The 56,373-nt window shown below is 58.4% G+C and carries 55 protein-coding genes (2 of these 55 only partly in view); 40 read left to right on the top strand and 15 right to left on the bottom strand.

Translation table 11 applies throughout. The features are described 5' to 3' along the window. A protein-coding gene (gene rlmN / locus ACHZCJ_RS01895) for a 23S rRNA (adenine(2503)-C(2))-methyltransferase RlmN (protein ID WP_321323414.1) crosses the window boundary here: on the top strand, window positions 1-366 show its 3' end. Its footprint begins 882 nt before the window's first position; only the last 366 of its 1,248 coding nucleotides appear in the window; the start codon falls outside the window, past its left edge; it ends in the stop codon at window positions 364-366. Here rlmN and ACHZCJ_RS01900 read toward each other — a convergent pair. Together ACHZCJ_RS01900 and ACHZCJ_RS01905 are read right to left on the bottom strand one after the other, a co-directional pair. After that, entirely contained in the window at window positions 363-752 is a 390-nt protein-coding gene (locus ACHZCJ_RS01900; protein WP_321323416.1) for a RidA family protein, read from the bottom strand. The genes rlmN and ACHZCJ_RS01900 overlap by 4 nt on opposite strands. A 114-nt stretch (window positions 753-866) precedes the next feature. After that, a complete protein-coding gene (locus tag ACHZCJ_RS01905; RefSeq protein WP_321323418.1) occupies window positions 867-1,406 on the bottom strand; it encodes a porin family protein in 540 nt (179 codons plus the stop codon). 227 nt (window positions 1,407-1,633) lie between these two features. On the opposite strand from ACHZCJ_RS01905, the gene ACHZCJ_RS01910 reads away from it, so the two are divergent. Genes ACHZCJ_RS01910 through ACHZCJ_RS01920 form a run of 3 tightly spaced genes read left to right on the top strand, consistent with a single transcriptional unit; the run spans window position 1,634 to window position 4,492 of the window. Then, window positions 1,634-2,443, top strand: coding sequence for a cytochrome b/b6 domain-containing protein (locus tag ACHZCJ_RS01910; RefSeq protein WP_236553865.1), 810 nt, complete (start codon window positions 1,634-1,636; stop codon window positions 2,441-2,443). 5 nt (window positions 2,444-2,448) lie between these two features. Further along, on the top strand, window positions 2,449-3,201 hold the full coding sequence (locus ACHZCJ_RS01915; protein WP_159647916.1) for a molybdopterin-dependent oxidoreductase: 753 nt from the start codon (window positions 2,449-2,451) through the stop codon (window positions 3,199-3,201). 37 nt (window positions 3,202-3,238) lie between these two features. Next, window positions 3,239-4,492, top strand: a complete 1,254-nt coding sequence (locus ACHZCJ_RS01920) for a cyclopropane-fatty-acyl-phospholipid synthase family protein (protein WP_321323422.1) — start codon at window positions 3,239-3,241, stop codon at window positions 4,490-4,492. Window positions 4,493-4,524: 32 nt separating this feature from the next. Here the strand turns inward: ACHZCJ_RS01920 and ACHZCJ_RS01925 are convergent, their stop codons facing one another. After that, on the bottom strand, window positions 4,525-4,968 hold the full coding sequence (locus ACHZCJ_RS01925; RefSeq protein WP_321323425.1) for a DUF1801 domain-containing protein: 444 nt from the start codon (window positions 4,966-4,968) through the stop codon (window positions 4,525-4,527). A gap of 102 nt (window positions 4,969-5,070) precedes the next feature. Here ACHZCJ_RS01925 and ACHZCJ_RS01930 point away from each other — a divergent pair, with 102 nt between their 5' ends. From ACHZCJ_RS01930 to ACHZCJ_RS02020, 19 genes are all read left to right on the top strand, one after another. Next, complete coding sequence (locus tag ACHZCJ_RS01930; RefSeq protein ID WP_159643251.1) at window positions 5,071-6,288, top strand: argininosuccinate synthase; 1,218 nt, start codon at window positions 5,071-5,073, stop codon at window positions 6,286-6,288. Window positions 6,289-6,378: 90 nt separating this feature from the next. Further along, on the top strand, window positions 6,379-7,353 hold the full coding sequence (locus ACHZCJ_RS01935; RefSeq protein WP_321323427.1) for a calcium/sodium antiporter: 975 nt from the start codon (window positions 6,379-6,381) through the stop codon (window positions 7,351-7,353). Window positions 7,354-7,479: 126 nt separating this feature from the next. Then, on the top strand, window positions 7,480-8,037 hold the full coding sequence (gene rimP, locus ACHZCJ_RS01940) for a ribosome maturation protein RimP (protein WP_159643247.1): 558 nt from the start codon (window positions 7,480-7,482) through the stop codon (window positions 8,035-8,037). 2 nt (window positions 8,038-8,039) lie between these two features. Continuing rightward, window positions 8,040-9,668 (top strand): transcription termination factor NusA, encoded by a 1,629-nt coding sequence (nusA, locus tag ACHZCJ_RS01945; RefSeq protein WP_159643245.1) that lies wholly within the window; start codon window positions 8,040-8,042, stop codon window positions 9,666-9,668. Continuing rightward, a complete protein-coding gene (locus ACHZCJ_RS01950; RefSeq protein WP_321323430.1) occupies window positions 9,649-10,332 on the top strand; it encodes a DUF448 domain-containing protein in 684 nt (227 codons plus the stop codon). The genes nusA and ACHZCJ_RS01950 overlap by 20 nt, the downstream gene beginning before the upstream one ends. A 63-nt stretch (window positions 10,333-10,395) precedes the next feature. Further along, window positions 10,396-12,960 carry a translation initiation factor IF-2 gene (gene infB, locus ACHZCJ_RS01955; protein WP_321323432.1) on the top strand — a complete coding sequence of 855 codons (2,565 nt, stop codon included), beginning with the start codon at window positions 10,396-10,398 and terminating at the stop codon, window positions 12,958-12,960. Window positions 12,961-13,074: 114 nt separating this feature from the next. After that, on the top strand, window positions 13,075-13,476 hold the full coding sequence (rbfA, locus tag ACHZCJ_RS01960) for a 30S ribosome-binding factor RbfA (RefSeq protein ID WP_159643239.1): 402 nt from the start codon (window positions 13,075-13,077) through the stop codon (window positions 13,474-13,476). Between the two features lie 86 nt (window positions 13,477-13,562). After that, window positions 13,563-14,141, top strand: a complete 579-nt coding sequence (locus ACHZCJ_RS01965) for a thymidine kinase (protein WP_159643237.1) — start codon at window positions 13,563-13,565, stop codon at window positions 14,139-14,141. Further along, entirely contained in the window at window positions 14,134-14,670 is a 537-nt protein-coding gene (locus ACHZCJ_RS01970; protein ID WP_321323435.1) for a GNAT family protein, read from the top strand. The genes ACHZCJ_RS01965 and ACHZCJ_RS01970 overlap by 8 nt, the downstream gene beginning before the upstream one ends. Beyond that, entirely contained in the window at window positions 14,667-15,389 is a 723-nt protein-coding gene (locus ACHZCJ_RS01975; protein WP_321323437.1) for a hypothetical protein, read from the top strand. The genes ACHZCJ_RS01970 and ACHZCJ_RS01975 overlap by 4 nt, the downstream gene beginning before the upstream one ends. Window positions 15,390-15,409: 20 nt before the next feature. Further along, window positions 15,410-16,411: a tRNA pseudouridine(55) synthase TruB gene (gene truB / locus ACHZCJ_RS01980; RefSeq protein ID WP_321323439.1), complete on the top strand. Its 1,002-nt coding sequence runs from the start codon at window positions 15,410-15,412 to the stop codon at window positions 16,409-16,411. 24 nt (window positions 16,412-16,435) lie between these two features. After that, a complete protein-coding gene (gene rpsO, locus ACHZCJ_RS01985; RefSeq protein ID WP_159643229.1) occupies window positions 16,436-16,705 on the top strand; it encodes a 30S ribosomal protein S15 in 270 nt (89 codons plus the stop codon). 174 nt (window positions 16,706-16,879) lie between these two features. Further along, entirely contained in the window at window positions 16,880-19,144 is a 2,265-nt protein-coding gene (gene pnp / locus ACHZCJ_RS01990) for a polyribonucleotide nucleotidyltransferase (protein WP_159643227.1), read from the top strand. A gap of 189 nt (window positions 19,145-19,333) precedes the next feature. Then, window positions 19,334-20,116 carry an outer membrane protein assembly factor BamD gene (locus ACHZCJ_RS01995; RefSeq protein ID WP_159643225.1) on the top strand — a complete coding sequence of 261 codons (783 nt, stop codon included), beginning with the start codon at window positions 19,334-19,336 and terminating at the stop codon, window positions 20,114-20,116. A gap of 57 nt (window positions 20,117-20,173) precedes the next feature. After that, on the top strand, window positions 20,174-21,838 hold the full coding sequence (recN, locus tag ACHZCJ_RS02000; RefSeq protein ID WP_321323443.1) for a DNA repair protein RecN: 1,665 nt from the start codon (window positions 20,174-20,176) through the stop codon (window positions 21,836-21,838). A gap of 1 nt (window position 21,839) precedes the next feature. Next, window positions 21,840-22,163 (top strand): hypothetical protein, encoded by a 324-nt coding sequence (locus ACHZCJ_RS02005; RefSeq protein WP_321323445.1) that lies wholly within the window; start codon window positions 21,840-21,842, stop codon window positions 22,161-22,163. 172 nt (window positions 22,164-22,335) lie between these two features. Then, a complete protein-coding gene (locus tag ACHZCJ_RS02010) occupies window positions 22,336-22,734 on the top strand; it encodes an endonuclease domain-containing protein (RefSeq protein WP_321323447.1) in 399 nt (132 codons plus the stop codon). A 225-nt stretch (window positions 22,735-22,959) separates the two neighbouring features. Continuing rightward, complete coding sequence (ligA, locus tag ACHZCJ_RS02015; RefSeq protein WP_394700052.1) at window positions 22,960-25,212, top strand: NAD-dependent DNA ligase LigA; 2,253 nt, start codon at window positions 22,960-22,962, stop codon at window positions 25,210-25,212. Between the two features lie 66 nt (window positions 25,213-25,278). Then, window positions 25,279-26,106, top strand: a complete 828-nt coding sequence (locus ACHZCJ_RS02020) for an alpha/beta hydrolase (protein WP_394700009.1) — start codon at window positions 25,279-25,281, stop codon at window positions 26,104-26,106. A gap of 71 nt (window positions 26,107-26,177) precedes the next feature. Here the strand turns inward: ACHZCJ_RS02020 and ACHZCJ_RS02025 are convergent, their stop codons facing one another. Further along, window positions 26,178-27,032 carry a sterol desaturase family protein gene (locus tag ACHZCJ_RS02025; RefSeq protein ID WP_321323452.1) on the bottom strand — a complete coding sequence of 285 codons (855 nt, stop codon included), beginning with the start codon at window positions 27,030-27,032 and terminating at the stop codon, window positions 26,178-26,180. A gap of 90 nt (window positions 27,033-27,122) precedes the next feature. Between ACHZCJ_RS02025 and ACHZCJ_RS02030 the strand changes: the two genes are divergently transcribed. Further along, window positions 27,123-27,779, top strand: a complete 657-nt coding sequence (locus tag ACHZCJ_RS02030) for a Crp/Fnr family transcriptional regulator (RefSeq protein WP_321323454.1) — start codon at window positions 27,123-27,125, stop codon at window positions 27,777-27,779. Between the two features lie 176 nt (window positions 27,780-27,955). Here ACHZCJ_RS02030 and ACHZCJ_RS02035 read toward each other — a convergent pair whose 3' ends face one another. Next, window positions 27,956-28,642 (bottom strand): TIGR02117 family protein, encoded by a 687-nt coding sequence (locus tag ACHZCJ_RS02035; protein WP_321323456.1) that lies wholly within the window; start codon window positions 28,640-28,642, stop codon window positions 27,956-27,958. A gap of 29 nt (window positions 28,643-28,671) precedes the next feature. On the opposite strand from ACHZCJ_RS02035, the gene phhA reads away from it, so the two are divergent. Next, a complete protein-coding gene (gene phhA / locus ACHZCJ_RS02040) occupies window positions 28,672-29,568 on the top strand; it encodes a phenylalanine 4-monooxygenase (protein ID WP_321323459.1) in 897 nt (298 codons plus the stop codon). Window positions 29,569-29,652: 84 nt separating this feature from the next. Here the strand turns inward: phhA and ACHZCJ_RS02045 are convergent, their stop codons facing one another. Both ACHZCJ_RS02045 and abc-f read right to left on the bottom strand, forming a co-directional pair. After that, window positions 29,653-30,636, bottom strand: a complete 984-nt coding sequence (locus tag ACHZCJ_RS02045) for a 50S ribosomal protein L11 methyltransferase (protein WP_321323461.1) — start codon at window positions 30,634-30,636, stop codon at window positions 29,653-29,655. Between the two features lie 42 nt (window positions 30,637-30,678). Continuing rightward, entirely contained in the window at window positions 30,679-32,559 is a 1,881-nt protein-coding gene (abc-f, locus tag ACHZCJ_RS02050; protein WP_321323463.1) for a ribosomal protection-like ABC-F family protein, read from the bottom strand. A 143-nt stretch (window positions 32,560-32,702) separates the two neighbouring features. On the opposite strand from abc-f, the gene ACHZCJ_RS02055 reads away from it, so the two are divergent. Continuing rightward, window positions 32,703-34,070: an MgtC/SapB family protein gene (locus ACHZCJ_RS02055; protein WP_394700010.1), complete on the top strand. Its 1,368-nt coding sequence runs from the start codon at window positions 32,703-32,705 to the stop codon at window positions 34,068-34,070. 7 nt (window positions 34,071-34,077) lie between these two features. Here ACHZCJ_RS02055 and ACHZCJ_RS02060 read toward each other — a convergent pair whose 3' ends face one another. Both ACHZCJ_RS02060 and ACHZCJ_RS02065 read right to left on the bottom strand, forming a co-directional pair. Continuing rightward, window positions 34,078-34,758 carry a spermidine synthase gene (locus ACHZCJ_RS02060; protein ID WP_321323468.1) on the bottom strand — a complete coding sequence of 227 codons (681 nt, stop codon included), beginning with the start codon at window positions 34,756-34,758 and terminating at the stop codon, window positions 34,078-34,080. Continuing rightward, complete coding sequence (locus ACHZCJ_RS02065) at window positions 34,755-35,468, bottom strand: SDR family oxidoreductase (RefSeq protein ID WP_321323470.1); 714 nt, start codon at window positions 35,466-35,468, stop codon at window positions 34,755-34,757. Before ACHZCJ_RS02065 ends, ACHZCJ_RS02060 begins: the two co-directional genes overlap by 4 nt. 200 nt (window positions 35,469-35,668) lie before the next feature. Between ACHZCJ_RS02065 and sdhC the strand changes: the two genes are divergently transcribed. The 4 genes from sdhC to ACHZCJ_RS02085 all read left to right on the top strand — a co-directional run bounded on the left by sdhC (window position 35,669) and on the right by ACHZCJ_RS02085 (window position 39,140). After that, window positions 35,669-36,082: a succinate dehydrogenase, cytochrome b556 subunit gene (sdhC, locus tag ACHZCJ_RS02070; RefSeq protein WP_159643199.1), complete on the top strand. Its 414-nt coding sequence runs from the start codon at window positions 35,669-35,671 to the stop codon at window positions 36,080-36,082. A 15-nt stretch (window positions 36,083-36,097) separates the two neighbouring features. Further along, window positions 36,098-36,487 (top strand): succinate dehydrogenase, hydrophobic membrane anchor protein, encoded by a 390-nt coding sequence (sdhD, locus tag ACHZCJ_RS02075; RefSeq protein WP_321323473.1) that lies wholly within the window; start codon window positions 36,098-36,100, stop codon window positions 36,485-36,487. Continuing rightward, window positions 36,487-38,304, top strand: a complete 1,818-nt coding sequence (sdhA, locus tag ACHZCJ_RS02080) for a succinate dehydrogenase flavoprotein subunit (protein WP_159643195.1) — start codon at window positions 36,487-36,489, stop codon at window positions 38,302-38,304. The genes sdhD and sdhA overlap by 1 nt, the downstream gene beginning before the upstream one ends. Window positions 38,305-38,519: 215 nt before the next feature. After that, entirely contained in the window at window positions 38,520-39,140 is a 621-nt protein-coding gene (locus ACHZCJ_RS02085) for a LysE family translocator (RefSeq protein WP_321323476.1), read from the top strand. Here the strand turns inward: ACHZCJ_RS02085 and ACHZCJ_RS02090 are convergent. From ACHZCJ_RS02090 to ACHZCJ_RS02100, 3 genes are read right to left on the bottom strand one after another with little or no spacing between them, the layout of a single operon-like run. Beyond that, entirely contained in the window at window positions 39,137-39,649 is a 513-nt protein-coding gene (locus ACHZCJ_RS02090) for a hypothetical protein (protein WP_321323478.1), read from the bottom strand. The two genes, ACHZCJ_RS02085 and ACHZCJ_RS02090, sit on opposite strands and share 4 nt — an antisense overlap. A gap of 32 nt (window positions 39,650-39,681) precedes the next feature. Then, window positions 39,682-40,164, bottom strand: a complete 483-nt coding sequence (locus ACHZCJ_RS02095; RefSeq protein ID WP_321323479.1) for a hypothetical protein — start codon at window positions 40,162-40,164, stop codon at window positions 39,682-39,684. A 31-nt stretch (window positions 40,165-40,195) separates the two neighbouring features. Next, window positions 40,196-41,344, bottom strand: coding sequence for an alpha-hydroxy acid oxidase (locus tag ACHZCJ_RS02100; protein ID WP_321323481.1), 1,149 nt, complete (start codon window positions 41,342-41,344; stop codon window positions 40,196-40,198). A gap of 127 nt (window positions 41,345-41,471) precedes the next feature. Here ACHZCJ_RS02100 and creD point away from each other — a divergent pair, with 127 nt between their 5' ends. Beyond that, a complete protein-coding gene (creD, locus tag ACHZCJ_RS02105; protein ID WP_321323483.1) occupies window positions 41,472-42,887 on the top strand; it encodes a cell envelope integrity protein CreD in 1,416 nt (471 codons plus the stop codon). Window positions 42,888-42,929: 42 nt separating this feature from the next. Here the strand turns inward: creD and ACHZCJ_RS02110 are convergent, their stop codons facing one another. Further along, window positions 42,930-43,850 (bottom strand): neutral zinc metallopeptidase, encoded by a 921-nt coding sequence (locus ACHZCJ_RS02110; RefSeq protein WP_321323484.1) that lies wholly within the window; start codon window positions 43,848-43,850, stop codon window positions 42,930-42,932. A 125-nt stretch (window positions 43,851-43,975) separates the two neighbouring features. Here ACHZCJ_RS02110 and ACHZCJ_RS02115 point away from each other — a divergent pair, with 125 nt between their 5' ends. From ACHZCJ_RS02115 to ACHZCJ_RS02130, 4 genes are all read left to right on the top strand, one after another. Next, window positions 43,976-44,761, top strand: coding sequence for a 3-hydroxybutyrate dehydrogenase (locus ACHZCJ_RS02115; protein ID WP_321323486.1), 786 nt, complete (start codon window positions 43,976-43,978; stop codon window positions 44,759-44,761). Beyond that, the gene (locus ACHZCJ_RS02120; RefSeq protein WP_394700011.1) at window positions 44,758-45,345 is read left to right on the top strand and encodes a DUF4893 domain-containing protein; all 588 of its coding nucleotides are present in this window, start codon (window positions 44,758-44,760) and stop codon (window positions 45,343-45,345) included. Before ACHZCJ_RS02115 ends, ACHZCJ_RS02120 begins: the two co-directional genes overlap by 4 nt. A 69-nt stretch (window positions 45,346-45,414) precedes the next feature. Then, a complete protein-coding gene (locus ACHZCJ_RS02125; protein WP_321323490.1) occupies window positions 45,415-46,737 on the top strand; it encodes an amidohydrolase in 1,323 nt (440 codons plus the stop codon). Continuing rightward, complete coding sequence (locus tag ACHZCJ_RS02130; protein ID WP_321323492.1) at window positions 46,738-47,106, top strand: hypothetical protein; 369 nt, start codon at window positions 46,738-46,740, stop codon at window positions 47,104-47,106. Between the two features lie 86 nt (window positions 47,107-47,192). Here ACHZCJ_RS02130 and ACHZCJ_RS02135 read toward each other — a convergent pair whose 3' ends face one another. Further along, on the bottom strand, window positions 47,193-47,612 hold the full coding sequence (locus tag ACHZCJ_RS02135; protein ID WP_321323494.1) for a hypothetical protein: 420 nt from the start codon (window positions 47,610-47,612) through the stop codon (window positions 47,193-47,195). Window positions 47,613-47,815: 203 nt separating this feature from the next. Here ACHZCJ_RS02135 and ACHZCJ_RS02140 point away from each other — a divergent pair, with 203 nt between their 5' ends. The 5 genes from ACHZCJ_RS02140 to ACHZCJ_RS02160 all read left to right on the top strand — a co-directional run bounded on the left by ACHZCJ_RS02140 (window position 47,816) and on the right by ACHZCJ_RS02160 (window position 56,259). Continuing rightward, entirely contained in the window at window positions 47,816-49,207 is a 1,392-nt protein-coding gene (locus ACHZCJ_RS02140; RefSeq protein ID WP_321323496.1) for a short-chain fatty acyl-CoA regulator family protein, read from the top strand. 176 nt (window positions 49,208-49,383) lie between these two features. Further along, window positions 49,384-50,772: a TIGR03013 family XrtA/PEP-CTERM system glycosyltransferase gene (locus ACHZCJ_RS02145; RefSeq protein ID WP_159647914.1), complete on the top strand. Its 1,389-nt coding sequence runs from the start codon at window positions 49,384-49,386 to the stop codon at window positions 50,770-50,772. 1 nt (window position 50,773) lies between these two features. Next, window positions 50,774-52,870, top strand: a complete 2,097-nt coding sequence (prsK, locus tag ACHZCJ_RS02150; protein WP_321323498.1) for an XrtA/PEP-CTERM system histidine kinase PrsK — start codon at window positions 50,774-50,776, stop codon at window positions 52,868-52,870. Beyond that, window positions 52,870-54,252, top strand: a complete 1,383-nt coding sequence (gene prsR / locus ACHZCJ_RS02155; RefSeq protein WP_159647913.1) for a PEP-CTERM-box response regulator transcription factor — start codon at window positions 52,870-52,872, stop codon at window positions 54,250-54,252. The genes prsK and prsR overlap by 1 nt, the downstream gene beginning before the upstream one ends. A gap of 3 nt (window positions 54,253-54,255) precedes the next feature. Next, a complete protein-coding gene (locus ACHZCJ_RS02160; protein WP_321323500.1) occupies window positions 54,256-56,259 on the top strand; it encodes a tetratricopeptide repeat protein in 2,004 nt (667 codons plus the stop codon). A gap of 7 nt (window positions 56,260-56,266) precedes the next feature. Here ACHZCJ_RS02160 and ACHZCJ_RS02165 read toward each other — a convergent pair whose 3' ends face one another. Continuing rightward, window positions 56,267-56,373, bottom strand: the end of a protein-coding gene (locus ACHZCJ_RS02165; protein ID WP_159643165.1) for a GntR family transcriptional regulator. Its footprint extends 238 nt past the window's final position; only the last 107 of its 345 coding nucleotides appear in the window; its start codon lies off the right edge, out of view; the stop codon is at window positions 56,267-56,269.

The raw sequence follows: 56,373 nt of genomic DNA on the forward strand, positions 1-56,373 counted from the left end.
GCCGATTATCCCGGTGCCAACAACGCCCGCAGGATCACCTTTGAATATGTGATGCTCAAGGACAAGAATGACAGCGATCAGGATGCCCGCGAACTGGTCAATCTGCTGCGCAACTATGATCTCCCCGCCAAGGTTAATCTGATCCCGTTCAACCCCTGGCCCGGCTCGGATTATGAATGCTCGACGCCGGAACGGATCAAATCCTTCTCGAAGATCATTTTCGATGCCGGGATCAGCGCTCCCGTCCGGACCCCGCGAGGCCGAGATATCATGGCCGCCTGCGGTCAGCTGAAATCGGCGAGCGAAAAGAAGAGTCGCGCCGAACTGGACCGATTGGCCGAAGAAAAGCAGGCGGCTCTCGGCTAGGCAGTCGCGATGACGTCGATTTCAACCATCAGATCGGGCAGAGCGAGAGCCTTGACCTCCAGCGTTGTGTCTGCCGGAAAAGGCGCGTTGAAATAGATTTCGCGCGCCTGCACGATCTTGGCAAAATTCTCCATGTCAGTCAGATAGATAGTGACCTTGATGATCTTGTCTCGGCTACTGCCTGCTGCCTGCAGAATGCGGTCTATGTTGATGAAAACCTGACGCAACTGGGCGTCGAAATCGGCAATTCCGACAACCTGTCCCTGTTCGTCGATCGCCGCCTGGCCGGAAAGAAACAGCAGGTCGCCTACCCGCCATGCCGGTGATATTGCATAAGGGGCAAGCGGGTCCGGATCCAGATTGATGACCTGTGTCTTGACGCTCATGATATTGTCTCTCCGCTTTTGTGCCACGGCAGATTAGAGGCTGGGCAGCCCGGATGCCATAAGAAAGGGGCGGGCATCGCTGCCCGCCCCGTCATCGTCATCAATCCGTCTGGATTAGAATTTCATGCCGAGGCTGACCAGGCCCTGGTTACGGGAAACGCCCGCTTCGTAATTGCTGTAACGATATTCGCCGCGCGCAAACATATTGTCGCTCAGCAAATATTCGATACCGGCGCCAACGCGAACGCCGTCGCCATTGTCGCCACCCAGACCGGGCGAGGAAAGGCGAGCATTGGTGTAGCCTGCTTTGGCATAGAGCAGAGCGGCGTCACCAACAACGAAACCCAGTCGGCCACCGGCGTACAAATCACGACCCGCTTCGACTCGTCCGCCTGCAATGGTGGTGTTGCCGGTGGATTCGGTTGCTTCCAACTCGACGCCATAGACAACGTTGCCGGACTGGATGTCGTAGCCAAGTGAAGCGCCGTAAAGGAAGCCGTCGACATTATCGATGCCGGCGATGTCGAGATCAATATTATCATATCCAGCGATTGCCGTAGCTTTTACGCCGGAAAAATCACCTTTTTCCTGAGCCATTGCGGGGGATGCAAGCACAGATGCTGCAATAGCGGCTGCTATTGTTACATTTTTCATTTTTATAGGTTCCTTGATTTTGCGAATAAACGACCGCTAAATCTTTTAACTTAAAATATTGTTTCGCGGTCGCTTAGGCATATAAGTTTACAAACCTAAATGACAACTGCATGATCGAAATAAAATTGTAACAATTTTCATTCTCTCTGGCTGTGTTGCTCTTCTACCACAGCCGGTGGCTGTAACGACAGGCTTGGCAAGAGCGAACCAGCGGCTAGAGTATGGCTATGCCGGAGGATATCATCATCGCCGATCGACCACGCCACCAGTTGGCCACCCGGATCTGGCACTGGACCAATGCGCTATGCCTGTTGATAATGCTGATGAGCGGCCTGACCATCTTCAACGCCCATCCGCGGCTCTACTGGGGAGAATATGGTGCCAATGACGATTATGCCTGGATGGCGGTCGGCTCGTCCCCGACGCAGGCCTATCTGAGATTGGGCGATACGCGTATTGATACTACCGGTGTTCTGGGCAACTGGCAGGATAGCGAGGGCAGGACGCAGACCTGGGCCTTTCCCGGCTGGGCAACCATACCGTCGACTTACAGTCTGGCCGACGGTCGACGCTGGCATTTCTTTTTCGCCTGGATATTCAGCGCCGGCTTGACGCTGTTCATGATCCGGTCGCTGTGGAACCGGCATATCCAGAAAGATCTGCATATGCGCCGGGAAGAGTGGCGACCTTCACATATCTGGCGATCTCTTCGGGATCACGGCAGCTTGGCGGTGATCCGGCAGTCGGCCACGCACCCGTATAATGTCGTCCAGAAGCTGAGCTATATCGGCGTGATATTCATTCTGTTGCCGCTGATGATATTTACCGGTCTCGCCATGTCCCCGGCCATGGATGCGAACTGGCCGTTTCTGACCGACCTGCTCGGAGGCCGCCAGTCGGCGCGCTCGGCACATTTTATCACGGCTTTCCTGCTGGTGCTGTTTTTTCTGGTCCATATCCTGATGGTCCTGCTTTCAGGACCGATAGGGCAGATCAAGGCGATGCTGTCCGGCGGGCAGGACAGGAGGGCATTGTAGTGACCATCATCACCCGCCGCAAATTGATCACTGGCGCCGCAATCGGTGCAGGTGGGCTGTTATCCGGTTGCGATGCGCTGAATCGCAATCCGCTTTTTCAGGATATTTTGGCCAGCGCGGAAACAGCCAATTTTGTAGTGCAGCGGACGCTCGGGGACCGAATGGAACTGGCCAGCGAATATCGCATGGCCGATCTGTCGCCGACCTTCAGGGCCAATGGCACCCGCGATCCGGCCAGTCCGGAATATGATGCCAGCGCGGCGCAGGGCTTTGCTGACTGGCGGCTGCGGCTGACCGGCCTGTTCCGCAAACCCCAGCAGTTCAGTCTGGCGGCGGTGCAATCGCTGCCTCAGCGGACCCAGATCACACGTCATGACTGTGTCGAAGGCTGGAGCGCGATTGGCCAGTGGACCGGCGTGCCGCTGAAAATCCTGCTCGACCTGGGGCAACTGCAGGACAAGGCTCGCTTTCTGGTTTTCCATTGTGCCGACAGGCTGGGCGGCCGGCCTTATTATGAAAGCATCGATCTGCTCGACGGCTTTCATCCACAGACCATATTGGCCCATCGGCTGAACGGATCGCCCTTGCCGGTCGCGAACGGAGCGCCGCTCCGGCTCAGGGTAGAGCGCCAGTTGGGCTACAAACATGCCAAATATGTGACCGGGATCGAAGCAGTGGCTTCCCTGGCCGGCATTGGCGAGGGAAAAGGCGGCTATTGGCAGGATGTCGCCGGTTATGCGTGGTATGCAGGTATCTGAGCCATGAAATTTTGCATGGATTTTCAGGAGTGATTTGATGTCGATATTGGGCCGGTTTCTGAACAATATAGTCAAAAAGGGTACAATAGAGGTCACATATCCCGATAACTCTATGGAGGCGTACGGGACGCCAGCCCCTGGCTATCCCGATGTTGGCATCCGGCTCGGCGATAAAAATGTGGTGCGGCAGATATTGCTCGATCCGCGATTGGGTGCGGCCGAAGCGTTCATGGATGGCCGATTGATCGTCGAGCAGGGCGATATCATGCAACTGATACAGCTTTTGCGCGCCAACAAGCCGTTCGAGCGCGGCGGCCGATTAAAGGACCCAGGCGCTTTCAAAAAGCTCAAAGATCAAGTTGCTGGCAGTCTGGACCGGATCAACCGACTTGGACGGTCAAAAAGCAATGTGGCGCACCATTATGATATCGGCAATGATCTCTATGATCTGTTTCTTGACGAGGACCTGCAATATAGCTGTGCCTATTGGGATTTTGACAAATATGGTCCGGACATGACGCTGGAGCAGGCGCAGGAAGACAAAAAGGCGCATATCGCCGCCAAACTCGACCTGAAAGCCGGGCAACGGGTGCTCGACATCGGCTGCGGCTGGGGCGGCATGGCACTCTATCTGAACCGCAAGACCGGCGTCGAGGTACTGGGAATTACCTTGAGCGAGGAGCAGCTCAAAAAGGCACAGGAGCGGGCGGAGAAGGAAGGCGTGGCGGACGAGGTCCGGTTTGAGCTGATCGACTATCGCGACTTGGCCCGGCGGGAGGCAGGGGCGTTCGACCGAATTGTCTCGGTCGGGATGTTCGAGCATGTCGGTACGCCGCAATTCCGGACCTTTTTCCGCAGCTGCGCAAATCTGTTGACCAGCGAAGGAGTGATGCTGTTGCACACGATCGGGAGAATGGGCGGTCCCGGCACGACCGATGCCTTCACCCGCAAATATATTTTTCCCGGCGGCTATATCCCCGCACTCAGCGAAACCCTCGCGGCAAGCGAACCCTATCGCCTGATCGCAACCGATATCGAGAACCTGCGGCTGCATTATGCCTTCACCCTGCGCGAATGGTATCGGAGAACGGTGGACAATCGTGACAAGATTGTCGCGCTTTATGATGAACGCTTTTACCGGATGTGGATATTCTATCTCGCCGGCGCGACGGCGGCTTTTGAAGGCGGTGGCATGTGTAACTACCAGATCCAGTTTAGCCGCAACCGGAGGATTTTACCGCTGACGCGAAATTATATCCGAGAAGCGGAGCAAAGACTGCGCAAAAATTGAAAGCCAGACGGCGGTCTCGTGATCCGTTTGGACTATTGCGGGTAGCGGTCGTTCATCAAATCCCAATTGTTGCGGATCAGTTGCTCCAATATCCCCATGTCCACCTGTTCGAGCCGATTGATGTAGAGGCAGGACTTTGCCACGCTATGTTTGCCCAGCAAGCCGAACAGACGTTCCTGCTCCGTCTGGGCTTCGGGTGTGCAATAGGCGCCCATAAGATAAATGCTGATTTTCGTTTTGCGCGGCGAAAAACCGGTGCGGCACATGCTGCCCTCGCGCCCGCTGGCATATTTATAATCATAGCTGCCGAAGCCGATGATAGTGGATCCCCACATCAGGGGATCTTCGCCGGTAACGTGTCTGAACAGCTCGACGAGCTGACGCGCTTCTTCCTGTCGGCGATCGGGTTGTGCGGTGGCGATAAATGCATCGACATCTGTATCATTCGGCTGTGTCTTGATATCCGCTTTCGCCACTATCTTCTCCTGATTATTCAAGCATAGCATATTGCACGATAAATTGGAGCCTGTTAGGCGCGCTTTCAAATTGACGGCATATTTCCATCGAAAGCGAAGCAAATGAGCGAATCTGTAAAACGCGTAGTGTTGGCTTTTTCCGGAGGCCTGGATACCAGCGTCATCCTGAAATGGCTGCAGCAGGAATATCAGTGCGAAGTGGTGACCTTCACCGCCGATCTGGGGCAGGGCGAAGAGCTGGGGCCGGCACGACGAGTAGCGGAAACGCTGGGCGTCAAACCGGAACATATTTTTATCGACGATCTCCGTGAGGAATTCGCCAGAGATTTTGTCTTTCCGATGATGCGCGCCAATGCGCTGTACGAAGGTTTGTATCTGCTTGGTACATCGATCGCGCGGCCATTGATTTCCAAACGGCAGATCGAGATTGCCAAGCTGACCAATGCCGATGCCGTGGCCCATGGTGCCACCGGCAAGGGCAATGACCAGATTCGCTTCGAGCTCGGCTATTATGGTCTCAATCCGGATGTAAAAGTTATCGCGCCCTGGCGGGAATGGGATTTGACCAGCCGCACCCGGCTGATTGAATTTGCCGAGAAGCACCAGATACCGATCCCCAAGGACAAGCGCGGAGAATCGCCATTTTCCTGCGACGCAAACATGTTGCACACATCTTCCGAGGGCAAAGTGCTCGAAGATCCGTGGGAGGAAGTTCCGGACTATGTCTATTCGCGGACCAACAATCCCGAGGATGCACCCGATACGCCAGAATATATCACGATCGATTTCGAGCGTGGGGACGGCGTCGCGATCAATGGCGAGGCGATGAGCCCGGCAACCTTGCTCGAAAAGCTCAATGACTATGGTCGGGAACACGGCATCGGCCGTCTGGATCTCGTAGAAAACCGCTATATCGGGATGAAATCCCGTGGCATGTACGAAACCCCCGGCGGAACTATCTATCATGCCGCCCATCGCGGTATCGAGCAATTGACGCTGGATCGCGGCGCGGCCCATTTGAAGGACGAACTGGCACCGCGGTACGCCGAACTGCTCTACAACGGTTTCTGGTTCTCGCCGGAGCGCGAGATGCTGCAGGCGGCGATTGATCACAGTCAGGCACGGGTCAACGGCACAGTCCGGTTGAAACTTTATAAGGGTTCGGTCAATGTTGTCGGTCGGAAATCGCCCGACAGCCTCTACAGCGAGAAAGTCGTGACGTTCGAGGATGATGCAGGCGCATATGATCAGAAAGACGCAGAAGGCTTCATCAAGCTGAATGCGCTGCGCCTGAAATTGCTCGGCAAGCGCAATGGCTAGGATAAGCAAGGCTCTGCGCCGGTCGCGGAGCTGCCGGACTGTCGAGGCGCAATGTTTCGGCGGCTTTGCAGCATGTGCTGTGACACCGTCGTGCTAATACCGCTGCTTGTTCTGGTTGCCGGATTCGTCATCCTCATCGTCGGCGGCGAGTTGCTCGTGCGCGGCGCTGTCCGGGTCGCCGAGCGGGCAGGAATGTCGGAGCTACTCATCGGTCTGACGATCGTGGGTTTCGGCACTTCTGCGCCGGAACTTGTGGCCAGCGTAGAAGCGGCGCGGGCCGGATCACCCGGCATCGCCTGGGGAAATATAGTCGGTTCCAATCTGGCGAACAGCCTGCTGATCCTCGGTGCGGCCTCCCTGATCCTGCCAATGGTGGTGCCGCGTGGTCCCCTGTGGCGCGACGGCGGGCTGGCGCTGGCGATGACGATTGTTCTCTGGCTGGTCGCCAGCACGACCGGTATAACCATCGCTATCGGTGTTATTTTTCTAATGCTGCTGACTGGCTATCTCGGTTACGCCTATTGGGCGGAGCGGACACAACCGCCCGGAGCGAGTGCCCTGCACGAAAAAGCCGAAGCTCTCGAAATTTCGGACACGCACCTGCATGATATCCAGCCGCTCTGGCGGTCGATACTGGTCTTGCTGGTCGGAATTATCCTGATCGTCCTGGGTGGCCGGTGGCTGGTTGAAGGGGCGGTCGATCTGGCGCGTCTGGTCGGCATGAGCGAAGCGGTGATCGGCTTGACAGTAATCGCGATTGGCACATCGCTGCCCGAACTGGTGACCTCGGTTGTTGCCGCCTACAAGGGCGCCAGCGCGGTGGCTCTGGGCAATGTGCTGGGTTCCAATATTTTCAACCTGCTTCTGATCGGCGGCGTCACTGCGGTGATCGCTCCTGGCACGATCCCTGGTGAAATCAGTAATTTCGGACTGCCGGTGCTTGTTGCCGCTTCCGTCCTGCTGCTGATCTTCGCGGCGACCGGGCGGAAGATCACGCGCTGGGAAGGCGCAATATTGCTGATCGTCTATCTGGCGATGCTGGTCTATAATATCCTCGCTGTATGAATCAGGCGTTGCAATCTCGAGAATCTGTCCCTAAATAGCAGTCATCCCGACATTGTGAGATTTTGAGGGGCTGGCGCCGAGGGGCCGGTAGCAAATTCGCATTGTAACTAGAATTAAGGACCTGGATTGACCGATATTGCCGCACTGACGAACCTGATTAAACCGGAAGCCGATGCTTTGGGCTTTGATCTGGTGCGTGTGCAGTTCGTGTCCGGAGCGGAAGAGCCAACTTTGCAGGTAATGGCGGAGCGTCCGGAAACCGGGCAATTGAATATTGATGATTGCGCAGCCTTGTCGCGCCGGATCTCGGTAAAATTTGACGCGCTGGAAGAAGAGGGGCGTGACCCGATTGACTATGCCTATCGCTTGGAAATCAGCTCGCCGGGTATTGACCGGCCGTTGACCCGAGCAAAAGATTTTGAAAACTGGGCTGGCCACGAGGCGCGGATCAACCTGGTCGATGCTGTGGCAGGCAAGAAGCAACTGCGCGGACTGCTCGAAGGCATCGAGGGTGATATAATAAAGATTGACGATCGCAAGGCGGGCAGTCAGGAGACGCCTCTTACGAATGTCCATAGCGCAAAATTGATTCTGACCGACGCCCTGATCGCTGCAACCGTCCCGGTTTCAACGGAAGGTGCTGACGAAATCGAAGAACAGACTATAGAAGAACAGGAAGACTAATCATGGGCAGTGCTATTTCAGCCAATAAAGCCGAGTTGCTAGCGATTGCGACCGCCGTCGCGACGGAAAAGATGATCGACAAGGCGATTGTGATCGAAGCGCTGGAAGAAGCCATCCAGAAAGCGGCGCGTGCGCGTTATGGCGCAGAGAATGACATTCGCGCAAAATTCGATATCAATACCGGGGACCTGCGTCTCTGGCGGGTTGTCGAAGTTGTCGAGGAAGTCGAAGACTATTTCAAACAGGTCGATATCAAGCAGGCCGAAAAACTGGAGCCGGGTTCCAATGTCGGTGATTTCATCGTCGATCCACTACCCGAAGTTGATCTCGGTCGTATCGATGCACAGTCCGCCAAGCAGGTCATCTTCCAGAAAGTTCGCGACGCCGAACGCGAGCGGCAATTTGCTGAGTTCAAGGACCGGGCGGGTGAAATCATCACCGGCGTGGTGAAATCGGTTGAATTCGGTCATGTGGTTGTCGATCTGGGGCGCGCCGAAGGTGTGATCCGTCGCGACCAGCAGATTCCGCGGGAAGCAGCCCGTGTTGGCGATCGTGTCCGCTCGCTGATCCTGGATGTGCGTCGCGAAAACCGCGGTCCGCAGATTTTTCTGTCTCGCGCCCATCCGGACTTCATGAAGCATCTTTTTGCGCAGGAAGTGCCGGAAATTTATGACGGTATCATCGAGATCAAGGCCGCTGCCCGCGATCCCGGTTCGCGTGCCAAGATCGGTGTGATCAGCCACGATAGCTCGATTGATCCGGTCGGCGCCTGTGTCGGCATGAAGGGTAGCCGCGTACAGGCCGTCGTCCAGGAAATGCAGGGCGAGAAAATCGACATCATTCCATGGTCGGAAGATATTGCGACTTTCGTGGTCAATGCGTTGCAGCCAGCCACCGTCAGCCGTGTGGTTATCGACGAGGAAGAAGGCCGCATTGAGGTCGTCGTTCCCGACGATCAGTTGAGCCTTGCCATCGGTCGTCGTGGCCAGAACGTCCGTCTGGCATCACAGCTTACCGGCCTTGCAATCGACATCATGACCGAGGCGGATTCGAGCGAAAAGCGTCAGGCCGAGTTTGCTGCACGGACGGAAATGTTCCAGGATGATCTGGACGTGGACGAAACCCTGTCGCAACTTCTGGTTGCCGAAGGATTCAGCGAACTTGAAGAAGTCGCCTATGTGGCACCGGAAGAAATCTCGAACATCGAGGGCTTTGACGACGAGCTTGCCGCCGAATTGCAGAGCCGTGCCCTTGAAGCGCTGGAACGGCGTGAAGCGGCTGCGCGTGAAAAGCGTACCGAGCTGGGTGTCGAGGACGCAATTGCAGAATTGCCGCATCTGACCGAAGCGATGCTGGTCACGCTCGGTGAAGCGGGCCTCAAGACGCTGGACGATGTTGCCGATTTGGCGACCGACGAGCTTGTTCTCAAGCGCAAATCGGAGCCGCGCCGCCGCAATGACAACCGCAAGCCCGAACCCGACGGCGTATTGGCCAAATATGGTCTGACCGAAGAGCAGGGCAACGAGATCATCATGGCCGCGCGTGCGCACTGGTTCGAGGATGAAGACGAGCCAGTGGCATCCGCCAGTGACGAAACCGGGGAGGACGCAGATGCGGAATCTCCCCAATGAAACGCGGTCTAAACCTCTAGATCAAGCGCCATATCGTAAATGCATTCTGACCGGGGAAAGTCTTCCCCGGGAGGAGCTGTTGCGTCTCGCGATGGGTCCCGACGGGCAAATAGCGCCGGACGTCCGCGCCAAGGCACCTGGCCGGGGCGCATGGATTGCCGTAGATCGTGCCGCACTGGAGGCGGCGCAGGCAAAAGGGCAGCTGAAAGGCGCGTTGGCACGCGCGTTCAAAACCGGACAGCTTGATATTCCCGCCAATCTGGCAGAGTTGCTTGAAACGGCGCTGGAACGTTCCACATTGGACCGACTTGGGCTGGAAGCGCGCGGCGGGACATTGATTACCGGATCGGAAAAGATTGAAACCGCCGCACGACAAGGCGATCTCAACATGCTGCTCCATGCAGCCGACGCCGGGCGCGATGGCTGCGCCAAACTGGATCAGGCCTGGCGGGTCGGCAGCGACCGCGAAGGCGAAAATTTACGCGGGCTGATATTGCCGGTGGACCGGCAGGGGCTTTCTGTGGCATTGGGCCGCCAGAATGTGGTGCATATCGGAATAACCGACAAGCGCGCAGCGGGGCGAATTTCGCACAGCCTGAAGAGATGGCTTCACTTTATCGGTTCTGATAAAGTTGATGATGATGCGGAAAAGAAAGTTGCGTAGTCCGGTCGGAAAAACCGGATAAGATATTGCAGTAATTACTATTTTAAGGATTAAGTCTGTTCGATGAGTGAAGATACAAAAGATACGCCAAAACCTGCACGCAAACCCCTGGGGTTGAAGCGTTCGGTTGAGCCTGGCGAAGTCAAACAGACGTTCAGCCACGGACGCACCAACAAGGTTGTGGTCGAAGTCAAGCGCAAGAAGCTGGTCGGCAAGCCAGGCGCGCAGGAAGCGGCGAAGGAAATTGTCAAGGAGACACCTGCGCCCACCCCGACACCGGCTCCCGCCCCCAAGGCAGCGCCGAAAAAGCCGGCTGCTGCACCAAAAGTTGATGATGGCCTGACCCGTCAGGAACGGCAGGCAAAGCTCCTGCGTGAAGCAGAAGAAGCGCGTCTTGCGGCGATGCAGGAAGCCCGCATACGTGATGCGCGCGAGAAGAAAGAACAGACTGCAGAAGAAAAGAAGCGGGCGGAAGAGAAACGCAAGGCCGAAGAAGAACAGGCCCGCAAGGCTCAGGAAGAAATCGCTGCAGCGGAAAAAGCTGCTGCCGAGGCGCCGGCTGCCGAGGCCGAGTCAACGCCTGCTGCCGACAAAGACAAGGCGGCAGCTCCTGCCGCGACCGGCACAGCTCGGCCACCGGCTCGCAAATTCACGCCCGTGGAATCGCCGAAGCGTCCGAAACCGGATAAAGAAAAGCAGAAAGCAGGACGCGACGACCGCAACGACCGTCGCCAGTCGGGCAAGCTCACCGTCAATCGCGCCTTGCGCGGCGAAGATGGTGCTGCGCGCGCCCGCTCGCTCGCAGCGCTGAAACGCGCGCGCGAGAAGGAAAAGCGGGCGCAGCGGTCCGGGCGGCCGAGCGAACCGCGCGAAAAGCAGATCCGCGATGTCATCGTGCCGGAAGCCATCACCGTTCAGGAACTGGCGAAGCGTATGGGCGAAAAAGGCGCGGATCTCGTCAAGTCGCTGTTCAACATGGGTTCGATGGTAACCGTCAACCAGACGATCGATCAGGATACCGCAGAATTGCTGGTCGAGGAATTCGGCCACAACATCCAGCGCGTTTCCGAAGCCGATGTCGAAATCAACACCCAGGCGGATGTTGACCCGGAAGATACACTGAAGCCACGTGCTCCGGTTGTGACGATCATGGGCCACGTCGATCACGGCAAAACCTCGTTGCTCGATGCTCTGCGCGGAACCGACGTGGTTGCCGGGGAGGCCGGTGGCATCACCCAGCATATCGGCGCCTATCAGGTAACGATGAAAAACGGTGACAAGGTCACGTTCCTCGATACGCCGGGCCACGAAGCCTTTACCGAAATGCGCATGCGCGGTGCCAATGTCACGGATATCGTGATCCTGGTCGTGGCTGCCGATGACGGTCTGATGCCGCAGACGATCGAGGCGATCAATCACACGAAGGCCGCTGGCGTTCCGATGATTGTCGCGATCAACAAGATCGACAAGGAAGGCGCCGACCCGACAACGGTTCGCACGCGTCTGCTCGAGCATGAAGTGATCGTGGAAGAAATGTCGGGCGACGTGCTTGATGCAGAAGTATCCGCGCTCAAGAAGATCGGGCTCGACGAGTTGATGGAGAAAATCCACGTCCAGTCCGAGCTGCTGGAACTGAAAGCGCGTCCCGACCGTCCTGCCGAAGGCGCAGTGGTCGAAGCGAAGCTGGATATTGGTCGCGGACCGGTTGCTACGGTGCTCATCGAGCGCGGTACGCTGAAGCGCGGCGACGTCTTCGTTGTCGGTTCGCAGACCGGCAAGGTTCGGGCCATGATCGATGACAAGGGCAAGCAGGTCAAGGAAGCAGGGCCTTCGACTCCGGTCGAAGTGCTGGGTATCTCCGGCGTTCCATCTGCTGGCGACAAACTGACCGTGGTCGAAAACGAAGCACGGGCCCGCGAAGTCGCCGCCTATCGCGCGGAGCAGGAGAAGCTGAAGCGCACCACGCAGGCGCCAACCAGTCTCGAGAATATGTTCTCCGCTGCGGCGAATAGCGCCGTCGAATTCCCGCTGTTGGTCAAGGCCGACGTTCAGGGCTCGACCGAAGCCATCGTGCAGGCGCTGAACAAGATTTCGAATGACGACATCAAGGTGCGCATATTGCACAGCGGTGTTGGCGCGATTACGGAATCGGATGTTACCCTGGCCGGAGCAAGCAAGGCGCCGATCATCGGTTTCAACGTGCGTCCCAACGCCAAGGCGCGGGAAATCGCCAAACGCGATGGCGTCCGCTTCAAATATTTCGATATCATTTATGATCTGACCGACGATATCCGCGCCGAAATGGCCGGTGAACTGGGTCCCGAGAAGATCGAGAATGTCGTTGGCCGCGCGGAAGTCAAGGACGTGTTCAAGTCGGGCAAGAAAGACAAGGCAGCCGGCTTGCTGGTTACCGAAGGGGCGTTGCGCAAGGGTCTGTTCGCCCGTCTTACCCGCGACGATGTTATCGTCAGCGCAACGACCATCGCGTCGCTGCGGCGGTTCAAGGACGATGTCGAGGAAGTCCGGGCCGGTATGGAATGTGGTGCGGTTCTGGAAGATACCAACGATATCAAGCCAGGCGATATGCTCGAGGTCTTCCAGGTCACGGAGAAAGAACGGGTTCTTTGATAATATCGTCATCCCGGACCTGATCCGGGATCCAGAGCGGCTGCCACGCTATTTGTGTCAGCCACTCTGGATGCTGAACCCAGTTCAGCATGACGAATTTGAGGCTTTATTATTGTGGCAAAATATAACGACACATCTCCCGAAGGCCGTTCGGTCCGCTTGCTGCGCGTTGGCGAGCAGGTCCGGCACATCCTGTCGGAACTGCTGATGCGTGGCGAGGTGCATGATGCGGTGCTGACATCGCACAGCGTCAGCGTCACCGAAGTGCGCATGTCGCCGGATTTGCGCCACGCGACGGTGTTCGTGAAGCCGTTGCTTGGTGCGAACGAGGCGGATGTCCTCAAGGCGCTGAAAACCAACACCGCCTTCTTCCAGAAGGAAGTCGCGAAGCGGGTGAAGATGAAATATGCGGCCAAGCTGAAATTTCTGGCGGACGAAAGCTTTGATACCGCCGAGCATATCGAAAGCCTGCTGAGCAATCCCAAGGTTGCGCAGGATTTGGGCGACACGGACTGAGCGATTAACCCTTGTCGTCATCCTGAACTTGTTTCAGGACCTTCAGAGATCCTGAAACAAGTTCAGGATGACGAGCGACAGGACAGATGGCGAAACTCTATTTCTATTATGCGTCGATGAACGCCGGCAAGTCGAGCAATCTGCTGCAGGCGGCGTTCAACTATGGCGAGCGCGGCATGAAGGTAATGCTGTGGACCGCAGCGATCGACAATCGGGCGAGCTTCGGCGCCATTGCATCCAGAATAGGACTGCACGCCGATGCGCATCGCTTTGGCGAGGATACGGATCTTTTTGCTGCGGTCAGCACGGAACAGAAAGATGGCGAGCTGGCCTGCGTGATGATCGACGAGGCGCAGTTTTTGACCGAAGGACAGGTCTGGCAATGTGCGCGACTGGCCGATGAACTGGGCGTGCCGGTGCTTTGCTATGGTCTGCGGACGGATTTTCAGGGCAATCTGTTCCCGGGATCGGCCAAACTTCTGGGGCTGGCCGACAGTTTGGTGGAATTGAAAGCCGTGTGCGAGTGCGGGCGCAAGGCGACGATGAACTTGCGGATTGATGAAACGGGCAAGGCCATCGCCGCCGGCGCGCAGACGGAAATTGGCGGCAATGAAAGCTATATCGCGCTCTGCCGGAAGCATTTCCGGGAGCGGCTGAATGGCTGAACTGTCAGCAACGCTGGAGCAGGATCCCGTGCGGCTCGAACCGTTGACCGAGCACCATCTCGAGCCGTTGCGCGTGGCTTGTGCCCAAGATCAGGAAATCTGGGAAATCTACCCGGTATCCATGCTGGACGAATATTTCGACAAGGCGATAGAGGCTTTTCACGATACCACAAGCTGGGCGCGCTTTGCGGTGATCAACAGCGAGACCGGCAAGCTTGTCGGCATGACGAACTATATCAATCCCGATCAGCATGGCGTGGTGGAAATCGGTGGCACCTATCTCGAACCGTCTGTGCGGGGTAGCGGTTTCAACGATGTGTTGAAAAAGCTGATGATCGATCACGCTTTTGCGCAAGGTTTCAATCGCATTGAATTCCGAGTGGACACCCGCAACAAGCGCTCTATGGCGGCGGTGCTGAAGCTGGGAGCAAAGCATGAGGGCACATTACGGAAGAACCGGACTACCTGGACCGGCTATGTGCGCGACACTGCCGTGTTTGGCCTGCTCTGGGAGGAATGGGACGTATGAAAGTCAGGGTTCTGTTTCTCGCCACAGCGCTGTTGATGGCCAGCAGTGCAACCAACGCCAATGATCGGCTCAAAAATGTTCCCATTCCCGAGCGTTCGGAATCGGCCATAGGTTTTGTTCCTGATGGCTGGTATATTGAAAAATCGGTCGTGGGTGACCTGAACAAGGACGGCTTGGCGGATCTGGCGATCATCATTCGGCAGAATGACCCGTCCCTGATCATTGAAAGCGACGGTTTTGGTCGAGACACATATGACTGTAACCCGCGAACGATCCTGGTGCTTCTGAAAGAATCCGGCGGCGGATATTTGCAAATTGCCCGGAATGATCAGATTATTCCCGTTCCCGGCAGCGCTACGATGGATGACCCGATTGACAATGCTTCGGATGGCTCGCTGACTATCAAGAATGGCGTTTTGCGGTTGAACATCCATTTTTGGTCCAGCGCGGGAACCTGGTTCATGTTTAACCGGACATTTTCATTTCGGATGCAGGGCGCGCAACTGGTGCTGATAGGTTATGATAATTACCATGTTCATCGCGGCTCGGGAGAATTGAAAACAGTCAGTATCAATTATCTGACGCGTCGCATGAAAACCGAAAACGGCAGTATCGAAGATGAGCATGTTCCTGAAATGTGGAGCAAGATTAGGCGGAAGCCGCTTATTCCTTTCGCTTCCATCGGTGATGGCTATGATTTCGATCCCGATGACTATTAGTTTTTCAGTCAGGATATAGATTGACCACAGCAAAGCCACACGGCTGGATCATATTGGATAAACCGCTGCAACTAGGCTCGACACAGGCGGTCGGGGCAGTGAAGCGCAATCTGCGCGAGGCCGGTTTGCTCGGTAAAGGCAAGAACAAGCTGAAGGTCGGGCATGGCGGGACACTGGATCCGCTGGCGACCGGGGTCCTGCCGATTGCGCTGGGCGAGGCGACCAAGCTGTGTGGACGGATGCTCGATGCGTCGAAGATTTACGAGTTTACCATCGGCTTCGGCAGCGAGACCGAGACGCTCGATGTCGAGGGGGCTGTGACAGAGACTTCCGACCGGCGGCCGACTTTGGCGGAAGTCGAAACGGTGCTGCCGCAATTCACCGGTCCGATCGAGCAGATACCGCCGAAATATTCGGCGCTGAAGATCGACGGCCAGCGTGCCTATGATCTGGCGCGGGCAGGGGTGGATGTGGAGATGAAATTGCGGGGAGTGACGATATATGCTCTCGCCATTCGTGGTGCCGGTAATTCCATTCGTCATCCTGAACTTGTTTCAGGATCTCCGGAGGTCCCGAAACAAGTTCAGGATGACGAGCCGCTGGAAGAAATAACCCTCACGGCGAACGTCTCTAAAGGCACCTATATACGCTCGCTGGCGCGCGATATTGCGCGGGCGCTCGGTACGGTCGGTCATGTCACCATGTTGCGCCGGACCAAGGCCGGGCCATTTACCCTGAAACAGGCGATTTCGCTGGACAAACTCAACGAAATCGGTAAGGGCGCGGACATCAAGGAATACCTCTTGCCGCTTGAGGCGGGGCTGGACGACATCCCGGCTTTCGACCTCGACCCTGATCAGGCAAGAATGCTTCGGCAAGGCTTGACGCTGGACGAGCAGGATTTGATCGGGAACCCCGCAGTCAACGGGCTTTTTCTAGCGACAGAGAATGAAGGTTCTCCAGTTGCTCTGGCAGAGATTGTTGATGGCACCGTGAAGGTTGTCCGCGGGTTCAATATGTAAAAGATGTTCGAAGGAATGACATAAATGACGATTACCGCAGAAAAAAAGCAGGAACTGATCAAGAAATTCGCACAGACCGAAGGCGATACCGGATCGCCGGAAGTCCAGGTTGCCGTGCTCACCGAGCGTATTGTAAACCTGACCGAGCATTTCAAAGGTCACCACAAAGATAACCACTCCCGTCGCGGATTGCTTATGATGGTGAACAAGCGGCGCAGCCTGCTGGACTATCTTCGCAAGAAAGATGTCGAGCGTTATGCCAAGCTGATCAAGGACCTCGGTCTCCGGAAGTAAGAGTTTCGAAAGCGGCTCCCAGACGGGGGCCGTTTTTGCATTGGGTATCGCGGCAATAAGGCGGCGATGCCCTTCGAGCGGGGTATAATGACCCCGAACCGCTGTTCAGCCGGATTGCTGGACACATGAAAGCCCCCGCACTGCATAGGGCAGGCGGGACAAAGGAAAATACGAATGTTTGATGTAAAGAAAGTTGAAATGGAGTGGGGCGGACAGACCCTCACCCTCGAAACGGGCCGTATTGCCCGTCAGGCCGATGGCGCGGTGCTCGCGACTCTCGGCGAAACGGTTGTGCTGTGCGCAGTTACCGCCGCCAAATCGGTGCGCGAAGGGCAGGATTTCTTCCCGCTGACCGTTCATTATCAGGAAAAATTCTCAGCCGCCGGTCGTATCCCGGGCGGTTTCTTCAAGCGCGAAGGCCGTGCGACGGAAAAAGAAACGCTGACATCGCGTTTGATTGACCGTCCTTGCCGTCCGCTGTTCCCCGAAGGTTTCTACAACGAAATCAACGTTATCTGCCAGGTGATGAGCTATGACGGTGTCAACGAGCCCGACATTCTCGCGATGGTTGCAGCCTCTGCTGCGCTGACCATTTCCGGCGTTCCGTTCATGGGCCCGATCGGTGCGGCGCGCGTCGGTTACAAGGAAGGCGAATATCAGCTGAACCCGTCGATGGAAGAAGTCGCCGAAGGCGAACTCGACCTCGTGGTTGCAGCGACGCATGGCGCGGTGATGATGGTGGAATCGGAAGCGCAGGAACTTTCCGAGGAAGTCATGCTCGGCGCTGTCCAGTTCGCCCACGAAGCGTCCAAGCAGGTTGCAGGCCTGATCATCGATCTGGCTGAACAGGCTGCGAAAGAGCCCTGGAAGCTCGACGCCGGTGACGACAATAGCGAAATCAAGGAAGAGCTTCGCAAGCTGGTCGGAGACGATATTGCTGCGGCTTACAAGAAAACCGACAAGTCAGAGCGTAGCGATGCGCTGAATGCGGTTCGCGAAAAAGCCAAGGAAAAATACGCCGACGCAGACGGACAGACGCAGATGACCGCCGGCAAGATGGTCAAGAAGCTGGAAGCTGAAATCGTTCGCGGTGCCATCATCAAGGACGGCACCCGTATCGACGGCCGCAAGCTCGATCAGGTTCGCCCGATCGAAGCCATGGTTGGCCTGTTGCCACGAACCCACGGTTCGGCGCTGTTTACCCGCGGTGAAACGCAGGCAATCGTCACCACGACCCTGGGCACCAAGGATGCCGAGCAGATGATCGACGGTCTCGACGGTCTGAGCTATACCAACTTCATGCTGCACTATAACTTCCCGCCTTATTCGGTCGGTGAAGTGGGCCGTTTCGGATTCACCAGCCGCCGTGAAACCGGTCACGGCAAGCTCGCATTCCGCGCGCTTCGTCCGGTATTGCCGACAGTGGAAGAATTTCCGTACACGATCCGCGTTCTCTCGGACATCACCGAGTCCAACGGGTCCTCCTCGATGGCGACCGTCTGTGGCGGTTCGCTGGCGATGATGGATGCCGGTGTGCCTCTGGCGCGTCCGGTTTCCGGTATTGCCATGGGCCTGATCCTCGAAGGCGAAGAATTCGCGGTTCTTTCCGACATTCTCGGCGACGAAGATCATCTCGGCGACATGGACTTCAAGGTTGCGGGTACCGAAAAGGGTATCACCTCCTTGCAGATGGACATCAAGGTAGCCGGCATCACGCAGGAAATCATGAAGTCTGCTCTGGAACAGGCCAGCGGCGGCCGCGCGCATATCCTCGGTGAAATGAGCAAGGCGCTGTCTTCGGTTCGTACCGAAATGTCCGAACATGCTCCGCGCATCGAAACGCTGCAGATCAACAAGGAAAAGATCCGCGACGTTATCGGTACGGGCGGCAAGGTCATCCGCGAAATCGTTGCCGAAACCGGCGCGAAGGTCGACATCGACGACGAAGGCCTGATCAAGGTCTCCTCGTCCGACAAGTCCCAGATCGATGCGGCTATCGCATGGATCAAGGGCATTGTGGAAGAAGCCGAAGTCGGCAAAATCTATGACGGCAAGGTCGTAAATCTGGTCGACTTTGGTGCGTTCGTCAATTTCATGGGTGGCAAGGACGGTCTTGTCCACGTTTCCGAAATCAAGAACGAGCGTGTCGAGAAGGTCTCCGACGAACTGAGCGAAGGCCAGGAAGTCAAGGTCAAGGTTCTCGAAATCGACCAGCGCGGCAAGGTTCGCCTGTCGATGCGGGTTGTTGACCAGGAAACCGGCGAAGAACTGGAAGACACGCGTCCTCCTCGCGAAAACAAACCACGCGGCCCGCGTCGTGATGGCGGTGGCGGTCGCGGACGTGGTCGTGATGGCGGTGGACGGGGCCGGAACAATGATGGCCCGAAGAACGAAGGTGGCGGTGATATTCCTTTGCCGTCCTCGATCACCGAAGACTAGATTTTCGACCGACCGAAACAATAGGGCCCGGAGCAATCCGGGCCCTTTTTGCATACGGAATATTTGCGGCCCGACCGCCTGATTAATGTCTGGTAAAGCTGCAAGAAGACAGGGACAGGCAGTCCGGCCCGGCGGTTTTTTTGCTTTATTCTTGGCTGGATGAAAACAAGCGGTTAAGAGGTCTGGCATATGACAAAACACATTATCAAATGGGCCGCTCTGGGTCTCTCCGCCTCGCTTCTCTCCGGTTGCGCCATGTTTGGCGGTGGCGGGGGTAGCGGAACAGACACCCGATATGTCGCCCGCGATGTCAACACGCTGTACAGCGCTGCAAAATCAAGGCTTGATCGCGGCGAGTACAAGATTGCCGCCGCTTTGTTCGACGAAGTTGAGCGCCAGCATCCCTATTCGCCCTGGGCCCGCCGTGCGCAACAGATGAGCGCGTTCAGCTATTATCTGTCGGGCGACTATAACAAGGCCACTGAATCGGCGCGCCGCTTTCTGTCGATCCATCCGGGCAACAAGGATGCGCCTTATGCTTATTATCTGATCGCGCTCTGCTATTATGAGCAGATCGGCGATGTGACGCGCGACCAGAAGATCACCGAACAGGCGCTGGCGACGCTCGGAGAGGTTGCCCGTCGCTATCCCAATTCGCGCTATGCCGCCGACGCCAAGCTGAAAATCGATCTGGTCAACGATCATCTTGCCGGCAAGGAAATGGAAATCGGCCGCTTTTACCAGCGTCGCGGCAAATGGCTGGCCGCCACGATCCGTTTCCGCACGGTGATCGAGAAATATGACACAACCACCCATGCGCCGGAAGCGCTGATGCGGTTGACCGAATCCTATCTGGCGCTCGGTATTCCGGTGGAAGCCAAGAAAACCGCTGCTGTTCTGGGGGCCAACTATCCGGGCAGCAAATGGTATGAGCGCGCTTATGATCTGGTCAACAAACATGGTGCGACTTAAAAGCCTGTGGCGCTGCAATGCGTTGCAGCTAGGCTGAACCTGTTTTAAGAGGGATCTGTGCTGCAGTCCCTTTCCATTCGCGATATCGTGCTGATTGAGGCGCTTGATCTGGAGTTCGGATCGGGCCTGACCGTGCTGACCGGCGAAACCGGCGCCGGCAAGTCGATCCTGCTCGACAGCCTCGGCTTGGCGCTTGGCAATCGGGCGGACAGCGGACTGGTCCGGCAGGGCACGGAAAAAGCCCAGGTTACGGCCAGTTTTGAACCACCAGCCGCGGGCAGTAGACTGGCCGCGACCCTGGCCGAAAATGATATCGACATCGAGCCCGGCGAACCGCTGATCATCAAGCGATCGGTCAAGGCCGACGGCGGTAGCCGCGCCTTCATCAACGACCAGCCCTGCTCGGCAAGCCTGCTGCGAGCCGTGGGCAGCCAGTTGATCGAAATCCACGGCCAGCATGATGACCGGGGCCTGATCAATCCCAAGGGACACCGGGCCCTGCTCGACATTTTCGCCGGGGTCGAGGGTGCGGCGGTGGCCTCTGCCTTCGATGCATGGCAAGATGCGAAAACAGCGCTGGAGCGGGCGAAGCGAGAACAGGAAGCAGCAGAAAACGACCGCGATTATCTCGAGCATAGCGTGGCCGAACTGTCCAAGTTCGCACCGCAACCGGGCGAGGAGCAGGAGCTCGCGCTCGAACGGGCAACGATGATGAAGGGAGAGAAACTGACCGGCGATCTGGAGGCGATTCGCGCCGCTTTTGACGGCTCCAACGGCGGGCTTGCCTCACTGCGATCGGCGGCGCGGCGGCTCGACATGATTGCCGAGGATCACGCGCTGCTGAAAGAGGCGCTGGAGTCGCTCGACCGGGCGATCATCGACGCGACCGATGCCGAGGACAAGCTCAACGCAGCGGCCGATGCGCTGAGTTTCGACCCGCAGCGACTCGACGATATGGAGACCCGCCTGTTCGATCTGAGAGGACTGGCGCGCAAGCATCGGGTGGAGCCGGACAAGCTTTCGGACCTGCTCGATGAGCTGCAGAACAGGCTGGCGGCGATCAGCGATGGCGGGCGGTCACTGGAAGAATTGGAAGCATCTTTGGCCGGTGCCAGAAAATCCTACATTGCAGCGGCGGAAGATTTGCGGGCGAAGCGGGCGAAGGCGGCGAAAGCGCTGGACAGGGCGGTGGCCGGAGAATTGGCGCCGCTCAAGCTGGATGCCGCCAGATTTGAGACTTTACTTGAAGAAATGCCTGAAGAACATTGGAATAAAAGCGGAATGGACCGGATCGAGTTTCTGATCTCGACCAATCCCGGAGCGCCGTTGGCGCCGCTGGGCAAAATTGCGTCGGGTGGTGAACTTTCGCGGTTCATTCTCGCCCTTAAAGTTGCGTTGGCGGAAGAATATGGTCTGAAAACGATCATTTTTGACGAAGTCGACCGCGGCGTCGGCGGCGCTGTGGCCTCGGCCATAGGCGACCGACTGTCGCGCCTGTCGAGCGGCGCGCAGCTGCTGGTCGTCACCCACAGCCCGCAGGTCGCTTCCAAGGGGGACGCGCATATGCTGATCAACAAGTCGCGCAGCGGCACCGTCTCGCGTACCGATGTCCGGGCGCTGGACGATGAAGGGCGGCGGCAGGAGATTGCGCGGATGCTTTCGGGCGCGGATGTAACGGATGAGGCGCGGGCGCAGGCGGATCGGTTGCTGGAGGGGGTTTGAGGTGGTTAGCAGATTTCTGGATACGACAAATCCATTGATCTATTTTGGACTGATTGCCTTGGCGTTGCTTTTTCTTTTCTTATCGGTGTTCGGGATAGTCATGTTGAGCTTTCTATTGGCAATCGCCTTTTCAGGTCCCGAATTTCCTCATCCGATATCTTTGATCGTGGTATTTGCCATGCTTATTTTGGGCGTCTGGAATCTGATTGATTCAGCAAAGTTGATTGGTGACGCCGAACCCAAGCGACTGGTTTTCATTTTGGTTCGTTCACTTTTGGCTATAGCACCAGTTGTGGTAATCACATTGATTTCGGTATGGGTTTAGCTGCCAAAAATATCTATGGGAAAAAGTTCGTCAGTCAAATGCTACGCACTCTTGAGCCCCTCCTCTTCAGAGGAGGGGTTGGGGTGGTGGCGGTGTGTCAGCATCGCTCGCGCAGCGACAAGCGGCACCAAACTACCCCAACCGCTCCTTTAAAAAGGAGGGGCTTTGGATTGTGACTGACCGTGCCACGCTCTTAGCCCGCGCCAGGGAGATGCGGCGCAATCCTACGGAACCGGAAAAGCGGCTGTGGCGGCATCTGTCGGCTTCGCAACTGGCTGGGCATAAATTCCGGCGACAGGCGGTGATCGACTATTATATCGCAGACTTCTTCTGTCCGCTTAAAAAGCTGATTGTTGAAGTGGATGGTGATACGCATGATGTTGAGGCCGACTACAAGCGTGATGATCGGTTGCGGAGCAAGGGATATCGGACGGTGCGTTTTGGCAATTTGGATGTGATGCGGAATATGGACGGGGTTTTGTTGGTTTTGGTTGAGGTGTTGGAAGAGACGCCTGATCGGTGGGTTGGGTGTCAGGCCTCCACCACCCCATCTCTAAAGAAGAGAAGTTAAAGTGATTGAAAGCCTTGTTAAATCCGTAGCCGCTAGTGATTGCTTAGTCTTTCTCAAGCCCCTCCTCTTCAGAGGAGGGGTTGGGGTGGTGGCGATGCGTCAGCATCGCTCGCGTAGCGACAAGCGGCACGAAACCACCCCAACCCCTCCTTTGAAAAGGAGGGGCTTTTAGTGTCCGTATCTCCGCCAAAAGACCTCTCCGAAGCCGATGCCGCCAACGAACTGATGCGTCTGGCGCGCAAGATTGCGCATCATAACAAGCTCTATCACGCCGAAGACACGCCGGAGATTTCCGACGCGGATTATGATGCGCTGGTGCGGCGGAACAACGAACTGGAACAGGCGTTTCCGCATCTGGTGCGGGAGGACAGTCCGAACAAGCTGGTCGGCGCGGCGGTGGCGGCTTCGCCCTTGTCCAAGGTGAAGCACGAACAGCGTATGATGAGCCTCGATAACGGTTTTTCCGACGCGGATATTGCCGAATGGCTGGCCCGGGTGCGACGGTTCTTGAATCTGGACGAGGGCGCGCCGGTGGCGGTGACGGCGGAGGACAAGATTGACGGGCTGTCCTGTTCGTTGCGCTACGAGAAGGGCGAACTCGTGCTGGCCGCGACGCGCGGCGACGGGCAGGTTGGCGAGGATGTGACCGCCAATGTGCGGATGATTGGGGATATTCCGCAATCCCTCCGTTCGTCTCGAGCGCAGTCGAGAGACGGCGAGGCGGGAACAGGTGTCTCGACTTCGCTCGACACGAACGGCAATTCCCATCTCATCCCAGACCTGTTCGAAATCCGTGGCGAGGTCTACATGGCCAAGGCCGATTTTGCCGGGCTCAACGAGCGGCTGATGGACGAAGGCAGGGCCGATGCCGAGGCCAAGGGGGTTGATTTCGATCCGGAAAAAATCCGCCAGTTCGCCAATCCGCGTAATGCCGCCGCCGGGTCGCTGCGGCAGAAAGACGCGAATATTACGGCGAAGCGCCCGCTAAAATTCTGGGCGCATGGCTGGGGTGTGCACAGCGAAGTGCCGGGCGACACGGCGTTTGAGGTCATGAACGCGATCGAAAGCTGGGGCGTGCCGGTTTCGCCATTGGTCAGGCGCTTTGAATCGCTCGACGACATGCTGGCCCATTATCGGCATATCGAGGCGGAGCGGGCGGACCTGCCTTATGATATCGATGGCGTGGTCTACAAGGTCGACCGGCTCGACTGGCAGCAAAGGCTCGGCTTTGTCGCCAAGGCGCCGCGCTGGGCGCTGGCGCATAAATTCCCGGCGGAACAGGCGCAGACGACGCTGGAGAGCATCGATATCCAGGTCGGGCGTACCGGCAAGCTGACTCCGGTAGGGCGTCTGAAGCCCGTTACCGTGGGTGGCGTGGTGGTTTCCAACGTGACGCTGCACAACCGCGACGAGGTCGAACGGCTTGGCGTGCGTCCGGGTGACCGGGTGGTGATCCAGCGGGCCGGGGACGTGATCCCGCAAGTGGTCGAGAATCTGACCCGCGACGAGGAACGCGAGCCCTATGATTTCCCGGATCACTGCCCAAAATGCGGCAGCGAAGCCGTCGCCGAGGAGGGCGAGGTCGATGTCCGCTGCACCGGCGGGCTGATCTGCCCGGCGCAGCGCTTCCAGCGACTGGTCCATTTTGTTTCGCGGGTGGCGCTCGATATCGACGGGCTGGGCGAAAAGAGCATCGCCGAATTTATCGAGGCGGGCTGGCTCGAAAGCCCGGCCGATATTTTCCGCCTGCATGAGCATCGCGCCGAAATATTGGCGCGCGAAGGCTGGCAGGACAAGTCTGTGGATAATCTGTTGGCGGCTGTGGAAAAGAAGCGCGCACCCGACGCGGCCCGTCTGCTGTTCGGACTGGGAATCCGCCATATCGGCACGGTGACGGCGAAGGATCTGTTGAAGAATTTCCGGACACTGCCGCGATTGCGGGAAGTTGCCGAGGCTGCGCAGGAATCGGAAAAATACCGTTCGTCTCGAGCGCAGTCGAGAGACGGGGATGAGGCGCACGGTGTCTCGACTTCGCTCGACACGAACGGAGAGGCTGCGAGCGAGACGAACGGCACGGAAGCCGGTGACGCGGCCTGGGCGGACATCACCTCGATCGACGGCGTCGGTCCGACGGTGGCACAGGCGCTGGCGGATTTCTTTCACGAACCGCATAATGTCGCGGTCTGGGAAGATCTGCTGAGCGAAGTGTCTCCGCCGGACTATATCGTCGAAACCCGCGACAGCGCGGTGGCGGGCAAGACGGTGGTCTTCACCGGCAAGCTGGAAACCATGAGCCGCGACGAAGCCAAGGCGCAGGCCGAGGCTCTGGGCGCCAAGGTTTCGGGGTCGGTCAGCGCGAAAACCGATCTGGTGGTGGCCGGGCCGGGGGCAGGGTCAAAAGCGAAGAAGGCGGCTGAACTCGGGATCGAAGTGATTGACGAGGCGGCCTGGGCGGAGATTGTAGCGGCGGCAGAGTAGATCGTTGCGCGCGCTGCCTGTAGCGATGGTTGAAAGGGATAGATATTGAAATTTCCAGCGATAGCCATGGCGCTTTTTATATTTGGTCTTTCACCTTCGCAGGCGCAGGATAGCGTCACGTCCGAACCGCTGACTATCGGCACCTCCTATCTGGTCTCGACCCACGGGGCCAAACGACGTCTGAATGTCGTGCTGCCGGCCGATTATGACGAGAGCGACCAGACTTATCCGATATTGATCATGCTGGATGGCGGGGTGCGGCAGGATTTTTACCTGACCCTGGGCATAGAGCGCTGGAACCAGCTCTGGCGGCGCAGCGCACCGGTGATCTTCGTCGGCGTCGAAACGGTTGACCGGCAGCGGGAATTGCTGCCGCCGACAAAATCCGGAGAAGAGCAAGGCCGCTATCCGACAGCGGGAGAAAGCGCAGACTTTAGAGCGTGGTTGTCTGGAACGGTTCTGCCCCTGGTCAGAGATCGCTATCGGGATGACGGTCGCGCCTTTCTGGCGGGCGAAAGCGCTGCCGGCCATTTTGTGGCTGAAACATGGGCTATAACGCCCCAGTTGTTCGATGGCTATGCCGCCCTATCGCCCAGCCTGCAATGGGACAACCAGAGCCTCTCGCATCGTCTGGCCGGCATGGAGAAGCAGGATCGACCAGCTTTGTTTCTTTCGCTTGCGGATGAAGGCGGGGCGACCGAGGAGGGCGTTCTTCGCTTTGTCTCCGAAGCAGGCTCTAACCTATGCTTTGCAGACCGGCGCACAGAATTGGCCCATGCCAATATGCTGCACGGCTTGTTGCCCGAAGCCCTGCAATATCTGTTGCCCACAGACGCCGACTGGCTTGAAGACTATGGCCTGGCCCTGCGTTGCAGCGGCCAGGTGGGCGCGTAGCGACCGTAGGTGGGAAGTCGGGCGGCCGCTGCGACATGGCCGGCGACCGCCCCACCTCTCTCCCAAGCTTTTCAAACATTCGCAATCGCTTCGACCGCCGCCAGTTCCTTTACACCGTGGCCGCCTTCCTTATTCTCCGGAAAGATCGGCCAGGCCAGTTGCTGGCCCAAAGTGGCTGGTGCGAGATTTTCCACGCCGTAACTGTCGGGATAGCGGCGCGTGATGTGGGCGGTGCCGAACAGCACGTCCCAGAAGAATAGCAGGTTCCCGAAATTGCCCTTGTAATGGGTCACGCCGTCGCTTTTGTGGCGGCCGTGATGGGCGTGGTGGGTCGCGGGCGTCGAGATGGTGCGCTCCACAAGCCACATGACCGGGGAAAGACATTTGACCCTGTAGAGCGGCGCGTCCCAGGCGACATCGCTGTGCGCGCCGACGATCACTGCCATCTTGACGATGATATAACCGACATAGACCCAGCCGAGACCGAGATAGATCAGCGCGCCGGAAAACCAGATGCTCGGCATGGTCAGATAATAGAAGATATTGTTCCGGTAGACGAGCCGCACGCTCATATAGCGCGCATTATGGTGCGAGCGGTGCAGATTGTAGAGAAAGGGCACGCTGTGCGACAGCCGGTGCCAGAAATATTGCATCATGTCGTCGAATACCAGAAACAGGGCGATGGCGGCGATCAGGGGGATGCCAGCCAGCGCGCCCTGCCATTGCGGCGCGACAGTGCCGAGGATGAACTGGGCGGCGAGAATGATGCCGGGCTGGGTGATCACAAGCAACACGAAAGAGCCGATAATCTCGACCAGCGCGTCGTCGCGGGTCTGTTCGGGCTTGCTGAAAAGCCGGGTGCGGAAAAATTCCAGCAGTCCGAAGACGAGGAATATACCGGTGATTGCCAATAGTTCGGGCCGCATGATGTCTCTCCCAGAGGATTGCTTGCGGAGCGTGGGTAGCCGATGTATATCTTTATAAATGCAAACTAGTTATCATTATCGGAGAATCCCATGAGCGGAGCGACGCCGGTTGCCGGTACCGGCTTTGTCATGGCCTTGCCCGACGGCCTTCGCCAGGATCTGCTTGCGCGCGGCCAGCCACGGCGGTTCGCCAAGGGGCAGATCATCCAGCAACGCGGCGATAAGGCCCGGGAATTCTGGTATATCGAAAGCGGCGCGGTACAGATCGGTCGTTACGGACGGGATGGGCGGCTGACCCTTTTCGCGCTGCTCGGCGCCGGTGAAACATTCGGCGAGCTGGCCTTTCTCGGGGAATTCCCGCGGACGGTGGATGCGATTGCCGGAAGCCACTGCAGCTTGATCCGGATCGGCGACAGCGAACTGCAGAGTCTGATGGACGCCGATGCGGCGGTTACGCGCCTGTTGCTCAAGACGATGGCGCTGACCGTGCAGGAATCCTTTGATCTGATCGAATTCAGTCGCAAGCTGTCGGTGCCGCAACGGCTGGCGCAAGCGTTGTTGCAGCTTTCCGGTGATCTGCCGCAGGTGAGGGTGACGCAGCAGGATCTGGCCGATCTGGTCGGGGTATCACGGGTTTCGCTGGGCAAGGCGGTGACGAAGCTGGAAGCAGCGGGAATGATCGAGCCGGGCTATGGCGTTATCACGATACAGGACCGTGCCGCATTGCTCGATATGTGCGGGCGCTAGGGCTCGTTTTCGGGTTGTTGACAGGGATCAGTAGCGAGTTGTGGTTCGACAGGGTTTTCCCGAACGGTCTCTGTCGGACCACTTTTGGCGACATCTCTCCGCACCCGGGCGTCCTAAGCTTGTCGAAGGACCGGTTTTCACGATGGTGGCCGTTCAACGAGGGCGACGCTGCAAATTCAATCCATGCCCTCCGGAAACCAGCGCATCACACCGCCCTGAAAAGGCGTCCAGCGCCCGGTGCGGATGCCGGCCTGCTGCAGGATGTCGCTTGTCCAGCTGTTGCAGGTGTAGAAGGCGCTGTAATGGCCTTTTGCAGCGTAGAACAGGTCGTCCCGACCATAGCCGGGTGATGGTCGGGGGCGATACTGTTCGTCCAGAATGAATCGCGCTTCGATTGCCGTCGCGATTTTGCGATATTCTGCCGCGCTGACTTTCAGGGGGCGGCGGTAATAGGGATAAGCCTGTGGATATTTCAGGTGGTAGACGTGGACAAGTACATCGTCGCTGCCAAATATCGCGCTGATCGCGTCGTTTGCGCGCAGGTCGCTCCATTGCCGGGTGTTGCGATAGACGCCTTCATGCCCCCAGCCGACCAAAATGTGGCTGCCATAATATGACGGGTCGGCGAGATGCTCGGGCCGGACCAGAGGCGTCCAGTCATGGACATCGCTCCAGATCGGCATGACGATGCCGCTGTGCAGGCCGTTGGTTTCGATGAACAGTTCGATGCCGTCTTCGGGGCTTTGCCAGTGCTGATTGGCGGGCAGCAGGCTGCCGGCCAGCGCCGCAAGCAGATAGGCGGAAAGGATCGCGACCAGTGCAACCACCATGCGTTTCAACCATTTAAGCGCTGTAGTTGCCATCGAAACCTTTTCTGCTGTAGGATGCGGCCATGCTCGATACCCCCGAAACCGAAACCCATGTCTATGACAAGCCGCCAGCGCACGCAAATGCCGACTGGACGATCGACCAGGACTGGCAACGCTATTCGGCGGAAGACCACGAAACCTGGGATATTCTCTTCGCCCGCCAGCAGAAAATGCTGCCGGGCCGGGCGGCGCAAGCGTTTCTCGACGGCATCGATATCTTGAAGCTGTCGCGGCCCGGTATTCCCGATTTCGAAGAGCTCAACCGGATCCTGATGGATGCCACGGGCTGGCAGGTTGTGGCGGTGCCCGGTCTGGTGCCCGACGATGTGTTCTTCAAACATCTCGCCAATAGGCGCTTCGTGTCCGGTAATTTCATCCGGCGGCGCGACCAGCTCGACTATCTGCAGGAACCGGATATTTTCCACGATGTCTTCGGCCATGTGCCGATGCTCGCGGACCAGCGATTTGGTGACTATATGGCGGCTTATGGCCGCGGCGGGCTCAGGGCGCTGAAATTCGGCACATTGAAACAGTTGGCGCGGCTCTACTGGTATACCGTGGAATTCGGACTGATCCAGGAGGCCGAAGGTTTGCGCATCTATGGCGCAGGCATTGTCTCCAGCTATGGCGAGAGCGTGTTTGCGCTGGATGATCCCAGCCCCAACCGGATCCTGTTCGATCTCGAACGGGTCTTGCGCACCGAGTATAGAATCGATGATTACCAGCAGAATTATTTCGTCATCCCCAGCCTCGACGAGCTGCTCAGGGTGACAGTGGAGACCGATTTCAAGCCGCTCTACGACAGGATTGCCGACCTGCCGGACATCAGGATTGCCGAGATTTTCGAGGGTGATGTGGTGCTGACCGAAGGGACGCAGGACTATGCCCGGTCGCAGGCGGGTGAGGCTACGGTCGTTTGATTATGCGTGTGCTCTGTACTTGATACGGAGCCCGGCCCGCGTGATGGTGAGGTGCCGACAGAGCTCCGCATCAGGTGCGGAGCGCTAACATTCCCCGAAATAATCCGATGCCAGCGGGGACTTTTTGCGGTGGGGTTTGCGGGTCCAGCCATATTTTTTCGCTTTGACCAGAGTCAGGCAGGGCCATTCGTTGTCCAACCGGGAATGTTTCAGGCGAAATCCTTCGCGGACATAGGCCCGGACCACTTCGGCCTTCTGCCGGCTCAGCAGGCCGGCGAGCAGCAGCACCGTCCCGGCACCTGATGCGGCGGCGATTTGCGGAGCGAGGGCGACCAGCGGACCGGCGAGAATATTGGCGATGATCAGGTCGAACGGTGCGCGCTGGCTGAGCGCGGGATGATCGAGGCCGTTGCTCTGCACCAGCCGGATCTGGCTGCGGCCATTGCCCAGCGTGATTGCATTCTGGCGCGCATTTTCGCCGGTGACCGTGACTGCAACCGGATCGATATCGCTGGCGATGATCTTCGCGTCGCGCCAGAGATGGTGCGCGGCAAAGGCGAGCAGGCCGGTACCGGTGCCGACATCGGCAATATTGCGAAACCGGTGGCCGGTGCGCCGCAGCCGGTCGAGGCTTTGCAGGCAGCCCATCGTGGTTTCATGATGGCCGGTGCCAAAGGCTTGCCCGGCGTCGATGCAGATATTGGTCAGCTTGGGATTGGCGGATGGCTGGTCGCTAGACGTGTGCACATGAAACCGCCCGGCACGCAATGGTTCAAGCCCCTGCTGGCTGAGCGTCACCCAGTCCTCGTCGCCGAGCATTTCGACCGCTGGCTGGAAACCGGCCCGTTTGGCAGAGGGTGACAATAGCAAAAGATTTCCAACCATCTCCGCATCCGGTTTTTCCTCGCAATAGACGTCAATCATCCATTCGTCGGGACGCTTGGGATCGGTCTCGCTGGTGACGATAGTGGGCGTTGAATCGCTGGAGGAAATGAACAGATTGTCCGCCGCCAGCGTCCGGGCCTCGGCGCGGGTGCAGGGAATCGAGACTTTCCACGTCTCGCTCAACGGACGATCCCGTCAGTAGAGGGCCCGCCAGAGATGCGCCGGTCAGGCATGGGCATTTTCCTGTTCGAGTCTGTCGCTGGCTTCTATCCACCGGGTTTCGGCCGCATCGAGCTTGTCCTGACTGTCGGCGCGCAGCTTCATCAACTCGGTCATCGACAGATCGGCAAGTTTCGCTGCTGCACTTGCCGGATCAAACATCGCGCGGTCGATGGCGGAGATTTCCTCGGCCAGGATTTTCATTTCCTTGTCGGCGGCGGCTATCGTTTTGCGCAATTCGGTCTGCTGCTTGCGCCGTTCCGCGGCCGCGCGCCGTTCTTCCTTGCGGTTGCCGCCGCTGGTCTTGCCGCCCGCCGATGCCGGTTGGTTCTTGCCAAGGACGAAATCGGTATAATCCTTGAGCGATCCGGAAAATTCCTTCGCCTTGCCGCTGTCGACCATGACCAGCCGGTCGGCGGTCAGTTCGAGCATATGGCGGTCATGGCTGACCAAGATGACGGCGCCGCTATATTCGTTAAGCGCGTGCACCAGGGCTTCGCGCGCATCGACGTCGAGATGGTTTGTTGGTTCATCGAGGATCAGCAGATGCGGCGCGTCGCGGGTGATCATGGCGAGCGCCAGCCGGGCGCGCTCGCCGCCGGACAGCTTGCCGACCTTGATCGTCGCCTTGTCGCCGGAAAAGCCGAAACGTCCCAATTGTGCCCGAACGGCCCCCGGCTTGGCGTCTTTCATCAGCCGGGTCATATGTTCCAGCGGCGTGTCCGACGTATCCAGTTCCTCGACCTGATATTGGGTGAAATAGCCAACAGTCAACTTGCCCGACTTGTTGATCGCCCCCTTTTTCGGTTCGAGCTGGCTGGCGAGCAACCGGGCGAGCGTGGTCTTGCCGTTGCCGTTCCGCCCGAGCAGCGCGGTCCGGTCGTCGGGATCGAGCCTCATGTTGAGATCGGAAAGGATGATATTGTCGCCATAGCCGACGGCGGCGTCGTCCAGCGTAATCAACGGCGGTTTCAGTTCTGCCGGGCTGGGGAAGTGAAAGCTTAGCGACGGATCGTCGATCGCGGCGGCAATCGGTTCCATGCGAGCGAGCGCCTTGACCCGGCTCTGCGCCTGTTTGGCGCTATGCGCCTTGGCACCCCATCGGGAGACGAAGGATTCCAGCTTTTCGCGCTGGGCGATCTGCTTTTCGCGCGCGGAGGCCTGCTGCGCCTGCCGTTCCGCCCGCTGCTTCTCAAACGCGTCATAGCCGCCGGGATAGAGAGTGGTGATGCCATGCTGCAGATGCAGGATATGGTCGACCACATTGTTCAGCAGATCGCGCTCGTGGCTGATGACCAGGATTGTCGCCTGATAGCTGGTCAGGAAATTCTCCAGCCACATGGTCGCTTCGAGATCGAGGTGGTTCGACGGTTCGTCGAGCAGCAGCAATTCCGGTTGCGAGAAGAGCAGAGCGGCGAGCGCCACGCGCATCCGCCAGCCACCGGAAAAACTGTCCATCGGCTGCTGTTGCGCCGCTTCGTCAAAGCCGAGACCGATCAGGATTTTTGCGGCGCGGGCCGGAGCGCTATGCGCGTCGATCATGTTCAGCCGCTCGTGGATCTCGCCGATCCGGTGCGGGTCGGTCGCGGTTTCGGATTCTTCCAGCAGCGCCGCACGTTCGGTATCGGCGGCCAGTACGGTATCAAGTGGACTGGCCTGTCCGGCCGGCGCTTCCTGGGCGATATAGCCCATGCGCGCGTCTTTGGGCATGTCGACGCTGCCGTCATCGGGCTCGAGCATGCCCGCGATCACTTTCATAAGGGTCGATTTACCGGCGCCATTGCGGCCGATCATACCGACGCGTGCGCCGGGAGGCAGCGAAGCGGTTGCGCCGTCGAGGATCACGGTGCCGCCGAGGCGCACGGTTATATTGCTGAAATTAAGCATGGGGAGCCGTTAGCCGAGCTTGCCGCTCAATGCCAGCGCCGTGAGAGGGTAAACGCGTCATGGCGCAAATTTCTCGCCCGGATCGCGCAAAGATGTTTGCGGAGCGATCTGACTGGTTCCTACGGGTAATTACGCATGGGCAAATGCCGGGGCGGCTTTCACTAAGGCTGGATGATGATGACCAAACCCGGATTTCACCACGGGACGATGCTCGTGCCATGCTGACGGAATTCTCCGGCGAATGGCTTGTTTATCGCGATCTTGCGATCGCGCTGGCGGCGGGCCTGCTGATCGGTGTCGAGCGCGGATGGACGATGCGCGACGAGAACAAGGGCGCACGGGTTGCCGGGATTCGCACTTTTGGCCTGATCGCCGGACTCGGCGGTCTGGTCGCGCTGATCTCGCAAAGCCTGAATCTGGTCATCGCCGCTATCCTGCTGACCGGCGTGGTGGCGATGTTGTCGATCAGCCATTTCAAGACCATCCACGAGCCGGACGGGCGCAGCATCACCAATTTCGTGGTCTCGCTGCTGACGCTCTGTCTCGGTCTGCTGGCGGGGAGCGGCTATCCGGCGCTGGCGATGGCCGGGGCGGCAATCGTCACCGGCCTGCTGTCGATGCGGTCGGAACTGCACGGACTTATGCGCAGGCTGGGGCCGACCGACATCAATGTGATGATCCGCTTTGCCCTGATCGCGCTCGCCGTTCTGCCGTTTCTCCCGGACCGCGATTTCGGACCTTATGAGGCCTTCAACCTGCAGCAACTATGGTTTGTCGTCATATTGGTGACGGGTCTTTCCTTTGCCGGCTATGTCGCCAACCGGATAATTGGCGCCGCCCATGGCACGGTGGTCACCGCCGTTATTGGCGGCGCCTATAGTTCCACCGCAGTGACCGCGTCGCTGGCGCAGCGATTGCGCGGGGAAGAGACGGCAGGTCGCACCCTGTCAGCGGGGATCGCGCTGGCGTCCTCGGTCATGTATATCCGGGTGCTGTTGCTGACTTTCCTGCTCGCGCGCTTTGCCTTCGTGCCGCTGGCGATGATTCTCGCCCCTGCGGCGCTGGTGGCCGCCATCATCGGCTTGCTCCTGCTGCGCCGGAGCGGGGCTGCCCGGTCGGATGAGAGCGTGGAAACACGCAACCCCATCCGCCTGCTGCCGGCGTTCTTCTTTGCGCTGACCGTCGCGGCAATGTCGCTGGCGGCGCGCTGGGCCGAGGCAAAATACGGAAGCAGCGGCATCGCCTATCTGGTGCTGATCGTGGGATCATTCGACGTCGATGCCGCGATCATCACTTTGGGGGCGCTGCCGGAGGAAACGATAATGTCGGATCTGGCCGGCTTTGTGCTGGCAATGACGGTGCTGGCGAATATGCTGTTCAAGACCGGCGTGGCCGGCTTTACCGCAGGCTGGAAAAAGGGGCGCGCGGCGGTGGCGGCGCTGGCGGCAAGCAGCCTGGTGCTGGCAATCGCCGGTCTGGTAAGCTTTGTCGCGTTTGATATTCGCTTCTAGATCGCCTTTAGCGATTTGCTGCCAGCCAGATCGTATGTTTTGCGCCCTTGCCGTTGCTGCGGGCGGAGACGGTTTTAACCGCGACGGCGAAACCGGATTTTTTCAGGCGCGCTGTAAATCGGTTGTCGCCTTCGCTCGACCAGACCGCTAATATGCCATTGGAACGCAAGGCCTTTTTCGCCGTGGCCAAGCCCGCCATGCTGTAGAGCCGGTCATTGGCTTCATGGGTCAGCCCGTCTGGACCATTGTCGACATCGAGCAAAATCGCATCATAGTCGCGCTCCGCCTTGCCGATCACATTTGCGACATCGCCGATGGTGACGGTCACACGGCTGTCCTCGAGACATTTTTGCGAGAGATCCGCCATCGGCCCGCGCGCCCACTGGACGATGGCCGGAATCAGTTCGGCCACTTCGACATGCGCCTGTGGCGGCAAGACAGACAAGGCGGCGCGCAGGGTGAAGCCCATGCCATAGCCGCCGATCAATATACGCGGGTTTTTGACTGCCAGGCGTTCGCAGGTGAGGGTGGCGAGTGCTTCTTCCGACCCGCTCAGCCGGCTGTTCATCAGCTCAATGCGACCCAGCATGATTGAATATTCGTCGGCACCTTTTAGGGCGCGGCGGAACAGGCGGAGTTCATCGCCGCCGGGGATGGGAGCGGTGTCGAGATGTTCGCGGACGATCATCGGACAAAACTCGCGCCATTGGCATCGAGTACGGCGCCGGTCATGCTGGGCGGCGCATCGAGCGCGCAATAGCGGGCGATGGATGCGATTTCCTCCGGCTGGGCAACCCGGCCGAGCGGAATGTCGGCGAGCAATTTGTCGCCGCCGCGGCTTGCCAGATAATCCTCGGCCATACCGGTCATGGTGAAGCCGGGGCAGATGGCGAAAGCCAGTATCCCGTCTTTCGCATAGGCTCGGGCGATGGTCTTGGTCATTGCCACCATGCCGCCTTTCGATGCGGCATAATGCCAATGGTCGGGACTGTCGCCGCGATAGGCGGCGCGACTGGCGATATTGACGATCCGGCCCGGCTCGCCGTGCTGCTGAAAATGCAGCACCGCTAGGCGGCACAGCTCCGCCGATGATGTCAGGTTGATGGTCATCGTTTTGTCCCAGCTTTCCAGCCAGTCGTCGGCGGCAAGCGGGTTAGGCTGGAACAGGCCGGCATTGTTGACCAGCACGTCTATGCGGCCGTCAAGCCGGTCGAGCGCCTGCTGCCACAGCAGGGGTGCCGAGCCGTCCTGCGTAAAATCGGCGGCGACCAGATCATCTCCACCGGCGGTGCTCTGGCCGACGACCGTCACATCATCCTTGCCGAACGATTCGATGATGGCCTTGCCGATGCCGCGGCTGCTGCCCGTTACCAATATATGCGTTTTGCTATTGCTCATCCGCACGGATTAGAACGACAGGGCGCCCGCGTCCATCGATGATACGAATTTCAGGCTTTGCAATCGGTCTGGAGAATTTTGCACTAATAAATTGTCTAAATCATGCGCATCCGGTTTGCATGATACGCGCTTTTCGCTAAGGGATTGGTTCTATTTCAAAGACTCCGGCATCATCCGGAGATATTGTTCAGGGGAATATAATGTCCGGCGTATCAGGTTCAGCATCGAACAGACCGCTTTCACCGCATCTGCAGGTTTATAAATGGGGGCCGCATATGCTGGTGTCCATTCTTCACAGGGCCACCGGCGACGCCATGGCGCTCGTTGGCGTTCCGCTTCTTGTCTGGTGGCTTTATGCGATCTCCGCAGGGCCGGAAAGCTACGACTATTTCCTCAGCTGGTTCAACTGGGGTTACATCGGTTATATCGTTCTGGTCGGCATGAGCTTTGCCTTTTTCGAACATATGTATAGCGGACTGCGCCACTTCGTGCTCGATGCGGGGGCCGGCTATGAACTGCAGAGCAATAAAATGTGGTCGATTGCCGTGCCTCTGGCAGCGATCCTCAGCACCGGTGCGATGTGGCTCTACATCGCTTCCAAGAATATTCTTTAGAACAGGAATCGGATCATGGGTTCAGGAACCAATATCGGCCGGGTACGCGGCCTCGGATCGGCGCAGGAAGGCGCGCATCACTGGATAGTCCAGCGGGTGACCGCGGTCAGCAATTTGCTGCTGCTGCTCTGGCTGGTCTTTTCGCTCGTCCGGCTGCCGAACTATGAACATGACCTGATGGTCGAATGGCTGGCTTCGCCGCTGGTTGCCGTACCGATGATGCTGATGCTGGTCAGCATCTTCTGGCATTTGCGTCTCGGCCTGCAGGTCCTGATCGAGGATTATGTCCCCGATCACGGCGTCAAATTCGGCCTGATCGTCCTCCTCAACTTTTTCGCCATCGGCGGTGCGGCTCTGGGAATTTTCTCGGTCGCGAAAATAGCCTTTACCGGAGTGGTAGCATAATGACTGAACAATCCACCCAGCCTGCTTACAAGATTATCGATCACAGCTATGACACTGTGGTTGTCGGTGCCGGCGGCTCCGGCCTGCGCGCCACCATGGGCGCTGCGGAATCGGGCCTGAAAACGGCCTGCATCACCAAGGTTTTTCCGACCCGCTCGCACACGGTTGCGGCGCAGGGCGGTATTGCCGCCTCATTGGGTAACAACACGCCCGACCACTGGCAGTGGCATATGTATGACACGGTCAAGGGCTCCGACTGGCTCGGCGACCAGGACGCGATCGAATATCTGGTGCGCGAAGCACCGCAGGCGGTTTACGAGCTGGAACATGCCGGTGTGCCTTTCTCGCGCAACGAAGACGGCACGATCTATCAGCGGCCGTTCGGCGGCCATATGCAGAATATGGGCGAGGGGCCTCCGGTCCAGCGTACCTGTGCTGCTGCCGACCGTACCGGCCACGCGATGCTGCACGCGCTCTACCAGCAGAGCCTGAAATATGACGCGGATTTCTTCATCGAATATTTCGCCATCGATCTGATCATGGAAGATGGCGAATGTCGCGGCGTGATTGCAATCTGCATGGAAGACGGTTCGATCCACCGGTTCCGCAGCCACGCTGTGGTGCTGGCGACCGGCGGTTCCGGCCGCTGCTATTTCAGCGCGACCTCTGCCCATACCTGCACCGGTGACGGTGGCGGCATGGTGCTGCGCGCGGGTCTGCCTCTGCAGGATATGGAATTCGTCCAGTTCCACCCGACCGGCATTTACGGCGCGGGCGTGCTGATTACCGAAGGCGCACGCGGCGAGGGCGGTTATCTGACCAACAGCGAAGGCGAGCGTTTCATGGAACGCTACGCGCCAAGCGCCAAGGATCTGGCCAGCCGCGACGTCGTTTCGCGCTGCATGGCCACCGAAATCCGCGAAGGCCGCGGTGTCGGGCCGGAGAAGGACCATATCTATCTTCACCTCGACCATATCGCGCCCGAAGTGCTGGCCGAACGGCTGCCCGGCATCACCGAAACCGGCAAGATTTTCGCCGGCGTCGACCTGACCCGCGAAGCTTTGCCGGTGGTGCCGACGGTCCATTACAACATGGGCGGCATCCCCTGTAACTATCATGGCGAAGTGATCAATCCGACGGCCGATGATCCGGACGCGATTGTCGAAGGGCTCTACGCCGTCGGCGAAGCGGCCTGTGTATCCGTGCACGGCGCCAACCGTCTCGGTTCCAACTCGCTGATCGATCTGGTGGTTTTCGGCCGCGCAACCGGTCTGCGGCTGAAGGAAAAGCTGACCCCCAACGCGTCGCACAAGCCGCTGCCCAAGGATAGCGCCGATCTGGCGCTGCAACGTCTCGACCATTTCCGCAACGCCAAGGGTTCGATCCCGACCGCCGATTTGCGCCTCGAAATGCAGAAGACGATGCAGGCGCATGCCGCCGTGTTCCGCGACAACAAGCTGCTCGAAGAGGGCGTTGCCGCGATGGACAAGGTCAATGCCAAGCTTGCAGATATCGGCGTCACCGACCGCTCGCTGATCTGGAACACCGATCTGATCGAAACGCTCGAGCTCGACAATCTGATGAGCCAGGCGATGGTCACGATCAAGGCCGCCGCAAACCGCAAGGAAAGCCGCGGCGCGCATATGCACGAGGATTATGAAGACCGGAACGACAAGGAATGGATGAAGCACACGGTCATCACTTTCGAAGGCTGGGGCGGCAAGGGCGGCAAGAGCGAAATCAGCTATCGCCCCGTGCATGATTACACGCTGACCGACGAAGCAACCTATGTGAAGCCGAAGAAGCGGGTTTATTGATCGCTGGGACCAGGTCGAAAAGCTACCGTTGACTGGCGTCGCCCCAGCGCAGGCTGGGACTGATACCAGTTGGGTATGAGGGAACGGCTGTTCCCTCATCGACCGTTGGTTTGGCTGTCAGCCTGCGCTGGCATGACAGGCCGGAACTGTAAAACATTGCCGCTGAAATCTTCAGTGACTTCCACCCGCTTGGTAATGGCGATAGAAGCGACCCGATGCTTGCGCCCTTGCTCCCTTCCTTTTTGCTTGTCGCCTTACTGGTCGAACTGACGCCGGGTCCGAACATGGGCTGGCTGGCGTTGCTCAGTGCCAGCGAGGGCCGGCGCGCCGGATTTGCGGCAACGGCGGGGATCGGACTGGGGCTGGCGATTGTCGCGGCTGCATCGGCTTTCGGGCTGGCGCAACTGGCGCAGCAATCCCCCTTGCTGTTCAACCTGTTGCGCTATGCGGGTGCGGGCTTTCTGTTGTGGCTGGCCTGGGAAGCCTGGGCGGGTGAGCGGGACGTGTCGCCGTCCGCGATTCACAAGAACGGGACCGCGGCCAGACATTTCCGTCGCGGGCTGATTATCAATCTGCTCAATCCGAAAGCCGCGCTATTCTTTATCGCGGTGCTGCCGGTATATATTGTCCCCGAGGGTTCCGTAACGCTGCAGACGGCCCAACTTTCGATCGCCTATGTCGCAATTGCCACGCTGATCCATCTGGGCATCGTGACGCTCGCCGGTCGCGCGCATGGCTGGCTCAGCAGCGGTCCTTATGCAGGGCTGGTACGGCGCGGATTCGCGGTGTTACTGGCTGCTATCGCCCTGTGGTTCTTAATCGATACGTTCCGCTAGGATAAGGACGGGGGCGGCATGCACCCCTTGCTGACGGCCATTCCCTTCAGGAAGCTCCGGCGGGCGAACCCGGCCGACAGGGCTTGGCGGTATCGCTCCTGCGCGGCATTGGCTCCGGTGATTTCACGCACGACGCCACGAAAGGGAATGAAACCGCCCAAGATGCCGCCGGCCACGCGACTGATGCTGCGTTCGCGCTTTTCGGCGCGGGATATCTGCGGTTTCTCGTTGATGTCGGGGCCCAATATCGGACGCAGGCTGGCAATCTCGGTGGTGATGGTGCGACAACCGGTAATTCCGGTGAGATCATAAGGCGCCTTCTGGATTTTCAGCAAGCGCGGCGGAATCTGGTCTTTCTTGAGGTTCACATCCCTGGCTGGCTGGGTCACCGCATCCTCGACATGGTTGACCATCGGCCGTTCCACATTGGGCGATGCCGCTTGCAATGGCTGGGCGGCCAGCGACAGCAGCGCCACTCCGCTTAACATATTATATCCGGCTGATGCCATGATATGTCTCCCTTGTTGCCCCCAAGGTTGATTTACGGTCGGGCGGGTGCCTTGCATCCACGCTGTAGGCCAACGCCTTTCAGGAATCCGCGCCGCACGGTTCCGGCATAAACGGCCTTGTTGTAGCGACGGCGCTCGGCGTTGGCGCCGGTTACCTCGCCGATGATGCCGCCGAACGGAATGATCGAGCCGACGGCGCTGCCAGCCACTCGGGCGGCGGTTTCCTCGCGCTTCTTGGCGAGGCTTTTGTCGACCGTCTCGTTGACATCGGGGCCGAGCACGGCGTTGAGTTCCTGGACTTCAGCGATGATTGCGGCGCAGTTTCGCAGACCGCTCATCGAATAGGGGGCATCCTGAATATCCAGCAGTTTCTGCGGCACCTCTTTGCCATCGAACGGTTCGGTCACCTTGTTTCCCGCCTGTTCCAGCGTCGATTCCTGCTGCGCGCCTTCCTGTGCGAATGCGGTTGTGCTCAAGCTGCCGATGACCAGCGTCAGGCCCGTCAAAAAATTCATATGTTTCATTTCAATCCCCTGACCGCGCCGGTTATCGAAATCTCAGATTGTCGCGGTTCAACTGATTAACCGCCGTGACGCCCATTAGTTTCATGTCGCGTTCAATTTCATTCTGCAGCAAAGCGAGGATTCGCTCAACCCCCGCCTGTCCGGCGGCTGCCAGGGCGTAGAGATAGAGGCGTCCGCCCGAGCAGGCCTTGGCGCCGACGCTGAGCGCTTTCAGCACATGGCTGCCGCGGGTGATGCCACCATCGCAGATGACGTCAAGCTTGTCACCAACCGCATCGCAGATCTCGGCAAGCTGGTCGAAGGGGGCTCGGCTGCCGTCCAGCTGCCGGCCGCCATGGTTGGACACCATGATGGCGGTGGCGCCGATCTCGACTGCACGCTTTGCGTCGGCGACCGACATGATACCCTTAAGGCAAAATTCCCCGCCCCAGTCCTTGGCGATTTCCTCGGCCATTTTCCAGTCGAGCGACTGGTCGAGCATATTGGTGAAATAGTCGGCAACCGAATTGGGCACGCTCGTGCCTTCCGACACATGGTCTTTCAGGTTGGACAGTTCGAACTTCTCCCGGAACATGTAGTTCACGCCCCAGGCCGGTTTCGCGGCATAGCTCCAGAAACTGGTCGGGGTGATCCGGGGCGGGCTGGTGAAGCCGGATCGCAGGCAGCGCTCGCGATTGCCGCCGACAATCGTGTCCACTGTCAGCGTCAGTGCATCGAATTTTGCTGCCTTGCAGCGCTCCACCATCGACCGGTTGAGATCCTTGTCCTTGTGGACATAGAGCTGGAACATTTTCGGTGTGCTGATGCTTTCGCCAATCTCCTCGATGCTGACCGTGCCCAGTGAGGAAATGCCGAAATAGGTGCCGAATTTTTCTGCCGCCCCGGCAACCGCGCGCTCGCCCTGCCAATGGAACAGGCGTTGCAGCGCCGTCGGGGAAAGAAACAAGGGCATCGCCAGCTTTTGCCCCATCACGGTCGTGCTCATGTCGATATTCTCGACACCGGCGAGCACATTGGGCACCAGATCGCAGCGTTCATAGGCTATCGTGTTGCGCCGCCGAGTGACTTCGTCGTCCGCTGCGCCGTCAATATAGTCAAATATCGGAAAGGGCAGGCGTTTTTTTGCCAGTGCGCGGAAGTCATTCACATTGTGGCAATCCGAAATATTCATAACGGCCTTTCGCTTGGGCGCGCGTGCGCCTCATCTCGTCGTAAGGATTGGAGTGGTCTTGCGCGCGAGTTTAGACGATCATACGCACGCCGCAAGCTACCTTTATAGCGGTGGGAGAGGGAAGATAATGACAGAGGAAGCAGAGAGCCGGAACGGTTTCGATAAAGCAGAACGATCACCGGGCGCAAAATTCCTGCTTGTCCTGCTGATGGGCTTTTTGCTGACGATACCTTTGTTCGCGACGTGGCTGCTGGTCTATGACCGGCAGAGCCAGAGCGAGACCGCCCAGCAGTCCATCGTCACCGGCTGGGGCGGAGAACAGGTGTTTGCCGGGCCGAAGCTCGTACTGCCCTATACAGCTACAGTGCAGGAAACGGTGGAGCAGGATGGCAAGAGCGTGACCCGTACCAATGAAGTGACCGCAGAACTGTTTCTGGCCCCCGAGACGGTCACTCTGGACAGTGACCTCAAGACCCAAAGCAAGAAGCGGGCGATTTACGAAGTCGTCGTTTATGACAGCCATATCGCCGGCTCCGCCCGGTTCCGACTGCCGGATGATTTCGAGCGCAACGGTATATCGACATCTGATATTGATTTTACCCGCGCCGAGCTGCGCTTCGGATTGTCCGATGCCCGCGGTCTGGCTGGCGACAACAATGTTACGGTGAATGGCGAGCAACTGACGTTGAAACCGGGCAGGGGATTGGGCGAGACCGGTAACAGCGGATTCTTCGCCTGGGTCGATGCCAGCCGCCTTATGGACGGCGGTCTGTCCGCAGATTTCACCGTCAGGTTCAAGGGCAACCAGAGCCTGACCGTCGCGCCGCATGCCGGCCTCACCGAATGGACGGTCCGGTCGAAATGGCCGCACCCGAGTTTTACCGGCGGCTTTCTGCCCGAAACGGAAGAAACCAAAGTCACGGCCGAGGGCTTTGAAGCCAAATATGCGATCACGAATCTCGCGCTGGGAAGCTCGCTGGTTGCCCTGCAAGCCGGACAGCAAGTGTCGCCCGACAGCGGGCCGCGTGTCGATCTTTATCAACCTGCCGGCGGCGCGGCGGCAAGTGCGTCGGTCAATCTGATCCAGCCGGTTGATCTCTATGGCCAGGTTGACCGGGCGGCCAAATACGGCTTTCTGATCATTGGCTTCACCTTTGTCGCCTTTCTGCTGTTCGACCTGATCGGCGGCGTTCGAATATCCTCGGTGCAATATATATTGATCGGGGCGGCGCTGGTGCTGTTTTTCGTGCTGCTGCTGGCTTTCGCCGAAATCATCGGTTTCGCGCTCGCTTTCATCGCGGCCTCGGCGGCAACGATCGGGCTGATAACAGCCTATTCGGCTTCGGTCCTGTCGAGTTGGCGCAGCGCCAGTCTGGTTGGCGGATTGCTGGCCGGTCTCTATGGTGCGATCTATATATTGCTCAGCCTGCAGGCCTATTCGCTGCTGATCGGATCGCTGCTGATCTTCGCGGCGCTCGCCGGGGTGATGTTTGTTACCCGCCGGCTGGACTGGTCGAACAGCCTGGGTCGGGCCAAGGCCTAAGAGAGATGCGGGCTCCGGCGTGTTGCGGGAGCCCGTTCCTTGCTAGACCGCACCCGCGGCGAACGTATCACACGAAGACGGATCACCGGTTTCCATACCCTTGCGTAACCAGGCCATGCGCTGCGCGGAACTGCCATGGGTGAACATGCTTTCCACTGGCTGCTGGCCGGCTCCGCGCATCAGCGTATCGTCGCCGATCGCATGGGCCGCGTTCAACCCTTCCTCGACGTCGCCGGCTTCCATCCGGTCGGCATTTTGCGCCGCCCACACGCCGGCATAGCAATCGGCCTGCAACTCCATCCGCACCTGTAGAGCATTGCCTTCGGCCTTGCTCGCCCGGCGCTGGGCGTTGCGCACCTGATCGGCGACACCGGTCAGATTCTGGATGTGGTGGCCGACTTCGTGCGCGATCACATAGGCCCGAGCAAAGTCGCCCTTGGCGCCCATGCGCGTGGACATTTCGCGGAAAAAGCTGGTGTCGAGATAGACGCCCTGGTCTGCAGGGCAGTAAAAGGGACCCATGGCCGCCTGCGCTGCGCCGCAGCCGGACTGGCCGGACTGATCATAAAATGTGAGGGTGGTCGGACGATAGCGTTGACCCTGCTGCCGGAACAAACTGTCCCATGTCTGTTCTGTCGAGGCAAGTACCTGGCAGGCGAAAAGTTCTTCCTCCGTATCGCACGCCACATTGGTTCCGGAGCTTTCCGACTGGAAGCCGCCCGCGCCGGTGTCGCCGGCCAGTTGCACGCCACCGCTGCTGAAATACATGAAGGCCAGCGCCGCGCCGCCGATCAGCAGGATCGTGCCGCAGCCCATTTTCCGGCCGAGCAGCATCGGCAGAAAACTGAGCAGCAGGCCAAGACCGCCACCCCCGCCACCCCCGCCACCACCGCCAAAGCCGCGGCCGCCGCCGCGCCCCTGATCGCGAACATTCTTGCTGGGGTCCAGATCGTCCAAACGCATTTCTTGTCTCCTCGTCCGCCACCAATTCGCCCGAATCCGGAAAAAGCGCAAGTTCCGCCAGATAGTTTTACAAAATCATTGCAGTCCGGCGCGACGGAATTAAGGTCGCGGCAAAGGAGATATCTATGTTTTTGAAGGGCAAGACTGCGCTGATCACCGGCTCCACATCGGGCATTGGCGGCGGCTATGCAAAAGCGCTGGCCGCGGAAGGCGCGGCGGTGATGATCAACGGCTTCGGCGACGCGGGCGAGATTGAAACGCTGCGTCAGGAGCTGGAAACATTGAGCGGCTCCAAGGCGGCCTATAGCAGCGCCGACATGACCAAGCCGGAGGAAATTCGGCAGATGTGCGCCGATTGTGCCGAACAGCTCGGGACCGTCGATATATTGATCAACAATGCCGGTATCCAGTTCGTTTCCCCGGTCGACGAATTTCCAGAGGAAAAATGGAACGCCGTGATGGACATCATCATGAACAGCGCCTTCCACGCGACCAAGGCGGTGCTGCCGGGAATGAAGGAAAAAGGCTGGGGCCGGATCATCAACACTGGCTCGATGCACAGCAAGGTCGCGAGCCCCTATAAGTCCGCCTATAATGCAGCGAAGCACGCGATAGACGGTTTCGGCAAGACGGTCGCTCTGGAAGTCGCGCAAAACGGTATCACCGTGAACACGATTTCGCCCGGCTATACCTGGACACCGCTGGTGGAGGGCCAGATCCCGAACACCATGGAAGTGCGCGGGCTGACCCGCGAGCAGGTGATCAACGATGTGTTGCTGGCGCCGCAGCCAACGAAGGAGTTTGTCCAGATCGACCAGATTGCAGCGCTGGCCATCTTCCTGTGCAAGGACGAGGCGCGGGCGATTACCGGCGCGAATATTTCGATCGACGGGGGCTGGACCGCGCAGTGATTGCGGGACTGATCTTGCTCGTTGCAGCCGCCGCGGAGGCGCCGGTCGCACCGCTATGGTGTGAGCGGGCGACTGCTGCCGATATAGAAAGGCTGGAAAAATGGAAAGAGGCGCTGGAGATCGGTCGATCGGGCGTTACCGGTGCGGGACAAGGCGCTTTGCTTGCCGCTCGTTCTCCGCTTTTCAAAACCGATGCTGCTCTGGCCGGCAGTGACATTCCGCAAGGCCTTTATAATTGTTCGATCACCAAGTTGGACGGCGATGCCGATGGCGGGCTGCCCTATATCGCTTATCCTGCCTTCAAATGCCGGATCGTGGATCAGAATGGCCGCAAACATTTCACCAAATTGACCGGCTCGCAGCGGACGATCGGCTGGATCGACAAAGCGGCCGGTAACCAGTCAGTATATCTCGGCTCCCTGATCTACCATTATGAAAATGCTCTGGTGCCTTATGGCCAGACTGCCAAACGCGATCAGGCAGCGGTTGTCCAGCGTATCGGATCAAAACGCTGGCGGATGATTTTTCCGTTTCCCGCCTATGAAAGCAAGGTCGACGTGATGGAGTTGACGCCAGCGGAATGAAATTTTGGACCTGACAAGCCTTTCGCATACGATTAGGCAGGGCTAGAAAAATATAAAACGGGGACGGATATGCGGAATTTTACAAAGCTCGGATTGATGGCAGCGGCTTCGATATTGGCAGCCGTCCCGGCGCAGGCCGACAGTCTGAAGGATGCGATTTCCGCCGACATGCCTTCGCTGATGGATATTTATCGTGATCTGCATGCCAATCCTGAACTGAGTGGCGAGGAAGTCCGCACTGCCGCCAAGCTGGCGGCCGAAGCGCGGCGGCTTGGTTTTGAGGTCACCGAAAAGGTTGGTGGCACCGGTGTTGTGGCGGTCATGGAAAACGGCGAAGGCCCGACCGTGATGTTGCGGGCCGATATGGACGGTCTGCCGCTGGAGGAAAAGACCGGGCTTCCCTTCGCATCGAAGGTTCAGGCCAAAACCCGTCAGGGCAACGATACCTACGTGATGCACGCCTGCGGTCATGACACGCATATGACCGGCTGGGTTGCCACCGCACGGCAACTGGCTGCGCGGAAAGCCGAATGGTCGGGCACGCTGGTGATGATCCTGCAACCGGCGGAGGAGACAGGCGAGGGCGCATTGGCGATGCTCGAGGACGGTCTCTATAGGCGCTTTCCCAAGCCCGACTATGCGATCGCTTTTCATGATGCCGCGGGTGCTCCCGCCGGCTATATTGGCTATGCTCCCGGTTTCGCGCTGGCCAATGTCGACAGCGTCGACATCCACGTGAAGGGTGTTGGCGGTCATGGCGCCTATCCGCACACGACGAAAGATCCCGTAGTGCTGGCCAGCCGCATCGTCGGTTCCCTGCAGACATTGGTTAGCCGCGAGATTGATCCGCAGGATCCGGCGGTCGTCACCGTCGGCAGTTTTCAGGCCGGTTCCAAACATAATATCATCTCCGACGAAGCGCTGCTGTTGCTCACTGTGCGCAGCTATGGCGACGACACGCGGGCAAAATTGCTCGACGGCATCAAACGGATTGCGCGGGGCGAAGCGATTGCCGCGGGCATGCCGGAAGACCGGATGCCGGTTGTGACATTGCGCGAAGCCGAATTCACGCCGGCGACCTATAATAGTCCCGAATTCTCGATTGAAATGGCAAGGCTTTTCGAGGCCCGTTTCGGCAAGGACCGTGTCGTCCAGTCCAAGCCGGTGATGGGGGGCGAGGATTTTAGCCGCTACCGCCGGGCTGATGAAAATATCAACAGCATGATTTTCTGGGTCGGCGGCGTTCCGATGGCCGATTACCAGGCGTCAGTGGCCAAAGGCACGAAATTGCCATCGCTGCACAGTCCATTCTGGGCCCCCGAGGCGGAAACGGTGATCCAGACCGGTGCCGAGGCGCTGACGGCGGCCACTTTGCATATCATGAAGAAATAAATGGCTTGCCGGTGGCTCTTTCCCGGGGCGCTGATGTTTGCGGCCGCACCGGCAAGCGCGCAACCGGCGGGCCAGCCGGAGCCCTCTTACTTTGAGGGGCGCTGGGCCTTTCTCGATGAAGATTGTGCGGCATCGACCAGTTGGACGATGATTGCCGGGGGAAATTTCGTTTCGCAAGATCTGGTCGGCACCTGGGCCTGGCAGGATGGAAAACTGGTGTTGAGTCTTAATGATCTGGCGGTCGACGAGGAAACCGGCGAGGCCGGCGGCCGGTTTCGCATGGACGGGCCGGTCGCCATAATCGACCGGAGCCGGTTTGATTTCACCATTGCACCTGATGTTTACCAGATGCGGCGGTGCGAAGAGTAACCGGGAGTCGTTGCGAGGCAAGTGTCCACGCAAGTACGGATGATTGTCATTTCTGACGGCAGGCGCCGACAGACGTGCCGATGTGACTAGAAATCGTTCGGTCCTGGTCCGGGCCTGCCGTTTCGTTCGATTGGGTTTTGCAGGCTGCCGGGTTCGCCGGGCCGTGGACTACCGGCCAGTGGACTATCTCCGGCGCCGGATGACCGATTGCCGGATGCCACCCTGTCTGGCTGATATTGCAGGCTCGGATTATGATCGTCGTCCCAGGGATCATCACTATCATCGCTACCCGAAGCCGTCATCGGTTCGCCGAAGACAAAATTTTCGTAATCGCTATCATCCTCCTCATCATCTCCCCAGCTGTCGTCCGATACCGGAGCAACGGGTTTGACAATTTTCGGGGCTTCCTTTTCCACGGGAACGACCTTTGGCGGCTCGTCCGACGGCGTTATAAAGTAGATCAGCAGTCCGGTGGACGCGACCAGCAGGATGGATTCTTTCAGCATAGCAAGCACCAATGTCTTTCGATTTCCGCAAACGAGCTAGCCCAACGCGGTTAAGAAATATTTACCTTCGGCTCAGACGGGACGTCGCAGGATATGCCGGAACAGTGCCGTCCAGGGGCAGGCAGAAGATGATCTTGCGCTGATTGTTACAATCAATGTGGTTATTTCTTGAATATCTGTAAATATATTTACATAGGAGGCGGATGACTGTTCAGAAACTTTTCGCCGGCGCCGCCATCAAGAGACTCAGACGCAGCGCCGCCATGACTCAGGTCGCCCTCGCGGAGGCGCTGGATATCTCGCCCAGCTATCTCAACCTGATAGAGCGCAACCAGCGACCCCTGAGCGCCCGGCTGATGCTGCTTCTGGCTGAAAGATTCGATTTTGATCCAAGGCAGTTTATTGCCGCGGAACCAGGGGGCGGCATCGATGCAATTCGCCAGCGACTGGCCAGTCCGCTGTTCGAGGATATGTCCATTGATCGCTCGGAACTGGAAGAATGGCTGATAGCGTCGCCCAATACCGCGGAAGCATTTGCCCGGCTTTTCGACAATCGAAAATCCGGTGATGACAAGGGTGAAAAAAATGCGCCCGATCCGATCCAGGCGGTTCGTCGCGAAATCGAGCGCTGGCGAAACCATTTTGCCGATCTGGACTCCATGGCCGAGCAACTCGCTGACGAGTTGCGCCTCGGGGCAGGGGATCTCTATGGTGCGATAACCGAACGGCTGCGGGTGAAACATCAACTGATGATCCGGATATTGCCGGAAACGGTGTTGCCCGACAAGTTGCGCCGACTGGACCTTCACGCCCGGCAATTGCAGCTTTCGGAAATGCTCGATCCGGCATCCCGTACATTTCAGGCCGCGCTTCTGCTCGGCCAGATCGAGGCGAAGGGAGAGATTGATGCGCTGGCAGCGGGCGGGAAGTTCACCGACCGGGCAGCGGAGAAACTGTTCCGCCGCCACTTGTCCGGCTATTTCGCCGCGGCGTTGATGATGCCCTACGGCCGGTTTCTCAAGGCCTGTGAGCAAAGCGGCTATAGGATCCAGTTGCTGCAGCGCCGTTTCGGTGCCGGTTTCGAGCAGGTGGCCCATCGCCTGACGACATTGCAGCGGGTTGGTTCGCGTGGCCTGCCGTTTTTCATGGTGCGGATTGACCGCGCCGGCATGATTTCCAAGCGCTATGCCGGGGCGAGCAACGCGCCGCTGGTCGAAAGCGCCCATCGCTGTCCGTTATGGGATATCCACCGCGTCTTTGAACAGCCGTCGGAAATCCGGTCACAATTGGTGGCACTGGAGGATGGTTCAACCTGGTTCACTTTGTCGCGGGCGGTACAGGGCATAGGTTCCGGTGTTGGCGGCCATGCGCCTGCATTCGCCATCGGACTGGGCGTGTCTGCCGATGTTGCGTCCTCGCTCTATTATGCGCGCGGCAAGGATTTGGGTATCGAGCAGGCGGATGCAATCGGGCTGGGCTGCACTGCCTGTACCCGGCCGCAATGTTCGCAGCGCTCAGCGCCGCCGCGCAGTCGCTCGCTGACGTTTGACGAACAGGAACGGGGCCTGACGCCTTTTGATTTCGTTAACGACTAGGTCCCGGAACCCGCAAAGACAGTTTGAGTCGGGATATATCTCGTTGCCGGACTGTCGGTATATTGAACAAAATCGATGAACTTGTGCGTTTACGCGTAATTTATGCTGTAAAATTTACCGACAGATAACGAATTTTCCTTATGTCCGACGCTGACCAAGGAAAGACGACGCGCGATATGATCCGATTGTTCAAACATTATATTCCTTACCCGGTTCTTATTCTGGGGTTGATCGATTTTCTGCTGTTGCTGGCGGCAGCCGAAGTCGGCTGGATTTTTCGCGCCGTACAGATCAATATGGAAGTCGGGAATATCTTTGACCGGCCAGCCCCGATATTCAGCTTTGCCTTCGCGCTGCAGCTGGCGCTGATCGCGGTTGGCGTATACGGGCCCGAAGCTCTGCAATCGCTGCGTTTTGCTGCTGCCCGCATTCTGGTTGCCATTTCCCTGGGTGTGATATTTCTTTCGCTGCTGGCATTTGTGCTGCCCGGCGCCACGCTCTGGCGCTCCAATTCCCTTTACGCGATGATCTGTGCAATCGTTTTTCTAATGGTTATTCGTGTGATGCTCGGGACCATGCTGGATAGCGATATTTTCAAGCGGCGTTTGCTGATCTTGGGTGCGGGCCCCCGGGCCGCGCGTATTGCCGCCCTGGAAAAACGTCCGGAATGCGGCTTCATCGTTGCCGGCTATGTTGCGATGAATGAAGGCGCAACCGTGATCGACAGCGCGATACGGCGTCAGGATATTGCCAATCTGCCTCAGCATGTGATCGATCTCGAGGTCAGCGAAGTCGTTCTGGCGCTCGAGGAACGGCGCAACGCACTGCCGGTCGCGGATCTGCTGACGATCAAGACGACCGGTGTGCATGTCAACGACCTGTCCAGTTTTCTCGAACGGGAGACCGGACGGGTTGATCTGGACAGCGTTAACCCGAGCTGGTTCATTTTCTCCGACGGCTTTTCTTCGGGTCGGAGATTGTCGACCACGTTCAAACGGGGTTTTGACATTTTCCTGAGCTTTCTGTTGCTGCTTCTGACAGGCCCGATCATCTTGCTGTTCGCGCTGCTAATCCGGCTGGAAAGCCGTGGCGGCTCCTTTTTCAGGCAGGAGCGGGTCGGTCTGTACGGGCAGAAATTCAATATTCTGAAGCTACGTTCGATGCGCGCCGATGCGGAACCCAATGGCAAGGCAATCTGGGCGAGCGAAAATGATCCGCGGATCACCCGTATCGGAAATTTCATCCGAAAGGTCCGGATCGACGAACTGCCCCAGGCCTGGAGTGTGTTGAAAGGCGAAATGAGCTTTGTCGGTCCGCGTCCAGAGCGACCGCAATTTGTCGACGACCTGCAAACGCAGATGCCTTATTATCCCGAACGCCATATTGTGAAGCCTGGGATAACCGGCTGGGCCCAAATCAATTACCCCTATGGAGCGTCGATCGAGGATTCGCGGCACAAGCTGGAATATGATCTCTATTATGCCAAGAACTACACACCCTTTCTGGATCTGCTGATCATCCTGCAGACCATAAGGGTGGTGTTGTGGCCGGAAGGCGCGCGCTGATATGGAGTCGCTTCTCGACCATATCAGCTTATTCGGCCATGGCATCGCCGCCGCGCTTTTCGGTGCCCTGGCGATCTGGCAATTCCAGCGGAAAGTTGAACGCAATAACAAGCAGATATGGCTGATCATTGCGATCACGCTCACCAGTTTCTGGGCGCTTTCGATAACCGTCGAGGGGCATCTGTCGCAGATATCGCGCTTTGCCGAAACGCTGCGAAACTTCGGCTGGCTCGGCTTCATGTTCATCCTGCTCAGGGCAGGGGAAGGTCGCGACGAGCCGAAAACGGTCAATGTCATTTACGCTGCTCTGATCTTTGTGCTGGTCGGCCAGATGCTGGTGGATTCGCTGCTGCCGGCGTTCGCGGATATACAACCGCTGGAAGACGTCACGCTCTACACTTCGCTTGTGCTGCGGATGATCTACGCTGTCGGGGCGCTGGTGCTGGTCCATAATCTCTATTCGATATCCGCCCCGGAAACCCGCTGGGGTATCCGTTTGCCGATGGCGTCGCTGGCGGCGATCTGGACCTATGATCTCAATCTGTTCACCATCACCTACCTGACCCAGAACACGCCGATGGAGCTGCACGCGATGCGCGGTCCGATGATGGCGGTGATCGCGCCGGTCCTGGCCCTGGCATCCTTGCGCAACAGCGAATGGAATCTGAAACTTTCCCGCAGTGTCGCCTTCCGTTCACTCTCGCTGGTCGCGATCGGCAGCTATTTGCTGATGATGATCGTGATCGCTACGGCGCTGCAGATCATCGGCGGGGACTATGCCCGGCTCGCCCAGATCAGCTTTCTGTTCGGCGCGACCATTGGCGCATTGCTGCTGCTACCGTCGGGCCGATTCCGGGCCTGGTTGAAGGTCAAGCTGGCGAAAAATTTCTTCCAGCATCGCTATGATTACCGATCGGAGTGGATCCGCTTCACCGATACGATCGGGCGCCCTGGACCCGATAGCGCGCCCTTTCACCAGCGTGTGATCAAGGCGATCGCGGATATTACGGAGTCGCCAGCCGGAATCCTGCTGATGCCAGACGAGTCCGGCCAATTGGTGCTGCAATCACGCTGGAACTGGTCATCACTCGAAGTCCCGGCGCGGGCCTGCACGGTGCAGACCATCCCCTTTCTCGAACGGACCAATCATATTGTCGAATTCGACTCGTTGCGCGCAGGCAAGGACGACAAATGCAACGACGACGCGATCCCTGAATGGATGAGCGCGGACGAGCGGACGTGGGTCGGGGTTCCCTTGGTCCATTTCGACCGGCTTGCCGGTCTGATGCTGCTGGCGCGCCCCAGAATCGACCGCAAGCTGGATTGGGAAGATCTGGATATGCTGCGTGTCGTCGGCCGTCAGGTGGCAAGCTATCTCGCTGAATCGCGCAGCCAGCAATCGCTTTCAGAGGCGCAGCGGTTCGACGAGTTCAACCGCCGGATGGCGTTCATCATGCATGATATCAAGAATCTCGTCAGCCAACTCAGTCTGCTCGCCCGCAATGCCAAACGGCATGCCGACAATCCCGAGTTCCAGTTGGACATGATCGAAACGCTGCAGGATTCGGCCGACCGGATGAACGGGCTGCTCGAACGCCTGTCACAGCATAACAAGAGCAATCCGGAAGAGCCGAAGCCGGTGAAGGTCGCCGACCTGGTCCGCACAATCATCGAGAAGAAGCGCCTGCTGCACAGTCTGGAAAGCGGCGATGTCGAGGATCTGACGATTTTTGCGGATCCTGCGCGGGTGGAACAGATATTGGGGCACCTGATCCAGAACGCGATCGACGCGAGCGAGGACGACCAGACTATAACCATCAACGCCCGCCGTCGCGACCTCAGTGTGGCGATTGAAGTCTGTGACCGGGGAATTGGCATGTCCGCCGAATTCGTCCGCAACCAGCTGTTCAAGCCGTTTTCATCGAGCAAGCAGGGTGGCTTTGGAATCGGCGCCTATGAAGCACGCGAGTTGGCGCGCGGCATGAAGGGGCGGCTGGAAGTGGAGAGCACCGAACATGTGGGAAGCCGTTTCACATTGATCCTGCCGCTCGCGAAACATTTGCCAGAAGAAATTGCCGCAGACGAAAGGGCCGCATGATGCCGGACAGAGAGCAACAGAAAAAAGAGAAGCTGCTGATCGTTGAAGACGATCGGGGTCTGCAGAAACAGCTGAAATGGGCTTATGACGATTTCGAGGTGATCATCGCCGGGGATCGGGAAACAGCGATTGAAAAACTGCGTTCGGAAGAACCGGATGTGGTCACCCTCGATCTCGGCCTGCCGCCCGATCCGGATGGAACCACCGAAGGTTTTGCCACCATGGAAGCGATATTGAGTCTCAAGCCTGACACCAAGATCATCGTCGCTTCCGGTCATGGCGAGAAGGCCAGCGCCTTGCGCGCCATTTCCGGCGGGGCGTGGGATTTTTACCAGAAACCGGTCGACATTGACGAGCTTGGCTTAATTGTCCGCCGGGCCTTTCATGTGCGCAATCTGGAGCAGGAAAATGCCAGCCTCGCCGCTAAAAGCAGTGGCGAGGGATATATTCTGGGCAATATCATCACGGGGGCGCCCGAAATGCTGAAAGTGGCGCAGATGGTTGAGCGGGTGGCAAACACCAATGCGTCGGTGATGCTGCTGGGCGCCAGCGGCACCGGCAAGGAATTGCTGGCCAAGGGGCTGCACGATTCAAGCGACCGGCGCGACAAGGCCTTTGTCGCCATCAATTGCGCCGCGATTCCCGAGAATTTGCTGGAATCCGAATTGTTCGGCCATGAGAAAGGGGCCTTTACCGGTGCCATAAAGACGACCGAAGGGAAAATCGAACAGGCTGATGGCGGCACGCTGTTCCTCGATGAAGTCGGCGATATCCCACTACCGCTCCAGGTTAAATTGTTGCGCTTCCTCCAGGAACGGGTGATCGAACGGATCGGTGGCCGCAAGGCGATCGCGGTGGACACGCGGATCGTCTGCGCGACCCACCAGAATCTCGAAGCGATGATCAGCGAGAATGATTTCCGCGAGGATCTATATTATCGTCTGGCCGAGATTGTGATCAAGATTCCGCCTTTATCCGAACGATCGGGTGATGCCAGTCTGCTTGCCCGGCATTTCCAGAAAAAATTTGCCACCGAAATCAATCCGGCGGTCAAGGGGCTGGCGCCCGACGCGCTGGCTGCGCTGGAAGCCTGGAACTGGCCTGGCAATGTTCGCGAACTGGAAAACCGGATCAAGCGCGCCGTAATCATGGCCGATGGCAAGCTGATAAGCGCCCAGGATCTGGACCTGGATATCGATGAAGATGCTGCGGCCGATTTGCTCAACCTGAAAGCGGCGCGCGAGGCCGCCGACCGTTCGGCGATCCTGCGTGCGATTTCGCAGACCAGCGGCAATATTTCCAATGCGGCCAAATTGCTCGGGATCAGCCGTCCGACTCTCTACGATCTGCTCAAACAATATAAGTTGCAGCAAGCCAGCTAAACGATGGCTATCCCTTTTTCCCGGAAACTGCGCCTGACCAGCAAACCGGTCTTGTTGGCAGCGGCACTTTCCGTGGCGCTGACCGCCGTTCCGACGGCAATATTGGGAGCTAGCGGAGGCAACGCAGACGCGCGCGAGGCCTTTGCCAGAGCAGCGCAATTTCGTGCCGAGCGGGATGTCCGGTCAGCCCGGATAGCCTTGCTCAACGCCATCAAGGCCGATCCGGAGTGGATTGACGCGCGGGTTGCGCAAGCGGAAGTGTTGCTGAAGCTCGGGGACGGAATCGGTGCCGAAGCGGAGATTGACCGGGCCGTGCAACTGGGGATTGATCCGGCAACGGTCCGGCACCTCTATGGCCACGCCTATTTCTTGCAGGGCAAAGCGCAAAAGGCGCGCGATGAGTTGCTGACCAATGATATTCCGCAGCAATACCAAGGCTATGCAGCCCGAATCATGGGCAAGGTCGCGCTGCAAATGGGTGATGAGCAACTGGCGGGCGCCGCCTATAATCGTGCAATCGAACTGGATGGAAAAAATCCCGATCTTTGGGTCGATATCGCACGCTTTCGCTTTCGGTTAGGGGATCAGGCCGGCGCGACCAATGCGGTGGACGAAGCTGTGAAGCTGGATCCCGTCAACGTCGGGGCGCTGCAATATCGCGGAGAGTTGATGCGCTTCCAGTTCGGATTGGGCGCGGCCCTGCCATGGTTTGAACGGGCGCTGGAGCTAGACCCCAATGATATCCCCTTGCTGAGCGAATATGCGGCCACATTGGGGGATATGGGCCGAATGACCGACATGCTGGCTGTCGCACGAAAAATCATCGCGCTGGATGGAAAAAATCCGCGCGCTTTCTTCATGCAGGCTGTTCTCGCCGCCCGGGCCGGCAAATATGCTCTCGCCAGACGATTGATGCAGAAGACCGGCGGCATGATAGACAATGTTCCAGCCGTGATGCTGGTGCAGGGCATTATCGAGCATGCCGAAGGCAATCATAACGCGGCAGCAGACCAGTTCCAGCGACTGATCGCGATCCAGCCCAACAACCGGCAGGCGCATAATTTGCTGGCGCGATCGCTCTATCTGGCTGGAAGCGCAGGCGACGCGGTTGATATACTCATTCCACAAGTCAACCGCAGTGGCGCGGATCCCTACGCCTTGTGGCTGGTGGGCCGCGCGCTTGAGGATATTGGGGAACGGCGGCAGGCTGCCGCTGTCATGAACCGCGCCGCCGTTCATGATTTTGGCCGGGAAAGCGCCTTCATGGCCTCCGCTCCACTCAATGTGTTGCGCGCCGAGGCGCAACGCAACCCGAATGATGCCCGGGTGGTGGTGCCCTATATCCGCGCGCTCTACAATGCCGCCGATTATAATGCCGCTTTCGAAGAGGCTAAGCGACTGCAGCAAGGCAATCGCGGGGCGAGCGCTGCCCATATACTGGTCGCCGACGTCGCCACGGCCATGGGCAATTATGACGAGGCGCTGGATGCACTGGGCCAGGCGCGAAGAATCCGTTTTTCCGAACCGGTAATGCTGCGGCTGGTCGAAGTGTTGCGCGCCAAGGGAGACATGCAAAAAGCGGGAGAGGATCTCGCGCAATATCTCAGCTACAATCCCGGTAATATCGCCGGGCTGCGCTGGATGGCCTATGCCCATCTGGAAACCGGCAGCTGGGCCGTTGCAGCCCATATTCTGGAAAATCTACGCCAGCGCATAGGTGACAATGATGCTCTGCTGATGGCGGGCTTGACCCAGGCTTATACCGGTCTCGGAGAGACCGAAAAGGCGATTGCCGCGGGACAGATTGCCTATCATGTGCAACCGTCAAGCCCGGTGGTGACGCATCTTTACGGGCTGGCCTTGCTGCAGGACAGGGACGGCCAGAAAAAGGCCGTCAGTCTGCTGAAAAAAGCGGTCGAGATCCAGCCGGATAATATGGTTTATCGGAAAAGTCTGCAAAGCGCCCGCGCGAAACAGCAGAGCAGCGCGGTGGCAGGCGCAGACTGACCGCTGTTCAGGCGTCGCTTTTCAGCAAATCGTCGACGGTCAGGTCCAGCCGTTTCATCTGGCGCTCGACCGGTGGCCAGACATTCTTGATGAAATCTTCTCGCTGCGACTGAC

The sequence above is a fragment of the uncultured Parasphingorhabdus sp. genome, from assembly GCF_963677535.2.
Classification (GTDB): Bacteria; Pseudomonadota; Alphaproteobacteria; order Sphingomonadales; family Sphingomonadaceae; genus Parasphingorhabdus.

Excerpts from the sequence above, each read along its gene's own strand:
- ACHZCJ_RS01900 (WP_321323416.1), bottom strand. The coding sequence starts at position 752 with ATGAGCGTCAAGACACAGGTCATCAATCTGGATCCGGACCCGCTTGCC.
- ACHZCJ_RS01905 (WP_321323418.1), bottom strand. The coding sequence starts at position 1,406 with ATGAAAAATGTAACAATAGCAGCCGCTATTGCAGCATCTGTGCTTGCA.
- ACHZCJ_RS01910 (WP_236553865.1), top strand. The coding sequence starts at position 1,634 with ATGCCGGAGGATATCATCATCGCCGATCGACCACGCCACCAGTTGGCC.
- ACHZCJ_RS01920 (WP_321323422.1), top strand. The coding sequence starts at position 3,239 with ATGTCGATATTGGGCCGGTTTCTGAACAATATAGTCAAAAAGGGTACA.
- ACHZCJ_RS01930 (WP_159643251.1), top strand. The coding sequence starts at position 5,071 with ATGAGCGAATCTGTAAAACGCGTAGTGTTGGCTTTTTCCGGAGGCCTG.
- nusA (WP_159643245.1), top strand. The coding sequence starts at position 8,040 with ATGGGCAGTGCTATTTCAGCCAATAAAGCCGAGTTGCTAGCGATTGCG.
- ACHZCJ_RS01950 (WP_321323430.1), top strand. The coding sequence starts at position 9,649 with ATGCGGAATCTCCCCAATGAAACGCGGTCTAAACCTCTAGATCAAGCG.
- infB (WP_321323432.1), top strand. The coding sequence starts at position 10,396 with ATGAGTGAAGATACAAAAGATACGCCAAAACCTGCACGCAAACCCCTG.
- ACHZCJ_RS01965 (WP_159643237.1), top strand. The coding sequence starts at position 13,563 with ATGGCGAAACTCTATTTCTATTATGCGTCGATGAACGCCGGCAAGTCG.
- ACHZCJ_RS01970 (WP_321323435.1), top strand. The coding sequence starts at position 14,134 with ATGGCTGAACTGTCAGCAACGCTGGAGCAGGATCCCGTGCGGCTCGAA.
- ACHZCJ_RS01975 (WP_321323437.1), top strand. The coding sequence starts at position 14,667 with ATGAAAGTCAGGGTTCTGTTTCTCGCCACAGCGCTGTTGATGGCCAGC.
- rpsO (WP_159643229.1), top strand. The coding sequence starts at position 16,436 with ATGACGATTACCGCAGAAAAAAAGCAGGAACTGATCAAGAAATTCGCA.
- pnp (WP_159643227.1), top strand. The coding sequence starts at position 16,880 with ATGTTTGATGTAAAGAAAGTTGAAATGGAGTGGGGCGGACAGACCCTC.
- ACHZCJ_RS01995 (WP_159643225.1), top strand. The coding sequence starts at position 19,334 with ATGACAAAACACATTATCAAATGGGCCGCTCTGGGTCTCTCCGCCTCG.
- ligA (WP_394700052.1), top strand. The coding sequence starts at position 22,960 with ATGCGTCTGGCGCGCAAGATTGCGCATCATAACAAGCTCTATCACGCC.
- ACHZCJ_RS02020 (WP_394700009.1), top strand. The coding sequence starts at position 25,279 with ATGGCGCTTTTTATATTTGGTCTTTCACCTTCGCAGGCGCAGGATAGC.
- ACHZCJ_RS02025 (WP_321323452.1), bottom strand. The coding sequence starts at position 27,032 with ATGCGGCCCGAACTATTGGCAATCACCGGTATATTCCTCGTCTTCGGA.
- ACHZCJ_RS02030 (WP_321323454.1), top strand. The coding sequence starts at position 27,123 with ATGAGCGGAGCGACGCCGGTTGCCGGTACCGGCTTTGTCATGGCCTTG.
- ACHZCJ_RS02035 (WP_321323456.1), bottom strand. The coding sequence starts at position 28,642 with ATGGCAACTACAGCGCTTAAATGGTTGAAACGCATGGTGGTTGCACTG.
- phhA (WP_321323459.1), top strand. The coding sequence starts at position 28,672 with ATGCTCGATACCCCCGAAACCGAAACCCATGTCTATGACAAGCCGCCA.
- abc-f (WP_321323463.1), bottom strand. The coding sequence starts at position 32,559 with ATGCTTAATTTCAGCAATATAACCGTGCGCCTCGGCGGCACCGTGATC.
- ACHZCJ_RS02055 (WP_394700010.1), top strand. The coding sequence starts at position 32,703 with ATGCCGGGGCGGCTTTCACTAAGGCTGGATGATGATGACCAAACCCGG.
- ACHZCJ_RS02060 (WP_321323468.1), bottom strand. The coding sequence starts at position 34,758 with ATGATCGTCCGCGAACATCTCGACACCGCTCCCATCCCCGGCGGCGAT.
- ACHZCJ_RS02065 (WP_321323470.1), bottom strand. The coding sequence starts at position 35,468 with ATGAGCAATAGCAAAACGCATATATTGGTAACGGGCAGCAGCCGCGGC.
- sdhC (WP_159643199.1), top strand. The coding sequence starts at position 35,669 with ATGTCCGGCGTATCAGGTTCAGCATCGAACAGACCGCTTTCACCGCAT.
- sdhD (WP_321323473.1), top strand. The coding sequence starts at position 36,098 with ATGGGTTCAGGAACCAATATCGGCCGGGTACGCGGCCTCGGATCGGCG.
- sdhA (WP_159643195.1), top strand. The coding sequence starts at position 36,487 with ATGACTGAACAATCCACCCAGCCTGCTTACAAGATTATCGATCACAGC.
- ACHZCJ_RS02085 (WP_321323476.1), top strand. The coding sequence starts at position 38,520 with ATGCTTGCGCCCTTGCTCCCTTCCTTTTTGCTTGTCGCCTTACTGGTC.
- ACHZCJ_RS02090 (WP_321323478.1), bottom strand. The coding sequence starts at position 39,649 with ATGGCATCAGCCGGATATAATATGTTAAGCGGAGTGGCGCTGCTGTCG.
- ACHZCJ_RS02095 (WP_321323479.1), bottom strand. The coding sequence starts at position 40,164 with ATGAATTTTTTGACGGGCCTGACGCTGGTCATCGGCAGCTTGAGCACA.
- ACHZCJ_RS02100 (WP_321323481.1), bottom strand. The coding sequence starts at position 41,344 with ATGAATATTTCGGATTGCCACAATGTGAATGACTTCCGCGCACTGGCA.
- creD (WP_321323483.1), top strand. The coding sequence starts at position 41,472 with ATGACAGAGGAAGCAGAGAGCCGGAACGGTTTCGATAAAGCAGAACGA.
- ACHZCJ_RS02110 (WP_321323484.1), bottom strand. The coding sequence starts at position 43,850 with ATGCGTTTGGACGATCTGGACCCCAGCAAGAATGTTCGCGATCAGGGG.
- ACHZCJ_RS02115 (WP_321323486.1), top strand. The coding sequence starts at position 43,976 with ATGTTTTTGAAGGGCAAGACTGCGCTGATCACCGGCTCCACATCGGGC.
- ACHZCJ_RS02125 (WP_321323490.1), top strand. The coding sequence starts at position 45,415 with ATGCGGAATTTTACAAAGCTCGGATTGATGGCAGCGGCTTCGATATTG.
- ACHZCJ_RS02130 (WP_321323492.1), top strand. The coding sequence starts at position 46,738 with ATGGCTTGCCGGTGGCTCTTTCCCGGGGCGCTGATGTTTGCGGCCGCA.
- ACHZCJ_RS02135 (WP_321323494.1), bottom strand. The coding sequence starts at position 47,612 with ATGCTGAAAGAATCCATCCTGCTGGTCGCGTCCACCGGACTGCTGATC.
- ACHZCJ_RS02140 (WP_321323496.1), top strand. The coding sequence starts at position 47,816 with ATGACTGTTCAGAAACTTTTCGCCGGCGCCGCCATCAAGAGACTCAGA.
- ACHZCJ_RS02145 (WP_159647914.1), top strand. The coding sequence starts at position 49,384 with ATGATCCGATTGTTCAAACATTATATTCCTTACCCGGTTCTTATTCTG.
- prsK (WP_321323498.1), top strand. The coding sequence starts at position 50,774 with ATGGAGTCGCTTCTCGACCATATCAGCTTATTCGGCCATGGCATCGCC.
- prsR (WP_159647913.1), top strand. The coding sequence starts at position 52,870 with ATGCCGGACAGAGAGCAACAGAAAAAAGAGAAGCTGCTGATCGTTGAA.
- ACHZCJ_RS02160 (WP_321323500.1), top strand. The coding sequence starts at position 54,256 with ATGGCTATCCCTTTTTCCCGGAAACTGCGCCTGACCAGCAAACCGGTC.